Origin of the sequence: Moorena sp. SIO3H5, from assembly GCF_010692395.1 — a bacterium.
In the GTDB taxonomy this organism is placed as follows: Bacteria; Cyanobacteriota; Cyanobacteriia; order Cyanobacteriales; family Coleofasciculaceae; genus Moorena.
In genome coordinates, this window is record NZ_JAAHHS010000002.1 from 1 (window position 1) to 44,322 (window position 44,322).

Annotated in this window: 28 protein-coding genes and 1 pseudogene; 8 read left to right on the forward strand and 21 right to left on the reverse strand. The window is 43.5% G+C overall.

Going from position 1 to position 44,322, the window contains the following annotated elements:
• Positions 1-78 precede the first annotated feature (78 nt).
• The 11 genes from F6K52_RS00630 to F6K52_RS00680 form a co-directional block, all read right to left on the reverse strand.
• Positions 79-1,596 carry an adenylate/guanylate cyclase domain-containing protein gene (locus F6K52_RS00630; protein ID WP_293072585.1) on the reverse strand — a complete coding sequence of 506 codons (1,518 nt, stop codon included), beginning with the start codon at positions 1,594-1,596 and terminating at the stop codon, positions 79-81.
• Between the two features lie 240 nt (positions 1,597-1,836).
• Positions 1,837-2,847: a chemotaxis response regulator protein-glutamate methylesterase gene (locus F6K52_RS00635; RefSeq protein WP_293072587.1), complete on the reverse strand. Its 1,011-nt coding sequence runs from the start codon at positions 2,845-2,847 to the stop codon at positions 1,837-1,839.
• 243 nt (positions 2,848-3,090) lie between these two features.
• On the reverse strand, positions 3,091-5,646 hold the full coding sequence (locus tag F6K52_RS00640; RefSeq protein WP_293072589.1) for a hybrid sensor histidine kinase/response regulator: 2,556 nt from the start codon (positions 5,644-5,646) through the stop codon (positions 3,091-3,093).
• Between the two features lie 267 nt (positions 5,647-5,913).
• Complete coding sequence (locus F6K52_RS00645; RefSeq protein WP_293072590.1) at positions 5,914-6,666, reverse strand: chemotaxis protein CheW; 753 nt, start codon at positions 6,664-6,666, stop codon at positions 5,914-5,916.
• Between the two features lie 179 nt (positions 6,667-6,845).
• Positions 6,846-8,117 (reverse strand): methyl-accepting chemotaxis protein, encoded by a 1,272-nt coding sequence (locus tag F6K52_RS00650; protein ID WP_293072592.1) that lies wholly within the window; start codon positions 8,115-8,117, stop codon positions 6,846-6,848.
• Positions 8,118-8,245: 128 nt separating this feature from the next.
• Positions 8,246-8,398: a hypothetical protein gene (locus tag F6K52_RS00655; RefSeq protein ID WP_293072594.1), complete on the reverse strand. Its 153-nt coding sequence runs from the start codon at positions 8,396-8,398 to the stop codon at positions 8,246-8,248.
• A gap of 254 nt (positions 8,399-8,652) precedes the next feature.
• Positions 8,653-10,230, reverse strand: a complete 1,578-nt coding sequence (locus tag F6K52_RS00660) for a methyl-accepting chemotaxis protein (RefSeq protein ID WP_293072596.1) — start codon at positions 10,228-10,230, stop codon at positions 8,653-8,655.
• Complete coding sequence (locus F6K52_RS00665; RefSeq protein WP_293072598.1) at positions 10,227-11,501, reverse strand: ABC transporter substrate-binding protein; 1,275 nt, start codon at positions 11,499-11,501, stop codon at positions 10,227-10,229. The genes F6K52_RS00660 and F6K52_RS00665 overlap by 4 nt, the downstream gene beginning before the upstream one ends.
• 408 nt (positions 11,502-11,909) lie before the next feature.
• Positions 11,910-13,583 (reverse strand): methyl-accepting chemotaxis protein, encoded by a 1,674-nt coding sequence (locus F6K52_RS00670; RefSeq protein WP_293072600.1) that lies wholly within the window; start codon positions 13,581-13,583, stop codon positions 11,910-11,912.
• Between the two features lie 26 nt (positions 13,584-13,609).
• Positions 13,610-14,959, reverse strand: coding sequence for a CheR family methyltransferase (locus F6K52_RS00675; RefSeq protein WP_293072602.1), 1,350 nt, complete (start codon positions 14,957-14,959; stop codon positions 13,610-13,612).
• A 42-nt stretch (positions 14,960-15,001) separates the two neighbouring features.
• The gene (locus F6K52_RS00680; RefSeq protein WP_293072604.1) at positions 15,002-15,454 is read right to left on the reverse strand and encodes a chemotaxis protein CheW; all 453 of its coding nucleotides are present in this window, start codon (positions 15,452-15,454) and stop codon (positions 15,002-15,004) included.
• Between the two features lie 1,136 nt (positions 15,455-16,590).
• Here F6K52_RS00680 and F6K52_RS00685 point away from each other — a divergent pair.
• Positions 16,591-18,096, forward strand: coding sequence for a mechanosensitive ion channel domain-containing protein (locus tag F6K52_RS00685; protein ID WP_293072606.1), 1,506 nt, complete (start codon positions 16,591-16,593; stop codon positions 18,094-18,096).
• 166 nt (positions 18,097-18,262) lie between these two features.
• Here F6K52_RS00685 and F6K52_RS00690 read toward each other — a convergent pair whose 3' ends face one another.
• The 3 genes from F6K52_RS00690 to F6K52_RS00700 form a co-directional block, all read right to left on the reverse strand.
• Entirely contained in the window at positions 18,263-20,401 is a 2,139-nt protein-coding gene (locus F6K52_RS00690; protein WP_293072608.1) for a CHASE2 domain-containing protein, read from the reverse strand.
• A 130-nt stretch (positions 20,402-20,531) separates the two neighbouring features.
• Complete coding sequence (locus F6K52_RS00695) at positions 20,532-21,608, reverse strand: DUF928 domain-containing protein (protein WP_293072609.1); 1,077 nt, start codon at positions 21,606-21,608, stop codon at positions 20,532-20,534.
• Positions 21,609-21,887: 279 nt separating this feature from the next.
• On the reverse strand, positions 21,888-24,611 hold the full coding sequence (locus F6K52_RS00700) for a CHAT domain-containing protein (protein WP_293072611.1): 2,724 nt from the start codon (positions 24,609-24,611) through the stop codon (positions 21,888-21,890).
• 319 nt (positions 24,612-24,930) lie between these two features.
• Between F6K52_RS00700 and F6K52_RS00705 the strand changes: the two genes are divergently transcribed.
• Positions 24,931-29,169 (forward strand): filamentous hemagglutinin N-terminal domain-containing protein, encoded by a 4,239-nt coding sequence (locus tag F6K52_RS00705; RefSeq protein ID WP_293072613.1) that lies wholly within the window; start codon positions 24,931-24,933, stop codon positions 29,167-29,169.
• A 68-nt stretch (positions 29,170-29,237) separates the two neighbouring features.
• Here the strand turns inward: F6K52_RS00705 and F6K52_RS00710 are convergent.
• Positions 29,238-30,534: pseudogene (locus F6K52_RS00710) on the reverse strand (transposase).
• 351 nt (positions 30,535-30,885) lie between these two features.
• Here F6K52_RS00710 and F6K52_RS00715 point away from each other — a divergent pair.
• Together F6K52_RS00715 and F6K52_RS00720 are read left to right on the forward strand one after the other, a co-directional pair.
• Positions 30,886-31,260 carry a hypothetical protein gene (locus tag F6K52_RS00715; RefSeq protein ID WP_364415428.1) on the forward strand — a complete coding sequence of 125 codons (375 nt, stop codon included), beginning with the start codon at positions 30,886-30,888 and terminating at the stop codon, positions 31,258-31,260.
• Between the two features lie 236 nt (positions 31,261-31,496).
• Positions 31,497-32,888: an LCP family protein gene (locus tag F6K52_RS00720; RefSeq protein ID WP_293072617.1), complete on the forward strand. Its 1,392-nt coding sequence runs from the start codon at positions 31,497-31,499 to the stop codon at positions 32,886-32,888.
• A 51-nt stretch (positions 32,889-32,939) separates the two neighbouring features.
• Here the strand turns inward: F6K52_RS00720 and F6K52_RS00725 are convergent, their stop codons facing one another.
• Positions 32,940-33,620 (reverse strand): N-acetylmannosamine-6-phosphate 2-epimerase, encoded by a 681-nt coding sequence (locus F6K52_RS00725; RefSeq protein WP_293072619.1) that lies wholly within the window; start codon positions 33,618-33,620, stop codon positions 32,940-32,942.
• Between the two features lie 1,010 nt (positions 33,621-34,630).
• Between F6K52_RS00725 and F6K52_RS00730 the strand changes: the two genes are divergently transcribed.
• Entirely contained in the window at positions 34,631-36,475 is a 1,845-nt protein-coding gene (locus F6K52_RS00730) for a peroxidase family protein (RefSeq protein WP_293072621.1), read from the forward strand.
• Here the strand turns inward: F6K52_RS00730 and F6K52_RS00735 are convergent.
• A complete protein-coding gene (locus F6K52_RS00735; protein WP_293072623.1) occupies positions 36,438-38,777 on the reverse strand; it encodes a GAF domain-containing hybrid sensor histidine kinase/response regulator in 2,340 nt (779 codons plus the stop codon). The genes F6K52_RS00730 and F6K52_RS00735 overlap by 38 nt on opposite strands.
• 451 nt (positions 38,778-39,228) lie before the next feature.
• On the opposite strand from F6K52_RS00735, the gene F6K52_RS00740 reads away from it, so the two are divergent.
• Positions 39,229-39,459, forward strand: a complete 231-nt coding sequence (locus F6K52_RS00740) for a hypothetical protein (protein WP_293072625.1) — start codon at positions 39,229-39,231, stop codon at positions 39,457-39,459.
• Here F6K52_RS00740 and F6K52_RS00745 read toward each other — a convergent pair.
• Positions 39,448-39,627 carry a hypothetical protein gene (locus F6K52_RS00745; RefSeq protein ID WP_293072627.1) on the reverse strand — a complete coding sequence of 60 codons (180 nt, stop codon included), beginning with the start codon at positions 39,625-39,627 and terminating at the stop codon, positions 39,448-39,450. The genes F6K52_RS00740 and F6K52_RS00745 overlap by 12 nt on opposite strands.
• Positions 39,617-39,859, reverse strand: coding sequence for a hypothetical protein (locus F6K52_RS00750; RefSeq protein ID WP_293072628.1), 243 nt, complete (start codon positions 39,857-39,859; stop codon positions 39,617-39,619). Before F6K52_RS00750 ends, F6K52_RS00745 begins: the two co-directional genes overlap by 11 nt.
• 307 nt (positions 39,860-40,166) lie before the next feature.
• Between F6K52_RS00750 and F6K52_RS00755 the strand changes: the two genes are divergently transcribed.
• Together F6K52_RS00755 and F6K52_RS00760 are read left to right on the forward strand one after the other, a co-directional pair.
• Complete coding sequence (locus F6K52_RS00755; RefSeq protein ID WP_293072630.1) at positions 40,167-40,454, forward strand: hypothetical protein; 288 nt, start codon at positions 40,167-40,169, stop codon at positions 40,452-40,454.
• Between the two features lie 284 nt (positions 40,455-40,738).
• Complete coding sequence (locus tag F6K52_RS00760; RefSeq protein WP_293072632.1) at positions 40,739-41,548, forward strand: hypothetical protein; 810 nt, start codon at positions 40,739-40,741, stop codon at positions 41,546-41,548.
• 434 nt (positions 41,549-41,982) lie between these two features.
• On the opposite strand, the gene F6K52_RS00765 is transcribed toward F6K52_RS00760, so the two are convergent.
• Positions 41,983-43,329 (reverse strand): transposase, encoded by a 1,347-nt coding sequence (locus F6K52_RS00765; RefSeq protein WP_293072634.1) that lies wholly within the window; start codon positions 43,327-43,329, stop codon positions 41,983-41,985.
• 345 nt (positions 43,330-43,674) lie between these two features.
• Positions 43,675-43,836: a hypothetical protein gene (locus F6K52_RS00770; RefSeq protein ID WP_293072636.1), complete on the reverse strand. Its 162-nt coding sequence runs from the start codon at positions 43,834-43,836 to the stop codon at positions 43,675-43,677.
• Between the last annotated feature and the right edge of the window lie 486 nt (positions 43,837-44,322).

Genomic DNA, 44,322 nt, shown 5'->3' on the forward strand with positions numbered 1-44,322 from the left:
TACTCCCTACTCCCTACTCCCTACTCCCTACTCCCTACTCCCTACTCCCTACTCCCTACTGCCATTAACCCAGATAGCTTACTTCTTGGTAAACCGCCAAACTCCATCCCAATTCTGTGGCACCCCTTGAGCCATCAACTGGTTAATTCGTTCCACATATAAGGCAGCGGTCTTATCCAAAGGATTCACCATTAACACGTGATTAAAATACTTTAAAGCCTTGTCAAATCCTTGAGTGCGATAACATTCTAAACCTTTTTCAAATTCGAGTTGTGTTTTTAACTTAAATGCCCTAACTTCCTCAGTCTCACCATCAAGCACTTCATAGATGGCAAGGGCTTCATTTCTACCTTTAACAATTGCTCGATCTAGAAACCGAATTTGATAGTGATTCCGATTGCTCAATTTCTCTAAGATTTGCTGAGAAATTAATAAAGAAACCCCATAGAACTTGGTCAAGCCTTCCAAACGAGCGGTCAAGTTAACATTATCAGAAAAAGCATCCCCCTGCATTCGGAATGTTTCTCCAACCATCCCCACCATCATGTGACCATAGTGGATGCCAATCCCTACTTGAATCGGTAAATAACCCTTGGCTTCGCGCTTTTGATTGTATTGGTGGACTTTTTTGAGCTTGGCAATTCCAGCACAGACAGCATCATCAGCGCCATCAGGGAAAACTGCCATCATGCCATCCCCTAGAAATTTGACAATAAAGCCATCGTGATTGCGAATCTCAGGACTCACACGTTTAAGATAGGCATTGACGAAGTCAAAGTTTTCCTTTGGTGTCATACTCTCAGAAATGCTAGTGAAGGAGCGAATATCACTGAACATCACCGCCATTTCTTTACTAACGTGGTCTCCTAACTGGACATGAATTACATTTTCCTTGTGCAGAAAATTAAGATATTCAAATGGGAAAAACCGAGCAAAGGAATTTTTTAGGGTTTCCAGAGTTTCATTGGCTTGAGTCAATTCTTGCTCACGGGCTTTTACAGTTTGAACCATGTGTCGGAAAACTCGTGCTAGTCGTCCTAACTCGTCGCTCCGAGCGGCTACTTCCTCCAGACTTTCTGGCTCAAATGTATCATTTTCCACAGCAGCGGCTGCTACTGTCACCTTTTCTACCTGTTTTATATACTTTGACTGGCGCAGATTTTCAGCTTTAAGACGCTCTTCAGCTTCGGTTCGTTTCAGAAAGTTCAGATAGGCTTTGGAATGGTAACGAATACGAGCAATTAGTTCTACCCGATCTGGCAGTTTTACTAAGTAATCATTTGCTCCAAATCCAAAGGCTTTAGCTTTAATTACTGGTTCTTCTTTACTTGAGAGTACAATCAGGGGAATAGGTCTAGTCGGGGAATCTTTAGAGCGCAGAAAACGCACTAACAACAAGCCATCTATCTCCGGCATGACCAAATCTTGTAGAATGACCGTTGGTTGGTACTCCTTAGCTACTTTTAAGGTTTCAGTTGGATCCTGACAATAGCGGAAGATAATATCCTTTTCCGGAGCTAACATGCGGCGGATGGCTTCGCCGATCATGGGCTGATCATCAATAAGTAGGACTTTAATTGGCTCTTGAATCACCATTTTATTTGTAATGTCCTTGTCAAGCTTTGGCTATAAATCAGCTCAGGTACAGCATAGATAAAAACCAATGGAAAACGCTAATTCTTTTAGCAGTTTATCAAATTTTGTTCAATACTATGGGAAACTGGGAAAACTATGTCATGCCAATGGTTATTAATAGTCAGATATTGTTAGTAATTATTATAAGGGAGCAGTGTTCTGCAATAAAAGTAATATTCGAATTGAGCTATATAAATTTAGCTAAGGCTTAAAAGCTAATCCCTTGATTAGGGCAGGTGCGATCGCGTCTAGGGGCAAAATTTCCACCGCCGCCTTCAACTCTGCTGCTGCTTTCGGCATCCCATAAACCACGCAAGTGCTTTTATCTTGGGCAATCGTATGCCAACCTTTAGAGCGCAACAGTTTTAGCCCTTCCGCTCCATCTCTACCCATGCCAGTTAACAATACAGCCGTGCCCTTGCGCTTCCAGTACTCGGCTACACTTTTGAAAAAAACATCCACGGAGGGGCGGTAGGGATAATTACTCGGTTTCCTGGTGTAAGTTAACCTCAAATTCGAGGTTAAACACAGGTGGTCTTTGGTTCCAGCAATCAATACTTTCCCTACTTCCGGACGGCTACCGTCAGACGCTAGTTTGACTACCAAGGGTGTCTGATTATTCAACCAGTCCACTAAACCTGAAGCAAACTGCACATCTACATGCTGGACAATCACAATTGCTGCACTGAAACTTGCTGGTATCCTCGAGAGAATCGTTGCTAGAGCCTTTGGTCCTCCAGTAGAAGCACCAATTGCGATTAAGGGCGGAAGATGGAGTTGGGAATTTCGGGCTGGGGATTTTGAATTTCGGGTGGATTTTCCAATCAGTTTACCAATGGTAGCAATTTTAGTAAGTAGTTCTTGGGCAGCGTCTGGGTTACCGCGAGTGCCCAACACTGGCAGGCTGACAGCATCTAAGGCTCCATATCGAAGGGCTTCAAATACTTTAGATGAATTCTGCTGGATGCTAGCGGTTATCACTAAAATCGCACAGGGAGAATGTTTCATGATCTGGCGAGTTGCCTCAACCCCATCTATTACTGGCATGGTCAAATTCATCAAAATTAAATCTGGGAGGTCTTTGGCACATTTGGTAATAGCTTCGGCACCATCACTAGCAACCCAAGCTACTTTATAGTCTGGAACCGCCATCAAGACACGACGCAGAGTCTCTACTGCCATCATTGAATCATTAACAATTGCTATTTTCATGTCATAAAAATGCTGATTACTTTTTTATAAGGGAGTAGGGAGTAGGGTGTAGGGTGTAGGGTGTAGGGTGTAGGGAGTAGGGAGTAGGGTGTACTTCATAAGTATGATCAACATAAGTATGATTAACGGTATACTCTATTTTAGTAATTGGTTAAGTCCACCTTACTAATTCATAAGCTTGGCTTCAAACTTTACTATTTAAAAGTAACAAGGAAGCCATCCAAACTAACCAATGAATAATCCCTACTCCCCAATTAAGTCAATCACCGCATTCAACAACGAATCATCATGGAAACTACTCTTGGTTAGATAATAATCTGCGCCAGCTTCCAAACCTTGAATACGGTCTTGTTCCCGGTCTTTATAGGAAATAATAATCACAGGGATTGATTTTAATTTATCATGGGTTTTAATATGGCTGACTAGCTCAATGCCGTTCATGCGGGGCATATCAATATCACTGATCACTAAATCATAAGGGTTGGTGCGAACAGCGTTCCAACCATCCATGCCATTAACAGCTACTTCCACCTCATAACCTTGGTTTTCCAGTAACTTACGTTCCATTTGCCGCACGGTAATGGAATCATCAACTACTAGAATTCGTTTCGGCTGTTGGATATAAGTATCATCAGTATGACCACTGACTGGGCTCAACTCGCGGCTATTGAGTAGGTTATCAATGGAGCGCACTAAATCTGACACATCCAAAATTAGAATTGGGGAACCGTCTCCCATCAAAGCAGCAGCACTGATATCCTGAACTTTGCCCAGCCTCGGATCTAATGGTCGAACCACCAAATCCCGTTCACCTAAAAATTTATCAACTACTAATCCAAAACGGTTCGATTGGTCACTGATGATCACCACTGGTAGGGTTTTAGATGTGATATAAGAGTCATCTAATTCCAACACTTGATGGGCAGCTACCAGTCCAATGTTTTCATCATTAAGGGTAAAATATTGCCGCTTTTCTACTACAGAAATTTCGGTTTTATCTACCATTACAATTTTGTCAATTCGTGCTAAAGGGAACGCATAAGGTTCACCATATATATCCACTAATAGGGTACGAATAACTGATAGAGTCAAAGGCAATTGGAAGTGGAAACTCGTTCCTTGCCCTAGTTTAGAGGTAGCTCGCAGGGTGCCACCTACCTGTTGTGACATAGTCTTGGCAATATCTAAACCAACGCCACGACCAGAAATTTCGGTTACCTGCTTAGCGGTAGAAAATCCCGGCAAAAATAGAAACTCCATCAGCTCATGTTCAGCCAGCTGCCTTGCAATGTCTGGGGTGATCATTTTTTGGCGGACAATTTTTTCCCGCAATTTCTCTGGATCTATGCCTTTGCCATCGTCAGCAACAGTAATCGATAACATCCCACCACGATGAAGGGCTTCCAGTCGCACGGTACCTTGGGCTGGTTTCCCCATTGCTACACGCTCTTGGGGAGCTTCAATACCATGGTCTACAGAGTTACGCAAAATATGAGTTAGTGGTGCTTCTAGTTTCTGTAAAATATCTCGATCTACTGCGGTAGATTTGCCGATAATTTCTAATTTAACTTGTTTATTCAGCTTTCTGGCTATATCCCGAATCATCCGAGGAAAACTCTGTACCCCATCAGCAAAAGGACGCATGTGAGACGCAATCACTTCTCGGTAAAGACGATCCGAAAGATTAGCAGTGCGACGTGCATACAGTTCTAGTTCACTCATGCGATCGCCCAAAATTTCCCGACATTCCTGTTCCTTTTGTCGAGCAACTTTAAGATATTCATACCCCACTTGATTCACCTGGGATATTGCTAAATAATCCTGTAATTTTTCCAGGATATTCGATAATTCCATTTGATGTTTCTTGAGAGTCATCAAAGAATCAGCAAATGGTTGTAGCCAATTCGCCTCCACTAAGGATTCACCGGCTAAACCCATTAAGCTATTTAAGTTTTCAGCACTGACTCGCACAACTCTCTCTTTAGCTTCCGGCTTTTTGGCACTATCCAAAGCAATCAATGGTTGCTTGGTTAAATCATTTCCTGGAGTAGATGAGGATTGATTTTCTTTGGCAGCCACTTCCGTTTGAGCCTTGTGGCTAACAGCCTGCTCCAAGGTTTGACTTTCAATCTCTATCGTGGTGTTGTCAGATTCCTGACTAGGTACTTGAGGGGGAGAATCGGTTTGAGCCTGGTGAGTTACTACCTGATCAAGATTTTGCTGATCAACAGTTTGCTCTTGAGTCTCTATGGCTGTATTCGTACTATCAAGAGTGGAAACTTCGGAAGGATAATCTATAGCGCTTAGTTTTTCCGACTTCTGTGGCTCAGAGGCATTAGGGGGAGGAGATGGAGATGGCTGCTGTGGGGAGGAGGGTGCAGATTCCGGTGCCAGAATTTTTGCGATCGCAATACTCTGATGTTCAATGGCTTGCCCATGTTCAGACAGCCATAGGTCTAAATTCATTTCACCAACTTGGCTAATTTGTTGGAGGAAATCGACACCTTGCAGCAAGACATCAATGTGATCTGCCTTGAGGGTAATGGTTTTATTCATAGCTGCCACAAAGCAATCCTCCATGGTATGAGCGATGTTAACAGCAGCATCAATTTGGACAATCCGGGCAGCACCTTTAATGGAATGGGCAGCACGCATTAGGGATTCCAATTCTTGGCTGGAGGAAGGATTACTTTCCAGAGCCAATAACTTGTCATTTAATATCGCTGCTTGGCTTTCCACCTCCATGCGGAATAAATCCAACATGGAGAAATTGCTCATATCTTGTCCGCTGTCTGTCATAGGATTTTAGAGTTTAGAGTTTAGATTGATGATCTTTTGTAAGCATTCAGCGGTCAGCGGTCAGCGGTCAGCCGTCAGTTTATTTTATTCAAAAGCTGTTCCCACCTCAAGTAGCGTGGCCACAGACATTTTGCTGAGGACTGATAACTGATAACTGATAACTGATAACTGATAACTGATAGCTGATAGCTGATAGCTGATAGCTGATAGCTGATAGCTGACGGCTGAATGCTTACGGTAGCACTTTCCACCCATCACCCCATCGGGTTACGTAATCTTACGATTTAGAGTGTAAAACAATAACTCATCGTCCAAGTAATTCACCTTTTTATCTTGCCAGTTAATTATCCATTTTGTATAAGTATATGTAGCGTTGGAAATAACCGCTGGTGCATCGAGTAATTCATTAGCATGAAACCGTTGAACAGTAAAAATTTCATCAACAGGAAAAACCCATCGGTTGCCCTCAATTTCCACAACCACCATCCGTTGATACATCACACTACTCACATTGGTTTTGGATTTTATAGTTAAGGGCTGTTGGATTTTGGATTGCTCGGAATCTGAGTTAGCAGGATTATCTTCCAAACCAAGGAGATGGCTGAGGGAAACGCACATCAGGATTTCCCCACGAATGTTCACGATTCCCAGTAATATCTCATTGCTGCGGTGGGGGATAGTGTGAATAACACAAGGCTGGGTGACTTCTTTGAATAACTTTGCAGACAATGCCAACCATTCTACTCCTAGCCGAAAGATAATTACGGATATGGTTTCCCCTAGTTGTGTCAGAGTACTTTCACCTTGCGGCACAGATTGGGAAACCAGTAAGTTAGTCCATTCATTAATGTAACCTGGAGGCGGTTCACGTTCAAGCAAGCCGCGCCCTGCTAAAGAGTAAACCGGACAGTTGCGGCAATGAATAAAGGTTTTTAATTCTGAGCAGGAGCGATCGCCTGTCACTCCGATTTGGTTCCAACAATCGTTAAAAATTGGTTTATTACTTGTTTTATATTGCATTATATTAGTTTTGGTTTGTTTAAAAATATTTTTTTTAGGTAACTAATGATAGTTTAAAACTTTAAAAACTATTTTCCCTACTCCCTACTCCCTACTCCCTACTCCCTACTCCCTACTCCCTACTCCCTGCTCCCTGTTCCCTTTAGTAAATTCCAATTTAATCCTTAATACTTCATAATTTATTGGTTAGGTAATTTCAACTTGACAATATCACTCTGGAAGCTTTGTGCTGTAGTCTCCAATTGTTCCAAAGCAGTATTCGTATCCTTAAGAGAGTATACAGTTTGTTGGGATGCAGCACTCAGTTGAGCCATCGCTTCGCTAATTTGCTGTGCTCCTAGGGATTGCTCTTCCATGCTTTGACTGACCACTTCAAACTGTGGTGTGAGGCTTTGTACCTCCTGAATCACCTGGGCAATTTGCTCACTAATATTACCCACATTTTCGACACTATTCCCCACGTCTTTGCTAAATTTATCCATTTTCATAACCCCAGTAGATACAGCAGATTGCATCTGGTTAATCATCTGTTCAATTTCTAAGGTTGCTACTGCCGTTTGGTCAGCCAGCCGACGAATTTCCCGAGCAACAACTGCAAATCCAGCGCCATACTCTCCCGCTTTCTCCGCTTCAATAGCAGCGTTAAGGGATAGTAAATTCGTCTGATCTGCTACCTTAGTAATGGTGGTTACCACGCTATTAATGTTATTAGCTTTTTCACTCATCACCCCCAATTGTTGGGAAATAGATTTGGTAGCTTCTATCAACAGACGCATACTTTTCTCCATCTGTTCTAAGTCTTTTTGACTTTGGCTAGCCCCGTGAGCAGTACGGTGAGATAGCTGAGCAACTTGATCCATAGTTTTAACTAATTCCTCAGAAGTTGCTGCAATTGTTTGGGCAGTTACTGTCACTTGGTTAGTCGAGGCTAGCTGTTCAGTTACTGTTGCTTCTAATTGCTTGCCAGAGGCAGCCATCTGTTTGGTTGATCTAGTAATTTGGAAACCAGACTGCTGCACTTTAGACATAACTGAATTAAGGTTTATGGTCATGAATTTGAGGGTTTTCAGTAACTGACCAATCTCATCATCAGAGGTGAACTCTACTTGGGGTGTGAGATTACCAGCGGATATCTCTTTGGCTATGGCGACTGCTTTGTTTAAAGAGTTGACAATATCACGGATGATAACTATCCCTAGAATTACAGCTGTCACAATGCTGATCATACAAACAGTTAAGACAATATTGATTAGGGTTTGACTGTTTCGATGTAGAGTCTGCATCTCTTGCATATGGTCTATCATATGCTCAGAATTCATGTGATCCTGTTCAGTCATCTCAGCGATGTCGGCTGATAACTTTGACAGTCCGATCCAATTGATAGCAACACTCAGCAACACAATACAACCACAAAAGCTTAGCAAGCCTATAAGTTTTGTTTGAATCTTCATCGTGATTAGGGATTAGGTATTAAGTAGTAATCTAATAATTAGAATGCCGACATAAATTTTCGGATTTTATTGGTAAAATTATGTGCATTTATAGCGGTTTGCGACTTGGTTAAGTACATATAGAAATTCTACGACTTTTGAGGTACACAATGTCTGGATTTTAGGGAACAGGGAACAGGGAACAGGGAACAGGGAATAGGGAACAGGGAATAGGGAATAGGGAATAGGGAATAGGGAATAGGGAATAGGGAATAGGGAATAGGGAATAGAGTAGTTGGCATCCAACCTAAGTTATTTATTCTTGCTAAAAAGTGGACTTTATCTTTTTTGCCCCATTTTCATAATTAACTTATCTGCAAATCGCTATATCTTTCAATAATCAATAAAATTACTATTCTAGTATGTTCAGATAATCAGTTATAAAAAAACATAGCTTCCTTCTCGTAGGTAATCTCCATTATCATCCCCTGTTCCCTGTTCCCTGTTCCCTATTACCTATTACCTAATATTTATAAGTGTTCAACCGAAGATGATATTACTGATAGACTTTAAAAACTGAAATTTCTGATTTTAATCCTTGGGCAGCATCATCTAATTGTTCTAAAGCACTATTAGTATCCCGTAAGGAGTCAGAGGTGTGCTGGGAGCATTCACTTAAGTGTTCTATGGCTACTCTGATTTCCTGTGCGCTTTCAGCTTGCTCCTCCATCCGTTGACTCACCAGCTCAAAGCGAGGGGTAATTGTCTTCACTTGCAGGATCACTTCAGCGATTTGCTCACTGATATTGCCCACATCGTCTACACTAGTACTTACTTGTTGCTTAAACTTATCCATTGCCATTACCCCAGTGGCTACAGCGGATTGCATTTCTTTGACCATGGTCTCAATTTCCAAGGTAGCCACTGCAGTCTGGTCAGCCAGCCGACGAATTTCCCGAGCAACAACGCCAAACCCAGCCCCATACTCTCCCGCTTTCTCTGCTTCAATGGCAGCGTTGAGAGATAGTAAATTGGTCTGATCCGCTACTTTGGTAATCGTGCTGACAACACTATTGATGGTATCAGCTTTGTCATGAATTACCCCTAGTTTAGCGGTAATGGCAACAGTGGCTTCAGTTAATACACCCATGGTGGTTTCCATGTGGCGGATGTTGGATTGGCTGTTGTCAGCGGCAACAGCCGTTTGTTCGGAGACACTAGCTACTTCTTTCATGGTTATAACCAATTCCGATGAGGTAGCTGCAATCTGTTGGGTTGTGGCGACAACCTGGTTAGTGGATGCGACCTGTTTGGTGATGGTTGCCTGTAGTTGTTGACCTGCAGCAGCAATTTGGGTGGTTGAGGCGGTAATCTGGATACCAGACTGCTGGACTTTACCAATTAAAGAACTCAAATTTTGGGTCATGGTACCGATGGATGCCAGTAAATCCCCGATCTCATCCTCATTTTTAGCAGGGATTTCCACTTGGGGAGTCAAATCTCCACTAGAGACTTGTTTGGCATAGTTTGAAAGTTGCGTAAGCTGGTGAGAAATTTTGTTAACCAGTAAGTAAGCCACGGCAATGCTGGCTAGAAAAATCAACGATACGATGTAGATCTGATTTAGAATAGCCGTGCGAAGTTGAGCAGTGATAATTTCTCGATCCATTCCCACATGGACATATCCAGCTACCCCAGCTAGAATCGGTGCAGATATATCGGTGAAAGTCCCCATCCCCTGAATGGCTAGATCCTTGAATTCTATCTGTTCGCTGACAGACTTAGTAGCTCGGTATTTCCCCAAGCCGATCTTCCTGACTTCCTTAGGGATGGTGGGAACAAAGGTATGGGCAACGATTTCCCCATTCTCAGCCACAATAAAGGCATAAGCAACCCCCTTAATCTCAATAAACTGGTCTATGGCTGCCTGAAGGGTTGAGGCATCTCTGTATAGGAGTAGATCGAGGCTAGACTTAGCTAAACTTTTTGCGATCGCAGTCCCTTTGCTTTTATACTCACTAGTCAGGTTTTTGTGTAGAGTCCAGCCAGATAAGGTAGATGTGGTCAGGATAACGAATCCAAACAGAATTATTTCTCCAATCAGAGTTTTTTGAAATAGCTTTGAAATCTTCATTTTGCCAACCTCTGCCAGCTGTCTAGCGGTACAAATTGACCTTGCTCAACAGTAGTGTAATAGACATTATTGAGTCCCTGATTTCTAAAAGCACTAAATGAGACTGGCGCATTAATCCCTAGGTCAAGGTTTTTGACCTTCTCAAGCGCCTGTCTGAGCCGAGCTTTTTCAACCTTATCCCCCATCATTTGTAGAATCACAACTAGGAGTTTGGCATTCAGAAACCCTTCCAGACTAACAAAGCTATACCTAAGGGGTTTGTATCCTGCCGAGCTGAAATTCCTCGGAGGCATCGGGTTATATTGATCCATCAATGCTCGATAGTCACTTACAGCAGCTAGGGAGGTGTCATTGTAACTGGGTACCACTTGCGAATTAATCAAATTTGTAGTATAATCTATACCAGTTTTAACACCAGTTTCTAGCAACAAATTCAGCAAACTCTCGCTCCCCACAAACGAGATATTAGCAATCGGCACATTCCAGCCAGCATCCCTAGCATCTCGAATAAATCCTGCACAAGCCCCATAGGAGCCAATGGAAATCACAGCGTCGGGATTGGCAGCTCTGAGAATATTTACCTGACGTTTTAGGCTCTGGGAATAGGAGGTTCCTCGACGATAGGTGGCTTCCCCAACCATAGTGAGACCATACTTAGCCAAGGCTCTCCTCACACCATCCCATCCACTTCTACCATAGGCATCAATCTGATAAAATACCGCAATTCTTCGTCTATTAATTTTGACAAAGTTATCAACTAATCCTTCGGTTTCCTGACGGTAAGAAGCTCTAAGATTAAAAGCAAATTGCTCGTAAGGTGTTTCTCTTTGGGGTTGAGCCCCTGTAAACGGAAAGAAGAGATAGGTTTGTCTTTCAATATAGTTTTTGAGCAGTGGCAGGACTCTAGTCACCGTGGGAGTGCCGACATAATCAAAGAGTAAAAATACATCATCATTTTCAATCAACTTAATGGTGTTTTTAATCGCCCTAGTGGGATTGTATCCATCATCATAGGCCTGAATCACAATTTGTTTGCCATTGATACCGCCTTGGCGATTAATATCTTCTATATAAGCCATTGAACCTCTATACAATTCAATGCCTAAACTTCTAGATGCTCCTGTAAATGCAGCAGACATTCCCAACACAATATCATCCTCTTGGCTCTTCCCTGAGAAACCTGATCCCAAAACAAGCAATAGAGATAACAATAGAGATAAAATAATTAGACTCAGAAGCTTTAACTGATTGGAAATTTGCTTGATTAACATATAGCGGTTTACGTGTAGGTTCAGTGATGGCAATTATTATACCCATGAGGTACAAATCTCTGGGGTTTAGGGAGTAGGGAGCAGGGAGCAGGGAGCAGGAACCCACCCCTAAGCCCTACCAGGAGGGTAAGGGAAGTCGGAAGTGGGAAGATTTAAAAAATAATGTGTACCTCATAGCTATGATAAACGCTATAAGTTAGGATACTGACTACTTGTTGTTATTGTAATTAGCGCGGGTGCCAAACCACTATATCCTATATCCTATGCGATCGCTATTCTTAAACTATCAGCGATCAGCATCTTTACGGTTGTCCAGAACTACTTAGATCTTCGTCTCCAGAGCCTTTTTCGTAAGTTTTCCGTGATTAAAAAGCTGAAGGCTGAAGGCTGACGGCTTACGGCTTACGTCTAAACTTGAAACACCGAAACTTCTGTTTGTAATCCTTGGGCAGTATCATCCAATCGTTCCAGAGCATTATTCGTATCTCTTAGAGAGTCAGCCGTTTGTTGTGAGGCTTCGCTTAATTGAACCATCGCCTCGCTAATTTGTTGAGCACTTTTTGATTGGTCTTCCACACTTTGATTCACCATCTCAAACCGGGGAGTCAGGCTCTGAACTTGCTCAATTACTTTAGCAATTTGTTCACTAATATTGCCGACATTTTCGACACTAGTACTGACATCCTTGCTAAATTTATCCATTTCCATCACCCCAGTTGACACCGCTGATTGCATCTCTTTTACCATGGTCTCAATTTCTAGGGTAGCCACTGCCGTTTGGTCAGCTAGCCGCCGAATTTCCCGAGCCACAACCGCAAAACCAGCCCCATACTCTCCTGCTTTCTCCGCTTCAATGGCAGCGTTGAGGGATAGTAAATTAGTCTGATCGGCTACTTTAGTAATAGTGGTGACAACACTACTGATATTATTGGCTTTTTCATTCATCACTCCCAGTTTGGCAGAAATAGAACTAGTAGCATTGGCTAAGTGACGCATGGTACTTTCCATACGCATCAGGTCTTGTTGACCATGGCTAGCGCTATCAGCAGTAATTTGAGACAGCTGAGCGACTTGCTCCATAGTTTTAACTAATTCCCCAGAGGTATTGGCAATTTCTTGAGCTGTGCTTGTCACCTCGTTGGTGGAGGCTAATTGTTCGGTCATGGTTGCTTCTAATTGCTTACCAGAGGCAGCAATTTGGGTGGTGGAGCTAGTCATTTGGATACCAGACTGTTGCACCTTATAGATCAATGAATTGAGGTTTTCAGTCATCTTTTTCAGAGATTCCAGTAATTGTCCAATCTCATCCGTTGAGGTAATTTCCACCTTGGTACTCAGATTACCAGCCGAAACTTCTTCTGCTATATCTACTGCTTTGTTTAACGAATTAACAATATCGCGGGTGACAAAATTTCCAAACCCTAGAGTCGCCCCAATGATTAAAATAAAAGCAATCAGTACGATGTTGATGGTACGTTTTTGATCTTCTTTCGCAAGATTAGCTGAGTTTTGAGATAATGTAATAGCTCGCCGCAAGAGACTCCTCATTTCTGCTTTCAGTTCTTCTGCGGAATTTTGCATCCGTTCTGCAGCAAATTCCGCTTTATCGGGTTGATTTTCAACAACTAAACTGAACGCTTCTTCAGATTTATCACCATAACGTTTATGCATTATTTTATATAACTCTAATTCAGATTGAAAATCTGACCAGTAGTTTTTTTCCTGTTCACTTAAGGCTTTTTTTATTTCACGTTGGAGAATGTTATCAACTTTTCTAAGAGCCTCCTCTACTAATCCATTCCTTCGGTTGAACTCGGCTCTGGCTTCACCAAATGTATTTCTAGCAGTAGCGCTTTCTGCATATCGGTAATTAAATCGAAAGGCTCGTTCAAAATTAACCCTCTGAGCAAGTTGACTTTCTTGCATTTCCGTCATGTGCTGGATAAGGGGAAGATCTTCTTCAGCTATCTTACCGATTTCATTTGCTAACTTTGACAGTCCTATCCAGCTAATTCCCCCCCCTAAAAGTATGGTCAAACTAGAGAAGATTAGTAGACCTAGTAGTTTAGTTGCAATTTTCATTTAATTCCAAGTAGCCCCTGTTGCTATTAACTTTTTAAGTTTTGTAGTCGTTGAATTCGCTGTCGGATTACCGTAGCTTTAGCCAGATCCCCACGATTTTCTTGAAGTAAAGCCAGATGAAAGAGTGCTTCGTAGGAATTCGGTTTCAGGTAAACTGCTTTCTGAAAGCATTGCTCAGCCTGCTCGTCATTGTCCAAGGCCTGATGGACTTCTCCGAGTAACACATAAGCCTCAGCACTAGTCAAATTTTGACTTAGGTAAGTTTGGCACAGTGTCACCGCTTCCTCCAAACTTCCTTGATTGGCTAATCTCCTGGCTTTTTCAAGCAAGGATTCTTGTCCCTTTTCAAGCTCCCTTTGTAAGCAGGATTGTTTGATTCCTTTAGACTGTCGATTAACAAGGGCAGAGGGGGAAGATGATCTTGTTTGGTATTCCTGGTCTTGCTCCTGGTCCTGGTTTTGCCCTTGTATTGGATACAGAGAATGGATCAGCGTCACTGGGGACTTATGACTCGGGAGTGACGATGAGGTTTCCCAATTTCTCCTGCGCCCCTGTGGAGAGTCCCTGGTCTGGGGTTGTCTAAGATCTTTCACCTTCTGATAGGCAAAAGCAAAGGGATAGCGAACTGACACAAATCGATTGGTAGTTATTACTCCTGTTTCAGCAGACCCCACAAACAGCAAACCTTTAGGCATTAATAACCGATCTAAGAGTTGTATAGCACGGAACCGGGAAGATTTATCCAAATAAATCAATAAATTGCGGCAAAATATAATGTCATAGTTGCTCTGAGCCAAGCCCAAGGGGTCTAGGATATTACCATGCTTGAAATTAACGGTATTGCGCACCAACGGACATAATTCATAACCATCTGCTGTTTGCTTAAAATAGCGTTTTTGTTGCTGTAGTTGGTTCCCCCGAAAGGAATTCCTGCTGTAGAGAGCACGTCGAGCTTTGTGCAATGCTTCCTTGCTGATATCAATAGCATCGACCCGAAACTGATTAGGAGTCAAACCCGCATCCAGCAAGGTCATAGCAATGGAGTAAGGTTCTTCTCCTGTAGAACAGGGTATACTTAACACCCGCAGGATGGGGTAGTTGGGGTTGGGCAACCACTCAGATATGACGTAACGACTCAGAAACCCAAAGGGTTTTCTGTCCCGGAAAAACCAAGTCTCTAAGACAACGACCGTTTCAATCAGTGCTTCGAGTTCTTGAGCTGAGGTTTGCAGTTGTTGCAGATACGTTTGCTGATCCGGTAAGCCACAAGCCCATCGTCTGGTTTCTATCGCTCTAGCAATCTGCCTAGAACCAATAGTACTGCCATCCAAACCGATTTTCTTTCTTAGCAAAGCCTCAATAGTCGCCTGAATCATTACTATTAGTTAGTTAGTTAGTTGTTAGTTAGTTGGTAGTTTTTAATTTTCTGCTCCAGGTAATAAGTATATCTGTTGGGACTCCGATAACAAATACTCTAGCCGAATTCGTTGGATCATGCCTTTTTCATCCATAATCATTTCTCCTAAATAAGGAGCGTCATTTATTTTTACTCCGGCATCGACCCACTCAGTATCTGGTTTGTTTAAGGTTTCTGTGATTCTTTCTGACATCAAACCGATGCAGTAATGAGTATTATTTTTGGCAACATAATTGACCATTATAATCCGCGTGCTTAAGTGGGAGCGGCTGGGAGTACCTTGAATTAAATGGCACAGATCAATAACTGGCACAATTGCACCTCGGTAGTTAAACAAACCAGCCACATAGTCAGGAGCTTGGTGTATTTTTCGGAGGTTGACTCTGGGAATTACCTCCAGGACCTGAGAACTATCCAGGGCATAAAGGTCATTTCCTACATAAAAAATCAACATTAACATCGGTTAATTCGTGGGAAAATTAGTGGGAATTGATATATAGCAAGTCTTATACCCATGAGGTAAAAATTTTTAGGTTTTAGGTTTTAGGTTTTAGGTTTTAGGTTTTAGGTTTTAGGTTTTAGGTTTTAGGTTTTAGGGAACAGGGAACAGGGAACAGGGAACAGGGAACAGGGAAAAAATAATGTGTATCTCATAGCTATGAGAAACGCTATAACGATATTTAACATCATTTAGCCTCTAAATTTCTGAGTGCTCAAACCCCTAATTAGCTTTTATTAACTAGATTATGAAGCAAATGTCAAGTAATGGTCAAAATGCTCAGGGGGTGACAAGCGCTCTTTAAAATCTTACAGGGGTGTTTGTTAATGGGGTTAGGTGAAGCGTGAAGATTGCCCAAGCGGGATGGATTGATTAAAACTATCATTGACGAAGTCTTGTTAAAAGTGCTTCAATTGCTGGCAAATACAAAGACTCCGATGCGCTCATTTTACCCAACACCTAAAACCATTAACCTAACACCTATCTAGGTTTGAGCTTTGTTGTCACCCCGTGAGGTCAAAATGTGATGATAATCATATTTTTTTCATAAAAATATGAAATTAAAGTGAAATAAATGTGAACTCAACCAGACTAATACCAAGAGGTGCGACCCCGTAATTTAATTCGCCATAGGAAAGCGCACCTTTTCGGGAAATTAGGGCTACAGATCAATTTGATCCATCTCGCCAGAGGCTAGACCGGCTTTTGCACAAGTGGCTTCGTTGGACTTGGAGCAAGCAGATTGACCCTAGCCTTCTACACGGGATCTACTGAGTATCCAAGACGTTCACTCTTAGTTCACTCTTCTAGCTAGCAGCTATAACCATTGCGATGTAATGCTTTCAGGAATAAGGCCTTGGCCTTTGGGCCACGCTGCGCGAATGGCCACGCTACGCGAAGGGTGTAGTTCGCCCCATCTTACCTGAAATCCATATCTGTCAAGGGATTTGAGCTCTTAATATTTACTTTATAAATTAGCTCTTCAGTGGTTTAATTATATTAAACTTAACAGTTGTTCGCGTAGCGTGCGCGTAGCGCATTAGCTGACCGCTGCATGGTGACAATTTGATTGAGTAATAAATAACTGAATTATGGCTGTGATTTTTGAATGGCTGAGCAAAGTCTGGAACATCGTCTCGAAAGTCTTTACCACCAAGCTGTTTCAGCTGGGCACCCAAGAGCTGTCTCTGATTATGATAGTCCAACTCATAGTAATGGCTATCATTACTTTATATATAGCTCGTAAACTGCAGGACTTGATTAAGCGTCGGGTGCTAACTCGCTTGGGGTTAGATCGTGGGACTCGCGAAGCATTGTCCTCCCTGATCGGCTATGTTCTAACTGTCATAGGATTTTTGATTGTTCTGCAAACGGCTGGGATTAACCTCAGTTCCCTAACTGTTTTTGCAGGGGCAATGGGTATTGGTTTAGGCTTCGGACTTCAGAATTTAACCGCCAACTTTATCAGTGGTCTGGCGATTCTGTTTGAAAAACCAATTAAGGTAGGAGACTATGTCAAAGTTGATGACCTGTCAGGAACTGTAGAAAAAATCTCGATTCGTTCCACCACTATCCGCACCAATGATGGGGTGTTTGTTATTGTTCCGAATACTAGTTTCCTAGAAAACAATGTGGTTAACTGGAGTTATCAAGATCCCAGAGCTCGGATCAGAATTCCTGTTGACGTTCCCGATGAAAGCGATCCAGTCATCGTCACAGAGGTACTGTTAGAAGCGGCTCGCAAAGAGCCAGAAGTTTTAGCATCTCCTCCTCCTGAAGTATATTTTAAAGGGTTTGGAGACGGCATGGATTTTGAACTCTTAGTATGGATCGACAATCCACCAAATATGGAATCAATTCAGAGTAGTTTGTATTATCTGATAGAAGAGCAACTTCGTGAGCAGGGAATCGAGCATGCCGAGCCTCAGAGAGACCTGTATATCCGAAATCTGAAGGACTTAGAATTTCTGGTACAAAAACCTCAACAAACACCTCAACAAACTAGTGGTAATAACGGCTCATATTCTCAACAAGAATCCCTCTCTAATAAAGCTGTAGCCACTACCCAAAAAAACAAAGTAAAAACAAACTCTAGAGGAAAATTGACCCTCCGGGATCTCTTGCGGCAGGTGACTTACTTTGAAAAGTGTACCGATAGCGAGCTGCGACATATAATTCAGCAAGGATATCGTCAAATGCTCAAAGCAGGGGATGTAATCTGTGAAGAAAACGACCCAGGGGATTCATTTTATATCATTTTATCTGGCTTAGTTGAAGTTTTTGTGGAATCGATGGGAAAACGGGTCGCCATCCGCAAGCCAGGGGAATTTATTGGAGAAATGTCCTTGCTTCTGGGTACCCCCCGTACGGCTACCCTTCGCACCCTAGAAGACACGATTTTGTTTGTGGTAGACCAGGAAAATTTAAAGAGTCTTTTGGAAAAGCACAAAGACTTAGCTGATCAAATTTCCGAAGAATTATTCAAACGTAAGGAGACCCTAAAGCAATTAGGAATAACGGTAGGTGACACAAAAGAGGAAAAAGAAACTGGCACCAATCAAATTCGTCAACACCTTCAATCGATATTTGGGATTTGACAGGTTTCTTGGTAATGATTTGACAGCTTGGTTTCTAAGTTTGGGTGCATCGCGCTGTATCGCTTTTGCAATTAGGCAAAAATTCTAATAAAATTCCAACACTTCCAACACTTCCAACACTTCCAACACTTCCCTTTCTTTGTTACAAATATCAGATGCACCCTTGCTATTTCTGGGTAAACCGCCACACCCCATCCCAATTCTGGGGTACCCCTTGCACCATTAATTGATTAATTCGCTCTACATACAATAATGCTGTCTTATCGTTAGAATTGACAGCTAACACTTGATTAAAACACGCTTTAGCCTTATCAAATTCTTGAGTTCGGTAGTACTCTATAGCTAGCTCAAACTCTGACTGGGTTGTTAACTTTAATTCCCTGACTTCTTCAGGCTCTCCTTCCAAGACTTCATAAACAGCAATTGGTTCATTTTTTCCTTTAACAATTGCTCGATCAAGAAACCGAATCTGGTAGTGATTAGGATTACTCAATTGCTCTAAAGCTTGCTCGGAGATTAACAAAGACACGCCATAAAACTTAGTTAACCCTTCTAAACGAGCAGTTAAGTTTACATTATCAGAAAAAGCATCCCCTTGCATCCGAAATGTCTCTCCTACCATTCCCACCATCATCTGACCCACATGAATGCCAATGCCTACTTTAATTGGTAGATAGCCTTTGGCAATACGCCTGTGATTGTATTCTTCCACTCTGATTTGCTTGGCAATTCCCGCTGCTACTGCCTCATCGGTGCCATCAGGGAAAACAGCCATTATACCATCTCCGAGAAACTTGACGATAAAGCCGTTTTGATTGCGAATCTCGGGACTGACACGCTTGAGGTAAGCATTAACAAAGTCGAAGTTTTCCTTCGGGGTCATGGTTTCTGAAAGGGTAGTGAAAGACCGAATATCGGAGAACATGACCGCCATTTCTTTACTGACGTGGTTGCCAAGATCTACATCAAGAATAGTTTCTTTTTGAAGAAAGTTAAGATATTCAAAGGGAACAAATCTGCTATAGGACGTATTGGTTTTTTCTAATTGCAGGTGAGCTTCTTGCAATAGTTTATGTTGTTTTTCTAATTCCCGATAGGACTGTTTGAGGTTGTTCCAAAGTGTGGTACTAATACTGACAACTGCAGCACTGACAACGGTAAACAAGGGTGTAAATATGGGAATCAACCAGCCAGATAAAAAGGCAATATAGGAACTGGTAACAATGATAACTCCGGCTATAAGGGTGCCAACTCCAGTTACCCATCGCCTACGGACATACATGGCTCCAAGGGTAGCACTATATCCAGACCAGAACACAATCCAGAGCCAATTAAGGGATTTTACTGATGCTCGAAGCATGGGACGACCTTCATTAGCTGCACTCAAAATCTGGCTGCTGATATTGGCGTGAATTGCTATACCTGGTATTAATTCAGTGGGAGTTAGTAAGGTACTATTGTAGGGAGTGAGGTGATTGTCATTGAGACTTGGGGCTTTTGCACCCAACAAGACAATGCGATCGCTCATCAAATTTGGGGGAATGCGATTGTCGAGAACATCACTCATGGAGATAGTCAAAAAGCTTTCTTCACCGCCCCGATAGTTCAATAAGATTTGGTATCCTCCCATCTCTGCTTTGCTGTACTCTCCATCATTACTGGAGAGGGGGACAAACTTGGCTTTACCTAAACCGTATATCTTTTTGTCGGGATTGATAGATTCAAGTTTAATACCTTCTTGTGCCAAATACATTAGCGCTAATTTGACACCAAATCCTTGCCTACGGCTACCATCAGGTTTGCCCAGGAGAATGATCCCTCGCCGGATTTTGCTATCCCCATCGATGAGTACGTCGTTAGCTGCTACCTGACTCAATTTATCCAGCACTGGTGGCGCTGCAATGGGGTTACCAGCAATTTTCTCAATTCCGATCACATTTGGGGTAGAGTTGAAAACTTCTACCAGTTCATCATGTCCAGGTTCAACCACTAGGTCTCGATAAATATCAATTCCAATCGCTCTTGGTTGCTGGGCTTTGATATTCCGAATTAGCTGAGCCATAACCCGATCTGACATTGGCCATTGCTTAACATATTTTATATCGGGTTCATCAATGGTGACCAGGACAATGCGCTCGTCAACAGATTCTTTTGGACGCAGCCGAAATAATTGGTCTTGGCTTGCCCATTCCAGCATCCGAAACAGTCCAGCATTGCTTCCTAAAATCACCAATCCTGCTATACTCGGCGCGATTAAGAGGACTGTTCCCCACTGTTGAATCTGTTGTTTTACGGTTTGCCACATTTGGCTTTAATGTTGGTTATTTTGTTGAGGTTGTGTGTTTATAGTATTCCCTCAAAGGTTGCTGAGAATTGCTATATCAAAGGGGGATTAGTGTGCTAGCTAATCCCTTAAACTGACAACTTCTCAAGAATTACAACTGCTCTCCCATCGGCTGAGTTGCGATCGCATCCAGTCCCACTTGTTCGAGTAAATCTTTCCACTCATTGGCCAGGGTTGTATTGTCAGGCTCCAAGCGTTGAGCAGTCACTAAAACCTCTAGGGTATCGTACCATATTCCCGCCTTAGCATATTCAGTAGCCAACGCGATCGCGGACTTGGATGGTCCTTGGTCACTCACCGTTGATTTTACCCGTTTAACCCACCCACTTACTGAATAATTATCAGGTCGCAGGATACCGTCTGCTTCAATGGGTGCCAAGTACCAGAGGTAGTTTTTACCAATCTTTAATTCTGGTGCTGCTTCTGGTAGGGTAATACTAATCACTCCTTCCTGGCCAGAACTTTTGAGGGTTGTGTGATAATGGGAATTACCATCTTCATCTTGCAAACTGAAAAAAACATCAGTTGCTCCCAGGGGGGGCATATAAACAAATAGAGTTGGACGCGGTGATACGGTGTACCCGTGTTTTGTGGGTGGAAGCAATGCCGTTAGGGGGAGTTTACTACCTCTAGAACCCCCACCGATGCTAGTTCTGGGGCTGGCCGAATCTCCGGGTAGGTCAAACTCTACATCCCCTCTGGAACCCCCACCGATGCTAGTTCTGGGGCTGGCGGAGTCTCCGGGTAAGTCAAATTCTACATCCCCTCTAGAACCCCCACCGATGCTAGTTCTGGGGCTGGCGGAGTCTCCGGGTAAGTCAAATTCTACATCCCCTCTAGAACCCCCACCGATGCTAGTTTTGGGGCTGGCGGAGTCTCCGGGTAGGTCAAATTCTACATCCCCTCTCGAACCCCCACCGATGCTAGTTTTGGGGCTAGCGGATTCTCCGGGTAGGTCAAATTCTACATTTCCTCGCACCCCTCCACCGACACTGGTTTTGGGAACTTCCTCATCTGAGGGGAAATCAAATTCCAGACTGATGCGATAATCTCGGGGTAGAATTTCCCCTTCTTTAACCGATGGACTTGCCTGGAGTGCGCTTGATGCTAAGATCAATGCTCCAGTTACTGTTGCTGATAAGAGAGTTTTACAAATAAACTTATTCATGTTATAATATACCTCTTAGTTAATAACCAGTTAGCTATCAGCTTAAGCGCTACGCGCACGCTACGCGAACAGCCATTAGCCTTTGGCCAAAGGCTATGGCAATGCTACGCGCATGGCCACGTTACGAGAACAATGTTACGAGAACAATTTAGACGCTACACCCACCCTACTTAAGGTGCTTTTGAATAAAATAAGCTGTTCGCACCTCAAGCAGCGTGGCCCAAAGGGCAAGGGTCAGCCGAAGACTCACGGCTGACTGCTGAGTGCTGAATGCTTACCCTATAACCAATTCCCTACTAATACAAAGGATGCCCAGAAATAGGGATGTTCATATAATGGATCTTGACGCAATTTCAGCTGTGCTTGTTGCAGGGCTTCAGCCTTAGTCATCGATGGCTTAGTCTGAATTAAGCTCTGATAAAACTCTTTCATTAAGTAAGTGGTTGATTCGTCGCTGACTGACCAGAGACTACCTAAAGTGCTGTGAGCTCCTGAACGTAAGGCAAATCCTGCTAATCCTAGGGTGGCACGATTATCCCCTGCTGCAGTTTGACAGGCACTCATTACCAGTAATTCTATAGGTTCTAGAATTCCTAATCGTCTTTTTTGGAATAGTAAATCGAAATCTTTAATGCCAATTCGGTCATTCCAGGTGAGTAGGAATGTTTCCTTTGGGTTAGAACTGAATTGACCATGAGTAGCTAGGTGAACAATGGGAAAGGGGGTGCTATCAATTGCGGTTTGGAAGGTAGTGCGGGTAAATTCCTGATTGAGTAAAACGTCTGTAGTAACTTTATCCGTAATTTCTTGGACTTCGAGGGCAACACCAGGTAAACCAGTATAGCCTTGGCGAGCTTCGGTCAACCCAGCCACTAAAACGTTCAGTTCAACTCTCTGAAGTCTTTGAGGAAAAAGTTGTAACCCAGGAGAGATAGCAATACTATAGTTTTCGACCAGATACTGTTTACCATCGTAGAGAGCTGCCATGGGCAAATTTCGCAAAAACCCATCTGGCACGAATACCAAGGTTTTAATGTTACTGTTTGCCAGTTCTGCTTCTGCCGGTCGGATCAGCCAATCATATATTTGCTCAGACAGTCGCAACCGCTCATTACTAGGATAACCAGGAGACATAGATGAGTAAACTTGTCTTAGTATGGCTTTGACTTTGTCCTCTGGTAGAAGACTAGTGTAGTGGGTGAGAGGTTGATTGGGGACCGAAAGGATGACTTCTATGCGATCGCTTAAAATAATTGGATAAATTACAGCAGCCTCGACATCAATTTCATCAATGACAATCGGCTCAGTGTCTACACAAGCATCTCGAAAATAGTTATCTAACTCTGCCAGTTGCAACGCTTCAATCACTTCACGAGCTTTTTTGAGGTTAGACTGGCTAACCGCCCCTTTCTTGATCCCAGCTTGAGACGGAGTTAATAACAGGCTGACTAAATCCCGATAAATCGGTTCGATACTTTCTTGGAATTTAAATTGCACATCAGGATTAATGGCAACTAAGTCACTCCTTAGGGATTGAAGGTTATTGTAGGCAGTTTCATAAGCCGCGATCGCGCCAGGGATATCCCCTTGCTGTTTCAGAATCTGCCCCAGTTGTGTTGCCGCCAGAGCAATAATATCTCCGGCATTAATAGTTTGAGCTATCTGTAGAGCTTGCTCTGTCAAGTTTTTAGCATCCTCCCACTGCTGATTTTGTTGGTAAAGCTTAGCCAGTTGATTGAGAGAATAAGCTTCAGAGCGGGCATCTTGAATTTGTCTAGCTTCTTGAATGGCTATTGCCAATATATTAGCAATTTTTGGGGTAATTTTTGAGGTAATTTTTGAGGTAATTTTTGGATAAATTTTAGAGGCAATTTTTGAGGTGATTGAGGTATATGATAGTTGAATAGCTTCCTTTTCGCTATTCTTTAGTTTTATCATACTTTCTGCTAGATTCACCCTAGCATAGATGGCCAATCGACTAGGAGGTAGCTTGGAGAGGTTTGACTCAATAGTTGGAATTAACGAGAGTGCCTTCTCCCATTTTTTGAACCTAACTAAAAGACTGAGTTGATTGAGTTGTGCCTGCACTTGGGTAATGCCATCTGGTGCTAATTTAGCCGCCTCTTGGTAGTATTTCCAAGCCACATCATATCGTTCTAAGTCTCTAGCAACATTGCCAATGCTAAGGAGAGTAGGGCTAGTATCTGACGGGGAATTAAATTCCTTGCTAATTGCCCAACTTTGTTCTAATAGTTTCTTTGATTGCAGTAAATCACCAGCAACTTGTAGTGCAATGCCCAAACTTCTCAACCCATCAGCTTTCAGTAGGGTATCCGGTTGATTTTCAAGGTCTGTGACCAGTTGCTCTAGGAGATTTCTTGCCCGTCGATACTGCCCTAAAAATTGCCAGGCTTGGGCTTGATTGATTTGGCTGATTACTTTTCCGGTTTCATCCTTAGCCCTAGCATAAGTAGCTTCAGCTTGCTCCCAGGTTTCCAAAGCAGTTTTGGTTTGTCCTTGTGCCAGTTGCAGGCTTCCTTGGGTATTCAAGGCTTGAGCCAGAAGCAGAATGCCCTTTGAATCTAGTTTCTCAACACTTTGCAGTATGGTTAGACTTTCCGCGATCGCCACTTGAGCTTGCTCCCATTGTCCCAATTCTTGCTGAGCTAAGGATAAATAGTTAAGGGCTTGAGCGTAGGTTATACTTGCTCCTGAGGATGCATAAGCTGTTGCAGCTTGTTGCCAAAGGGTAGCGGCTTCAAAAAATTGTCCAGCTTGATAGTGTTCTTTTCCCTGTTGCAGCAGTGCTGACGGATTGGAGGAGTATTGGACAACTGCTTCTGCTGAGGAGGTTGGGGAATTGGACTGATAGGCAATAGCAGGTAGATTTGTGATTAGTAGCCAAAGGGCTAGAGGGAGATGGCAAGGAATTACTAACCATCTATTAATAAATAGTCGCTTTTGTTGACTGTTTTGGTGAATTATCGCCATAGCTTTGCTCATCCTGTCGTGAAAGTACCTCAGCGCTGATTGAGGAAAAAAGACTTTCGCTGGTTTTGTGTGGCTAAACGTTTAATGTGAGGTTAAACTTAATTGATTATCATTTATATGAAAACGACTTTGACACATTCATTTGTTTGTTTCTTTGGTAAAGTTTTGTTGAAGAACTTGTCCTTGTTTTATTTAAGCATAATGGTATAATTTGATATTTGGCTGATGAGGTAATATCGGTAGAGCTAAAGCGCGGATAGTTAACCATTTTCTAACACAGAAGTAACCCCTAAAGTCAGGAATAGTAGCCCTCTACAGTACAGGAGCGAAAATGTTGTTTTGGTACTCAAAACTCCCAATCTTATTAATATCTACCACAGCTTGGGCAGTTTTTCAGACTGCTGCTCACTCCCAGATTATACGCGATGAGACCTTGGGGGTAGAACACTCAATTGTTACTCCCCAAGAATTTCGAGACTTAATCGAAGGCGGAGCTATTCGAGGCAGTAACCTGTTCCACAGTTTCCTGGAATTTAATGTCAATGAAGGACAAAACGTCTACTTTGCCAACCCTAATGGTATAGCTAATATCCTCACTCGTGTCACAGGAGGGAGTCGATCACGGATATCCGGCACCTTGGGAGTAGATGGCGCAGCAAATCTCTACTTAATTAATCCCAATGGCATTCACTTTGGCAACAATGCTCGATTGGATGTAGCTGGCTCATTTATTGCTACCACAGCTGATGGCATTAAATTGGGTCAACAGGGACTGTTCAGTGCTACAGAACCAGAAAAAAGTAACTTACTGACTATCCAACCTGGTGCGTTCTTTACTAATGCCCTACGTCAACATCAAGCGAGGCAGCGCGGTCTTGGGGGTCCCCATGAGCCACTGCCTCAAATCAGGAATGAGGGTAACTTAGCTGTTGGTAGTGGGCAAGGGTTAGTGTTGTCGGGAGATTTAGTTACTAGCACAGGTTCGTTAGTAGCACCGGGGGGAATAGTTAAGATTAATGGTTCTCAAATTGGCTTATGGGATAATGCCTCTATTGATGTATCCTCCCCAAACGGTGGAGGGACGGTTTTAATTGGTACTCAACAGACTAACCAAACCTACATTGCCCCTAATGTCAAGATTAGTGCCAATGCGATGGCACTTGGCAATGGCGGTAGAGTTATCCTCCAGGCAGATCAGATCACAGGATTTTACGGCACCATCAGCGCTCGTGGGGGAACAATTTCCGGCAACGGCGGCTTTATCGAAGTCTCTGGTAAGGAAAACCTGATTTTTCGGGGGAATGTGGATACCAGTGCCGTTAATGGCTTTCCTGGCACCTTATTACTAGACCCTAGAGATATTATTATTGCTAGTGGGACAGGGGATCAAACAGTAGATGACTTTGATGCCTTGAGCCAGTTGACTGATGGAGGAACCACCACGATCTATGAGTCAACCTTAGAGCAGTTGTCTGGGAATACCAATATTGTCTTGGAAGCCACCAATGATATTCTGCTACAAGACCTAGCCGATGACTCCCTAGACTTAGCATCAGGCATTGGGGCAGTAGTATTTACAGCTGATGCTGACAGGGATGGGGTAGGAAACTTTGTGATGGCAGATACTGTCTCGGACACTATCCGTACCCATGGGCGCAGCATTGCTATATCTGGCGCGAATTTAACCATAGGGAATATTGATACATCAATTCCCCAAGTAGCAGATGCGGGACAGTCGATCACGAATGCCAAAATCGTCAGTAATTCCCCCGGTGTTCCGTTAGAGAGTATATCAGGAACCATCGCCAACGTCGCTGATGTAGATATCTACCAAATTTTCCTAACCGGGGGGGAAACCTTCTCAGCTACTACCGTTGACGGAACCGAGGTAGCTACTCAGTTATTTTTATTTGATGCAGGTGGTTTCGGGATTTATAGCAATGATAATGATGCCAATTGTGGAGGTTGCTTGCAATCGACCTTACCCGCTGGTAATCCCTCATCCCCCACTGCACCAGGGATTTATTATCTAGCAATCAGTGCCTTCGGAATAGAACCAGTGAGTGAAGGAGGACAGATTTTTCCAAATCCAATCTTCCCGATTTCTATTTTTGTGGATCTATCTACCAGTGTGGATCCAGCAACACCAACAGCCGGGAATTTGCCCTTAAGTGATTGGGACAATATTAGGGGATTTGACCTGGGTAACTATACCATTGCTCTGACTGGTGTGGAAGCGCCAAGGGCTACCTTTACTGAATCAGCTAGCTTACCTGCAACTGTCAATAGTGGCTCGATTACCTTAAATGCGACTAATGGTGGCATTACAGCCGGTAATCTGAATACTGCTGCTGTTGATGGTGAAGGAGGAAACCTTACCCTGACGGCTAAAGACAATATTACCTTTGAGGATAGCTCGATTACTACAGCAGGGAGTTTTGGCAGTGGCAATATCAATTTTTCCAGTCGCAACCTATTCTTAACAAACGGTACTATCCTAGATGCTAGTACTTCCGGAACCAAGGACGGAGGGAATGTAACGATTACCGCTACAGATACTGTAGCTATTGAATCGTTGAGTTTATTACAATCTAATTCGAACCAGGGAGCCACTGGAGATGGGGGTATCATCACCATTGATACCGAGGCATTGAGGGTACGGGATGGGGTACTGATATTTAGTGACACCTTTGGTGAGGGGGATGGAGGTACCCTAAGAATACAAGCTACTGATGTAGAGGTTAGGCAAACTTCACTGTTGTCTGTGAATGTCAACTCATCAGCAACAGGCAATGCCGGAGAGTTAACTATTGATACCCAGAGCCTGAGGGTAAGGGATGGGGCGCAGATCAGCAGTTCTACCAATAGTTCAGGGGACGGGGGTACCGTAACCATAGGGGCTACTGAGGTAGAGGTTAGTGGAACTGCTCTTGGGTTCAGTAGCGGTTTGTTTAGTCAAGTTACCCGAAACGCTACAGGGAATGGGGGGAGGTTGACCATTGATACCCAACTGCTGACAGTACGGGATGGAGCACAGATAAATAGTGCTATCTTCGGTCAAGGCAATGGCGGTACCCTAACGGTACGAGCTACTGATGTAGAGCTAATTGGAATTTCAGCGGATGGCCAGGCTACTAGCGGCTTGTTTAGTAGTGTTCAACCAACAGCTATAGGGGATGGGGGTTCTTTGACCGTTGATACCCAGCAGCTTAGGATCTCCGATGGGGCGGAGGTACGGAGTTCTACCTTTGGCAACGGAGATGCTGGTAATCTCGAGATTAAGGCTACCGAGAGCATTACCCTGTCTGGGGTCAGTGCCATCGGTGGTCGCAGAGGTGGTCAATCCAGTCGCATCTCTGCCAACACCGAATCTATGGCTACAGGGAGTGGTGGGGATATTACGATTAATACCCCTACTACACGCCTAGATAATGGGGCAGTTATTAGCGCTAGAAGCCGTAGTAACTTTCCTGGTGGTCAAATTACTGTGGATGGAGAGACTCTAGCATTAACCGATGGGGCTCAAATTCTCACCTCTGGTTCCAGTGGCGGTGATGCTGGCAGTATTACCATCAATGCAACTGATACAATCACCCTCTCTGGCATTGACCCTACCTACAATGACCGATTAGCAATATTGGGACCAGACAGAGTTGACCCAGATGGGGAAGCAAGTGCGATCGCATCGACAGCAATAGGAGTTGGGCAAGCGGGTTCGATTAACCTCAATACCAAGACATTTATCCTTCGCGATCGAGCACTAGCAACGGTCAGTAGTACTGGTACCGGTGTTGCTGGCACCTTGGAAGTAAATGCCAATTCCATCCAACTCGACAATGGTTCCCTCAATGCCGAAACTACTGCTGGAGACCAAGGAAATATTACCCTGTCTGATGCCCAGCTTGTAGTCTTAAGCAACAACAGTACCATTACTACCAACGCCCGTGAGAGTGCCACTGGTGGGAATATCACCATCACTACCGACTTTTTGGTAGCCCTAGAGAATAGTGATATTACTGCCAATGCCATTTTGGGACGCGGGGGAAATATTAATATTACTGCCATTGGCACTTTTCGCGATCGCACTAGTGAGATTACCGCTTCTTCTCAACTCGGTATTGATGGCACAGTCAACGTCAATACCCTAGATGTCAATCCTTTCCAAGCCCTAGCCAAGCTTCCTGCAGATGTGGTAGATACCAGCAATCAAATTGTGAGTAGTTGTGCAGCAGTGGGTGGGAATAGTTTTGTGGTCACTGGAGGAGGAGGACTCCCCGCTGATCCAACTGCAGTATTGCGCGGTCAGGTCGTGGTACCCGATTTACGCCTGATGGTTGATGAAGGAAATACACAAGGCAATAAACCAGTCAAGACGAGGAAAACCCGGAGTTCCCTCAGAAGAAGACTACAGTATCACCAAGACCGTGATCAAACAGCCATGACGAATCAGAAATTACCGATCATTGAAGCCCAAGGCTGGATCATTAATGACCAGGGAATTGTCGAGTTGGTGGCCTATCCTACCCAAATTAGCCATGGGAGTTGGTTTAATCATCAGGGCTGCTTGTAAGAGCTGATCAGCTTTAAAAGTCAGGCACAAGTCAGGCACAAGTCAGATCAACTCATGCGGTAAGTCAGTTAGCAGTGGAGTTTGATGAATATATGAGGTTCAAATAAGTCGAACTTGATGTTCTTCAAAACTGAACTCTTTACTACTTTCAAGAACTTCCTCAACTGTATTGATTTACCACAGCCATTCAGCGGTAGTCCAACCGCCATTAATGCACGATTCAAAATATTGATTCCGCTATTCCAATCACGGTCAATTTTTACTCCACAATTAGGACAATTATGAACTCTATGAGCTAGATTTTTCTCAACTAATGCCCCACAGTTGAAGCACTCAATACTTGTTCCCCGTGGGTTAACTTCCTGGACTAACAAACCGCGTTTGACCGCCACTGCTTGTAAGATTTCCAGAAACGACCCCCACCCTGCGTCATGTATTGATTTCGCTAATCTAGTCCGCGCAAGTCCCTTGATATTTAAATCTTCAAACCCAATCAGGTCATACTTACTACATAGCCAATGGGCGACAAGAAGCGTGAAATTCCTTGCGGCAACGGGTTAAATGAAGGTGCAATAGAGCTACTTTCTGTTTAGCTTTCTGCCAGTTTTTAGAACCCTTTACACGGCGTGACATTACCCGTTGGGCACTTGCTAACCTGTTACTAGCCTTTCTGTAGAACTGCGGAATCCCAACGGCTTCACCATCTGATGTAGTCAGAAACTTCTCTAAGCCGACATCAATCCCAACAGCAGATTTAACCGATTCTACAGCAATAAACTCAGGGATAGTATCATCCTTCATTGAGATGCAACAGTACCAGCCGTCCGCTTTTTTAACGATAGTGCATTGCTTGAGAGTGAAACCGGACGGTAGAGGTCGGTGCATCACCACAGATATTTCACCAATCCGACTCAGCTTAAGCACTCCATGTTTGATATGCGCCCCTGCTCTGGAATTGTTAACCCGTGGGAATATAAACGACCGCAATTGACCTTGTTTCTTAAACCGAGGTCGTCCTCCGCGTTTTCCGGTCGCATCTGGTTTTCTCCATCGTTCCCATGCAATGTTTAGCCGTTGTAAGTTGACTTGTTGAGTTTCGGCGTAAATCAGCTTGTACTCAGGGAATAGCTTTTTAGTTTCCTTTAGTGCTGATTGCTGGGTGTAATAGTTAACGGGTTCTGGGACTTCGCCAATCGCTTCCCTCACAATACTGCATCTATCAATAGGACAACGAGTCCTGTTGAGCCAATCAAGTCTTTGACCGAGAGCATAGTTCCAGTGACGACGCAACAATTCCAGCCATCTCTCCATGATAGCTATCTGTTCGTCATTAGGCTTGATTCGATAGCAGTAAGTTAACAGCATAATGTTATTGCACTACTCGCGTTCGCACCTCAAGCAGGGTCGGCCTCCGCTGCTTGAGGTGCATGTCAATCTGTTGAGAAGCGTTAAACCCCGTCGGGCAATCCCCCGGAGACGAAACCTGATTACGTTGAGCCAAAATAAGCGACAGTCTGTGAGTCATAAGTTTAAGTTATATGAAATAAGGCTCTACTGTCTTACGGTAACTTCTAACCCGTTAAGTCACGCGCTTATAATGGGAGACCCCTTGCTTTAGTTGGTGAATAACCACTAAGAAATGTCATGATAAGAGGGAAAACCACCAAATCATGGGGTTTGAGGGATTCTTAAGGCAAGCTGCGGATGAAAGAGCATGTGAAAAAGACAAATTCTACCGAAAATCAAGATAATCAGCGCCTACAGCTATTTATTTACCTTGTCCCCATCTTTGGCTTGTTTCCTGCACTGTGGACATTGTACCACTCTCAGGGAAGCAGAAAAGAAAAAACCGTCAGTCGCTTGTCCGTCACCTTGGCCTTTGGTTGGTTGCTAGGATACAGTTTATTATCAGCAGGAGCACAATTGTCGGAATTTTGGACATTACGCTTGCTGTTTCTCAATGCTATGCTGACATCTGGCTATTTTCTGGTCAGTTTCGCTGTGATGGTGCGCTTATGGCAGCGCCAGTCACCAAGGCTGCCTTGGATTAGCCGGATCTCTGAAGGAATCTTGGGCAAGTATTTGTCCTAGTCTAGGGGTTTACTAAAAGATAATGATGTACTCTATTGATGGTTTTGACTGACGGATTGGGCAAGCTTCATCGAAAATTTACCTGAACAGGCAGCAACCTGTTAAAAAACCTGCTATAGAGTATTATTACTAAACCCTTAAGATCGAAGCTCCAGCTCAAGCATCTGAAACCGGTCAGGAGTGAATAGTCTTCTTCTGAAAATACCATCCCTATTGCCTGTGTGTGAGGAAGCCCAGTGCCAGTTCAAAGAACTTATCGAAAACGCCGTGTAGTGAGAAGACCTACTCGCCCCGTTCGCAGAAAAAAGGTAAAAGTCAAGCGAGGGAATTTGCTCTGGCTTTGGCTAGGTTTTACCGCAGTGGCCATGTCATCTGCGGCAGCAGGTGCAATGCTAGCTGTATCCCTGGCAAGTACCCCTTTGCTGCAAACTGAACTGACTCCGGACGAGAAATCTGTATTTAACCAAGAGGAAACCATTTCCAGCAACACCATGCAGTTGCCGGAGTTGACTCGACCAGTTAATATCTTATTTCTTGGTATCAAAGTCCTAACCTCTGATCTCGACAAACCCCCAGAAGTAGACCTGGGATACCACGCTCTGGTCAATTCCTTAGAGGGTTTGTCAGATACCATGCTCCTGCTACGGTTTGACCCAGAGGGGGAAAAAGTCAAAGTTCTTTCCATGCCTCGTGATACTAAAACTCGTATTGAGAAACATGGTAACATTAAGCTCAATGCTGCCAATTATTTCGGTGGACCTGCACTCACAGCGAAGGCGGTCAGTGATCTTCTTGATGATGTGGCCATTGACCGTTATATCCGAGTAAACGTTCAGGGTGTGGAAAAGCTGGTGGATGCCTTGGGAGGAGTTACGGTCTATATTCCCAAGGACATGAAGTACACTGACCATTCTCAACACCTTTATATCAACCTCAAAAAAGGTAGACAGCACCTAGATGGCAATAAAGCGATGCAGTTCCTGCGGTTTCGCTATGACAAGTATGGGGATATAGGTCGAGTTCAGCGGCAACAAATGCTGATGAGGGCATTGGTAGAACAGGCACTAAAACCTAGCACTATCGCACGAATCCCACAAATACTCTCAGTTATTCAGTCCCACATTGACACCAACTTAAGTATAGAAGAGCTAGTGGCATTAGGGGGTTTTGCCACCAAGACGAAACGAGCCAATGTCCAAATGCTAATGCTGCCTGGTCGATTTAGTAACGATGGCAAGAAACAAGCCAGTTACTGGTTGCCAAACCACCGCCGCATTCAGCAGATGGTGGCTCAGCACTTTGGTCAAGGCTATGGCTACTCCAATGCCAACGCCACATCCCTACGGATTGCGATTCAATACACTACAGATTCCTCTGAAGTCGCTAAGGCTATGCTCCGCAACCTCAACCGAGGTGGCTACAATAATGTTCGTATTGATCAGAAATTGTCTAGGGAACCATTGCGCACTACTCGCATTATTGCTCAACAGGGAGACGATGAAAGTGCTGGCACTATCCGTAACTATTTGGGATTTGGGGAAGTGCGGGTAGAAAGCACCGGTGCTTTTTCCTCAGATATTACCATTCAGTTGGGTCAAGACTGGCTACAGAAACTGGATTCTCAATAACAGGATAGCTTTTCCAGCTTCTAGCAAGGGCAATTATAGGGCTAATCCTACTTATAATAAATCGACAAAAGCCTTAACTTGCAAATCAATGCCAGTAATGGCAGTGCCGACAACAACCGCATAGGCTCCCAATTCTAGAGCAGTTTGAGCCATCTTGGGGGTGGCAATACCCCCTTCGCAAATGGCTGGGATATCTAAATGCTTCACCAACTGGCTGAGTAGGCCAAAGCCGGGAGGAGACAGATGGCTGGTTTGAGCGGTGTAGCCATAGAGGGTGGTACCAACTAAATCCACACCAGCGGCTTGTGCTGCGATCGCACTCTCAAGGGTATCCACATCTGCCATCACCGGTTTACCGAGTGTATCGTGAATCTGCTTAATTAAATCTTGAACTGTTTCCCCTCCAGGACGTTCCCGTAAGGTGGCATCAATGGCAATAATATCAGCACCAGCGGATGCGATCGCATTGGCATGGTGAAACTGGGGAGTAATATAAACCTCAGACTCCGCTAACTGTTGCTTCCACAAGCCAATAATTGGAGCAGTGGGACATTGACTACGAACAGCTGCCACATGGTCAGGTGTATCAATACGCACACCGGATGCCCCCTGATTCATAGAAGCCTGTGCCATAGCGGCAATCACTAGGGGGTTGTGCAGGGGTGAGTCAGGGGGTGCCTGACAAGACACAATTAGACTATCACGAATTGAATTGAGAGAATTAGCTGCCATGTTGATAGGTGAGCTACAGAAGTTTTGGATTTTAGGGAATAGGGAATAGGGAATAGGGAATAGGGAATAGGGAATAGGGAATAGGGAATAGGGAATAGGTAAAAAATTATGTGTAGCTCATAAATTTAATAACCCTTATATAGTAATTGGTTTAAGCACTGGGTTTATTCTATTATATTATCTCCAGATAATTAACCTTAATAAAAATATTACCATCTCACTATCTCCCTATCTACCCATTTCCTCGCGCCAAGGTATCTTTAGGCGGTTTGGTGGTTGTTTGTGCTCTATTTTGACTTTCTCGCTTTTTTTAAGCAGGTCATTTTAAGTTTTTTTTTAGGTCATTGATTCTAAATTTAGGCTGAATTTAAATCTTTATATTTACATTGGTGATTAATAAATATCTGTTTTCCAAGGATAATTATCACTATTTTTACTTGCTAAACTGACGCGATTATTCAGCCCAAAGAGGTAGATGGGCTTGACTCATGAATGGTTACTTTAACTTTTCTGCTTTTGTCAACCCCTATACCTAAATTATTACACTATATTTATCTACAATCAAGATTTATTGGCTTGACAAGATATTGATTTATTGTCCGTATCTATCCAGATAATCTTTAATTAAAGAATTAAAGATTATGTAAAACTATATTTTTTTTGCGCTAGATATCCTAAATCCAGCTATCTTTGAATTAGCAGCAAATAGCAGTAAAATTTAATCTTGACTATGGGGTAATTACGGAATCAATAATTTCTATAGCTAAAAGAAATACGTAATTTTTCTTATAGCCCATTTGAAAAATTATTTACTGGCGATAAATCAGGGACTTCCTTGAGGAGTTACTTTAGACGAAAAATCCTGAATATTGAGGATAACTAAAGTAAATTACCCGGCTTTACCAAACCATCTAGCTACTTTCCAAATACCTTATTACAAGAGATAGAGTATGTTACTGCATCTACCACATTAGCGGTTGGGATGCAATCTTAACCTAAGTACTAACCTTATGAAAAATCATTTATCTAACTTGGAAATAGTTAGAAACTTCAAGCCTCGTAAGCTTGGTTTAGCAATAACCACTTTCGCTGCCCTAGGATTTTCCATGTCTGTGCCTGCTGCTGCAGGAGAATTTCGTACCATTAACGGATTGAACAACAACCCCAATGACCCGACATTGGGTGAAGCCGAAACACCACTACTTCGGCTCCTGACTCCTGCTTACGAGGATGGCTTTAACGCACCAAGAATAACCGGTCCGACCGGCAATGTTCTGCCTAACCCCCGTGACATTAGCAATACAATTGTGCGCCAGAGTAAATCCGTGCCTAATTTCCTCCGGGCCAGTGACTGGATCTGGCAGTGGGGGCAGTTGATTGATCACGACTTTGCTCTGAATGAGGGAGGGGCAGATAGGCCACCAGAGGATTTCATGCCCATCCCAGTTAACCCGATTGACATTGCTACTCGTAAGCCAGATCCACTTGCCGAATCTCCTGGTTTTATACCCTTTGTTAGGGTTCCTGCAGCTGAAGGCACTGGCACTGGCCTTGGCAATCCCCGCCAGCAGATTAACGAGCTAACTTCTTTTCTTGATGGTTCACAGGTCTACGGATCTGATCAAGTGCGGGCGGAATTTCTACGTACTAATGACGGTACTGGAAAGCTCAAGAGTCAGATTATCAATGGCGAAGAGCTACTACCTTTTAATACTGCCGAATTGCCTAATGGTAACACTAACCGCGCTGGAGCATTACCACCAGAAGAGTTGTTCATCGCTGGGGATATTCGTGCCAACGAACAAATTGGCTTAACCGCAGCTCACACCTTGATGGTGCGAGAGCACAATCGTCTGGCTGAAGAACTTGCTGAAAAAATTGACGCTGGCGACCCGGTGATTTTGGAGAAGTTAGATCACTCAGGACTTGAGAAAGGTGACTTTATCTACGAATCAGCTCGTAAGGTCGTCGGCGCTCAGATTCAGGTCATCACATACAATGAATTCCTACCGCTGTTCATTGGCGATAGCCTTTTGGACGATTACTCTGGCTACGATCCTACAGTTGACCCCAGTATCAGTCAGGAATTTACCAATGCTAACTTCCGCGTTGGGCACACTCTTCTCTCCGAAGAGCTTCAGCGCATTAACAATAACGGCGATTCCGTCGGAAGTATCTCCCTTGGTGATGCCTTCTTCAATCCCCAAGAAGTGATTGAAGAAGGCGTCGATTCACTGTTTTTGGGTTTAGCTTCCCAGGTGGCTGAAGAGGTTGACAATCAGTTAGTGGACGGGGTGCGGAACTTCCTTGCCCCGAATGCTACTGGTGGCTTTGACCTCGCTTCACTCAATATTGCCCGGGGAAGGGAAGTTGGCCTTCCCGGCTACAATCAGGCTCGTGTGGAACTCGGTCTGGATCCGGTCACTGCCTTCTTGACCACCGACACCGAACTTGGCATTACTTCTGACCCAGAAATAGCAGCTCTATTTGAACAAATCTACCAGTCTGTAGACGATGTGGATTTCTGGATTGGAGGAATATCTGAGGACTCCTTCAACGGTGGATTGGTCGGTGAACTATTCAATAGCTTCATCTCAGACCAGTTCATCCGCCTACGGGATGGTGACCGCTTCTTTTACCTCAACGATCTCGAGCATCTGTTGGCTTTGGATCCAGATCTAGAAAGCACTACCCTCTCAGGCATTATTCGCCGGAACTCAACGATTACCAACATCCAGGATAATGCTTTTATTGTCCCAGAAGACGTGCCGGAACCTAACAGCATCCTTGGTTTAGTTACACTCCTTGGTTTAGCAGCTATAGCGCAGCGCTATAACTTTCCACCAAAGCCATAACTCTGTACAATAATTCCATCGGTTTTATCGGTTTATATAAGTAATCATCCACTACCTCCATCATCTCTTGTTGCTCTATGTTTGGCAGGCTCGGAATCGTTAAAGCCAGAATTTTTACCTCACTGGTTGTGGAGGATTGACGCAGCCATTGAGTAATTTCGTAACCCTCCCTAGTTGGTAACTGCCAATCTATAATGATAGTTTGGGGCTTAAGCAAAGCAATTTGTTTGATGGCAGTGGAAGCATCGATCAACCAAATTACTTTATAGCCTGCTGCGGTCAAAATCTCGCAAATTAGGGTAGCAATCTCTTCTTGGTTTTCCACTAGGGTCACAGTGCCTTGAGCTTTGAGAATTAGGTTCGACTTTGGCAGGGCTTTTCCTGAAGTAACTGCTGCCATGGGTTGAGTGGGCAACCAAACTGTAAAACAAGACCCCTCTCCCACTAACGATTCCACCTCAATTTTGCCCCTATGGAGTTCGATTAGCTGTTTGGTTAAGGCTAACCCCAAGCCAGTTCCTTCATACTTGCGACGGTAGGGCGTTTCTAGCTGCTGAAACTTTTGAAACAGTAATGGTAACTGGTCTTCGGCAATACCAATGCCTGTATCTTCCACTTGAAACACTACTAAGTGGTTTTCTGGCCAGACCCGTAGGATTACTTTACCCCCCTCTGGGGTAAATTTAATCCCATTGCTTAAAAGGTTAAACAAAATCTGTTTAACCCGCCGTTGGTCTGCAGAAAAACAGTCCCTTTCTGGTGGCACTCGCCAATCTAGTTGTAGAGTCACCTGCTGTTGGTAGGCTTGTTCGTTTAGGCTACTCAATACCTGATTGGCTAGCTTACTTAAGGAAAATTTGCTGATAGTCAGGACTAACTTTCCTGCTTCAACCTGAGACAAATCCAGAATATCGTTGATCAGTTCTAGCAGGTGTTGCCCATTGTCCTGGATAGTTTTTAAATAGCGCTGTTGTTTTTCGACAGGTAATCTTTGGGAACTGTCCTGACCAAAACACCAGCGCAAGAGTGTAGCTGCCATCCCAATTACGCAGGTCAGAGGGGTGCGCAATTCATGACTCATGGTAGCTAGAAACTCACTCTTAGCAAGATTGGCTGCTTGAGCAGCTTGCAAGGCATCCCGGAGTGCTTGGGTGCGCTCAATTACCCGTTGTTCAAGGGTGTTGTTTTGCTGCTGCACTTGGGCGTATAACTTGGCTTGATAGATGGCAATGGCTAGGTGTTCAGCAATTGCTTGGAGAAAGTTTTTTTCACTATCCTGCCATCGCCTTGGCTTCAAACACTGATGGGCAATTAGTAGCCCCCACAGGTTGTTTTCGACAATAATTGGTGCCACTAACTTGGCTCGTACTTGATGTCGATGCAACAGTTTAAGTAAGCAATTATGGGTATTATAGGTTCGATCAACATCATCAACAGCAACCGTTGACCCTCGCTGATATTTATGTGTACAGTTCGGTACATGGGTTAAGCATTCCTCCTGCTCAATCACATTCAGCACTGATGGGATAGCATCGGAGGCTTTAGCTTCGTAGGTAATACAACCCCAGCCTAATTCAGTGGCAGCAACAGGTGCTGGCTCTAGGGCTGTGGGACTAGAGGTGTAAGGGAAATCAAATTGATAGATTACTAATCGGTCTACTTCTAGGAAGTGTCGTACCCGTTCAACTGCTGTGGTCAGGATAAGGGGTAACTCTTGGCTTTGACGGATTTGACTGGTCACCTGATTGAGCAATCGCTCTTGCTCAACCTGCTGGTGCAGTGCTTCTGCTACGGGTTGACAAATGGACCCATAGGGATAAGCTGGCTCTACTAATGGTGAAACATCTGTGTTGTAGTTATCCGTGTTGTAGTCACACAGAATATCAATTAATGATAGGGTAAATTCGCTCTGGATAGCTGGATTATTGGGTTTGAGGCAGGCTTGAGCCCTATTGATTAGGTTGAGAACATCCTCAGAGGTTTCAAATTTTGATGGTGAGGTTAGGTAGGAGTCTTTGAGATGGGTAAGAAAGTTTGCGATCGCATCCGGATCGAAGGTCAATCCCACTTGGTACAGTCTCATCAGAGATTCATACCCAGTTAAGGTCTCCGGTTGGGCTTCCCCCCACAGTAGACAACTGAACTGTTCTGATCCGATCAGGATAAACCTTTGGCTCTGAGCCTCAGTAATCACCCTCTGATTCACCAAAAGATCAGACTTTAGGAGTATTGCTTCTTCCCCCAAACTTGACTCCATCTCGTCTAATCGCTGATTCAGACGCTCGAACACAGCCAAGGGCAAAATTCTGAGGAATTTTGGATGACTAAATAATTTTGTAGGTGGAATTAACGATAACACCTGCTGCCTGGTGGGCTAACTTGCCTGAATGGTGTGGATAGTAACTTTTTTGATGGTAGTTGATTTTTGTCCACTTGCTGATAATTATTCCCCTATTATACCACATTTTAGCTTTGGATGCAGCGTGTTAAGCGTGTTAAGTGTGGTAAGTGTGATAAAAATGGTAAATATGGTAAGTGTGGTTAACAGGCACAGAGAGAGGGTAGAAGTCATTGGTTTGGTGGGTTAATAACGCATCAAACTAAATTGCGATGTTCCGTTCGCGATCGCACTAAATTTTTAGTAATGTTTAACATCGGTAATAAGGAGTAAAAATAGAATAAAATAGATAAATAGATCAGATTAATATTAATCAAACATGACACCAGAATAAAGATTAACTCAAGTAGAGAACTTGTTAGAGACAGCAGCACGATACATTAATCGTCACTCTCAGAATATCGAGCAAAATCAAGCAGAAATTACTCAATTACGAGTTTCCCTCAATGAGACCTTAAGATTGTTTTCTGATTTAGCAACCTATCAACGTCAAAGTCAAGAGGAGATTCGCCAAAATCAAGAAGAAATACGACGGATTTGGGAATATTTATTAAATCAAAGCGGTAATGGACGCTCAGGGAATTAAACCTCTAATGCTTGGGATCTGATCCCCAATAATTTCACCTGACTGTAACTGATCAATAATCGGCTGGAGATCAGAGCGGATATTACGATACCGCTTGGCTAGATTGCGTAGGCTTCTCTTGAATTCAGGTGTAACCGTGATTTGGATTTTGGTTGGTTCATTCTGCATCAATCCCATCCCACAGCTGTGAAACAGGAAGTGTATTCCCTGTCATGGCTTCTTGCCATCCTTGACGAAAGCTTTCTTCTGCCGTATTCTGTGTAACACTCTCACGAAACAGACGAACTATCTGCAACAAATTGGGTAAGTATTCTCGGGGAGTTTGCTGTATTTCTTCAATCACTTGTTCCAGTATTTCTGTGGTAGTAGCGTTATCAGCTACAAAATTTTTATCTGTCATTATCCTACCTTAAAGTTAGCAATACTCTGATTACTATAGCAGTTCTCAATTGGGTTAGGTACTTTCTTTATCGGTAGTAAAGAGTAGGGAGTAGCGAGAATAGTATGGGGAGAGGGGATAGTGTGGGGAGAAGGGGGAGAGAGTAGATAGAAGAAGTAGTTGATATGGTGGGTTAATAACGAACCAAAATTAAACCCAAAAAACCGCTTCGCGATCGCACTATTTTTTTTTAGTAATAATTGACTTCAGGAATAAGGATAAAAAAATAATATAATAGATAAATATATCAAATTAAAAGTGATCATACATGACACCAGAAGAAAGATTAACTCAAGTAGAGAACTTGTTAGAGACAGCAGCACGATACATTAATCGTCACTCTCAGACCATCGAGCAAAATCAAGCAGAAATTACTCAATTACGAGTTTCTCTGAATGAGACCTTAAGATTGTTTTCCGATTTGGCCACCTATCAACGTCAAAGTCAAGAGGAGATTCGTCAAAGTCAAGCAGAGATTCGTCAAAATCAAGAAGAAATACGACGGATTTGGGAATATTTATTAAATCAAAGCGGTAATGGACGCTCCGGAAATTAAACCTCTAGCAGTTTGGGAGTGTAAACATAAAATTGCTCGATAAAGGGCACCATCCCCCTGTCGTGATTGGCCTTTGGGCCACGCTACGCGATGCTCGGTACGAGCCGCTACGCGAACAGAAAACGTGAATTTTTTTTGCATTCGAGAGCAATAGTGTGATCACCTAGATAGAATTTAGACTGACAAAGTTAAAAATGTGCTGGCTACTCGACCTGGGTAGCTGGAAAAAGTCAATCAGGGAATCTCCATCTCATTTCTTTGTTGACGTTCGAGTAGAAACCTCGATGATAAACAATAGCTTTTCTGTGCTTGATTCCCAAACCAATCTACAACCAATGGCTACTACTGGTGATTTGGACATCACCAATAGCTCGATTAACCTCGAGCCCCCTATAGAGAGTCAAAGAATTATAGATTTTGATGACATTGACCAAGTGTTTGATCTCGAAATTCAGCCTCAAGATGGAACAACCGCGAATATCACCAAGATTGAAATTAGTAGTCATCGAACTGTAGACCCAGATGACCCTCTCGTCAAGATCAGTAGCAGTGCGACGGCTACTAACATGATTAGTCCCAATCCCTTGGCCAAAAGCCACACTAACGGAACAGGCGACTCTGGTGGCGGTGTGGTAATGGTCAGCAGTAGCAGCATGGCTACCAGCACCATTAGTGACAATCCCTCAGCAGATTTAAGCGTTCGCGTAGCGTGGCCATTGGCCAATCGCATTTCCAGTATCCATGGCACAGCCATGGTTTCCAGCACCATAAGTAACCCTAACACCAATAATTATCAAGTTAGTGGTGCCGCCAGTGTCACCATTGGTGAGGAGAACCCGATTAGTAATCCGGATGGTGTTACCGATGAACCTGACAATCTCCTTGAGGGCATCGTTGGTACTATTACCAATCCCATTGATTCCCTACTTGCTTCCTTCCAGACTCCATCTCTGCTGACTCCATCTCTAGGTTCTCATAGTTCCGAGATTGATGTTGACCAGAGTCGAGTATTTGACCAATTTGTGGGCATCACTCCTAATATTGGTGCCTCTGTAGCTCAACCCGAAATAGGACTTGAGCTGTTCAAGGACTAAAAATCATTTTAGTGTTCAGGCTTAGGTGTTAGGTGTTAGGAGTTAAGTGTTAGGTATTAGGTGTTAGTTAGTAGTTAACGCCTAATACCTAGTTCTTAATACCTAGTGCTTAGAGTCTAATCGAGAAAAGTACAGGTCAACGTAAGCTATCAGCGAACAGCGATTAGCGCTACGCGCACGCGTGCGCGTTCAGATATCAGCTATCAGCTTTGAGCCTGTGGCGACGCTACGGGAACAGTTTATGCCCATAGCACACGTTATACCAAACAGCTTTTGAATAAAATAAGCTGACCGCTGACCCCTGACCGCTGTTCGCGCAGCGTGCGCGTAGCGCATATGCTTAGAGGTTAAGTTTCTCTAAAATACTGGGTTAGGTTGTTGAGGGCCTCTGTAGCACTATGAAGCTTCCACCACCTGAACCAGGTGGTGGTGTCTTATGCTAATCTAGGACTAACCGTTGCCCAAAGATCACATAGACAAGCCCAGCTTCTAGGCGGTCGTCCAGAGTTTTTACTGGAACGACCCTCACCGTCATTTCTGCGAGTGAGCTTAAACACACCTCTAGCACCAATATTGTAAGCACCATTAAGATCTGCATTAAAGCGCTTACCTGAGGAGAAGGTAGCTAGGGAGTATTTTTTTGAATTTCTCTTAACCGTACCAGAACCATCATAAGCAAGTTTTGAAGTGTAAGCTGCTACAACTTCTACGACTTTGCCGCCTAGTTCCGCCCATTTCATTTCCGTGAAATCGCGAATTTTGGCCTTGAGCCATCCGTGGAATCTTTGCCGCAGGTTAGACCGTTTCTTACCACCTTTTGGTTTCCAACCCTTGAGATTCTCAAATACGATAGCCTCAGAATTAAACTCCTTAGCAATATCCACAATTCGCTTAGAAACAATATGGCCGATTTGATGATTGATTCTTCGGCATTTGTCATAGGTCTTAGAACAGAATCCTTTGTGAAGTTTTCCGCCCTTACCCATGGTTTTTGATGCCCGCATAGATACGGATTTTAGTCGTTTGTCCCTACGGTCTATGTCTTTCCCCGGATGAATAAATTCGCGGTGGATTACAGTGCCGCTATGAGTGACAACCGCTATTGTCGCTGTTGTATTTATACCCAAGTCTACTGCCGTAACATTGGCCTCTGGTTTTCTCTTTTCTGGCTTACAAGTAAATGGAACAGATAAATGACAGTACCTTTCATTGAAAATCAAAGAAGGCGACATCATCTTATTACTGGCACAGGCGTGTCTCTCCCTTAACTCAGTAATTTGAACAGTAGTCCAAATCCAATCTTTACCATTAAAAGCTTTGATTTCGACTTGGTTAAAACCATGCAGCTTATAGCATTGACCTTTGTACAGAGCTGGGTAGCAACCAGTATCAGCATTTAGTCTTGGTGGCTTAGTGTCTCGCCGTTTTCGTGTACCCGACTGCCATTCCCTGTAACGGGTCACATAACTACTCACTTGACCAGCAGCGAAGGCTATTGCAGCACGACGGTAGTAGCTAGGAAACTTGTAAAAAGCCTGATTAAATTGGGGATATTTTACATCAGGTCGTTTTGCGGTCTGATGCATTAAACGCTCAACAGCAGGAGTTAATTGATCAGCTGTCAAACATCCCAATTCAGACCAGTGAGTATAAATAATGCCAACTAAGTACCGACAAGCCTGGCGATATACTTTAATCGTCTCCCCAAACAATATTTTTTGATCGGTAGTCGGATTAAGTCGCCATTTATCGGTTCTTATAACTTTATTTGGCGTTTTCACTGGTCTAAAAAAATCGTTTACAGTTAATATTTTAGCCTACATAAGATAAGACTGCAATCGAATAATTATGGCTCTTCCGTACTTGTTATGCTAAATCAACACTTTGGCAAAGGGAGCAGGGAGCAGGGAGCAGGGATGCAGCGCGGTCTTGGGGGTTTCCCCCATGAGCTACTGCATCAATACGGGAGCAGGGGAAAGAAGCAGTATTCAGAAAATTTTATTAGTCAAATAGCCTCATAACCCTTACACAGTAAGCTTTATGAGTTTTGTTAACTGGAAATTTAGCATACCAGGTACTCAAGAACCATAATTATTGTTCCAGGTGGATATTGGTAACAGCGTGGACTAACCCCCACCTGGCAAGCCGTTCGCGTAGCGTGGCCTACGGCCAGGTGGGGGAATGCGTCTCACGGTTTGTTCAATTTCCTTTTTCAGCAGTTCCTGTAATTTCAGAATCAATTCTTTTTGGTAGCTGACTGAATGGGTAAAATCTGTGGATTCCATCATTGGACTTAACTTAATTGCCTTACCTTATACCTGTTCGCGTAGGGTGCGCTTAGCGCATTAGCTGACCATTGAATTCGAGTTTACCGAACTCAATTGTGTTTAGTTTACCGTAATTTAGCTCAAAGTTAACTATAGCAGTTTCTTACTATTACCGATTCCCGATTCCCGATTCCCGATTCCCATAAAGCCTGTTCCCTATTCAAAACTTATTCATAACGGCAATCCCTATAAAGTTAGTGACAAAAACCGAATTGTCACTGCTAGTTTGAAGTCCTACCATAATAATCAAAGGCCAGAAAACAAGGCTGAATCTATTAAGCAATTACAACTTGGAGGAAGAGCTATGACTCTAGTTCGTTGGAACCCCTGGAAAGACATCAACACCCTACAACGGGAACTTGACCAGCTATTTGACCATAGTTTTGTGCCCACTACTTTGCGAGAATTTGGTCATTTCGGAAGACGCTACAGTTTAAATAAGTGCGT

Excerpts from the sequence above, each read along its gene's own strand:
- F6K52_RS00645 (WP_293072590.1), bottom strand. The coding sequence starts at position 6,666 with ATGCAATATAAAACAAGTAATAAACCAATTTTTAACGATTGTTGGAAC.
- F6K52_RS00690 (WP_293072608.1), bottom strand. The coding sequence starts at position 20,401 with ATGTGGCAAACCGTAAAACAACAGATTCAACAGTGGGGAACAGTCCTC.
- F6K52_RS00675 (WP_293072602.1), bottom strand. The coding sequence starts at position 14,959 with ATGATTCAGGCGACTATTGAGGCTTTGCTAAGAAAGAAAATCGGTTTG.
- F6K52_RS00730 (WP_293072621.1), top strand. The coding sequence starts at position 34,631 with ATGAAAAATCATTTATCTAACTTGGAAATAGTTAGAAACTTCAAGCCT.
- F6K52_RS00640 (WP_293072589.1), bottom strand. The coding sequence starts at position 5,646 with ATGACAGACAGCGGACAAGATATGAGCAATTTCTCCATGTTGGATTTA.
- F6K52_RS00700 (WP_293072611.1), bottom strand. The coding sequence starts at position 24,611 with ATGAGCAAAGCTATGGCGATAATTCACCAAAACAGTCAACAAAAGCGA.
- F6K52_RS00665 (WP_293072598.1), bottom strand. The coding sequence starts at position 11,501 with ATGTTAATCAAGCAAATTTCCAATCAGTTAAAGCTTCTGAGTCTAATT.
- F6K52_RS00770 (WP_293072636.1), bottom strand. The coding sequence starts at position 43,836 with ATGATGGAATCCACAGATTTTACCCATTCAGTCAGCTACCAAAAAGAA.
- F6K52_RS00655 (WP_293072594.1), bottom strand. The coding sequence starts at position 8,398 with ATGCCAACTACTCTATTCCCTATTCCCTATTCCCTATTCCCTATTCCC.
- F6K52_RS00660 (WP_293072596.1), bottom strand. The coding sequence starts at position 10,230 with ATGAAGATTTCAAAGCTATTTCAAAAAACTCTGATTGGAGAAATAATT.
- F6K52_RS00755 (WP_293072630.1), top strand. The coding sequence starts at position 40,167 with ATGACACCAGAAGAAAGATTAACTCAAGTAGAGAACTTGTTAGAGACA.
- F6K52_RS00630 (WP_293072585.1), bottom strand. The coding sequence starts at position 1,596 with ATGGTGATTCAAGAGCCAATTAAAGTCCTACTTATTGATGATCAGCCC.
- F6K52_RS00680 (WP_293072604.1), bottom strand. The coding sequence starts at position 15,454 with ATGTTGATTTTTTATGTAGGAAATGACCTTTATGCCCTGGATAGTTCT.
- F6K52_RS00745 (WP_293072627.1), bottom strand. The coding sequence starts at position 39,627 with ATGCAGAATGAACCAACCAAAATCCAAATCACGGTTACACCTGAATTC.
- F6K52_RS00685 (WP_293072606.1), top strand. The coding sequence starts at position 16,591 with ATGGCTGTGATTTTTGAATGGCTGAGCAAAGTCTGGAACATCGTCTCG.
- F6K52_RS00705 (WP_293072613.1), top strand. The coding sequence starts at position 24,931 with ATGTTGTTTTGGTACTCAAAACTCCCAATCTTATTAATATCTACCACA.
- F6K52_RS00670 (WP_293072600.1), bottom strand. The coding sequence starts at position 13,583 with ATGAAAATTGCAACTAAACTACTAGGTCTACTAATCTTCTCTAGTTTG.
- F6K52_RS00635 (WP_293072587.1), bottom strand. The coding sequence starts at position 2,847 with ATGAAAATAGCAATTGTTAATGATTCAATGATGGCAGTAGAGACTCTG.
- F6K52_RS00750 (WP_293072628.1), bottom strand. The coding sequence starts at position 39,859 with ATGACAGATAAAAATTTTGTAGCTGATAACGCTACTACCACAGAAATA.
- F6K52_RS00725 (WP_293072619.1), bottom strand. The coding sequence starts at position 33,620 with ATGGCAGCTAATTCTCTCAATTCAATTCGTGATAGTCTAATTGTGTCT.
- F6K52_RS00650 (WP_293072592.1), bottom strand. The coding sequence starts at position 8,117 with ATGAAGATTCAAACAAAACTTATAGGCTTGCTAAGCTTTTGTGGTTGT.
- F6K52_RS00695 (WP_293072609.1), bottom strand. The coding sequence starts at position 21,608 with ATGAATAAGTTTATTTGTAAAACTCTCTTATCAGCAACAGTAACTGGA.
- F6K52_RS00760 (WP_293072632.1), top strand. The coding sequence starts at position 40,739 with ATGATAAACAATAGCTTTTCTGTGCTTGATTCCCAAACCAATCTACAA.